Origin of the sequence: Methylorubrum podarium (assembly GCF_040270385.1) — a bacterium.
GTDB lineage: Bacteria > Pseudomonadota > Alphaproteobacteria > Rhizobiales > Beijerinckiaceae > Methylobacterium > Methylobacterium podarium.
The window spans coordinates 1-57,671 of sequence record NZ_JBELQE010000090.1 but is presented as its reverse complement, the minus strand read 5'-3'; the positions used below and the strand labels follow the sequence as shown (position 1 = coordinate 57,671).

Below are 57,671 nucleotides of genomic sequence, written 5' to 3'. Positions count from 1 at the left end.
AGGGCGCTCACCGTGACGCCGGCCGCCTTGACGCTGTCCATGCCGGACAGGGTCGCCGAGGTGGCGAGCCGCGCGAAATTGAGGCCGACCACGGCGCCGACGCTGGTCACGGTGGCGCCGACCGTGGTGACGGCGTTCTTGATCTCGGAGGTGATCGTCGCATTCGACTTCGCGGAGACCTTGACCAGACCGGTCGCGTTGATCGACTGGCCGGAGATCGAGGCCGTGGCCGCGAAGGCGTTGGCGCCCTGGATCGTGGTGCCGAGATCGGTGCCGACGATCGCGTCGGAGAGGTCGAACAGGACGTTCTGGCTCGGCGTGCCGATCTTGTTGAAGGCCGCGGTGACGCCGACGGCGGTTTCGGAGGATTCGACGATGCTGCTGACCGTCGCGGTGATCGTGCCGGCATCCGCGGCCTCGACCGTGACGTTGCCCACGGTCCGGCCGGCCCCGGCATCGCCGAGCTTCGAGCCGATGACGGTCGCCGTGCTCGACCCGGTGACGACGTTGGCCGCGATCACCGCGCCGACGGCGACGGCCCCCTTCGTCCCCGGCTTGGTGCCGGGCTTCAGCTTGGACTCGACCTTGCTCGTGACCGACGCCTCGATCGTGCCGGTCTGCGTCGCGGCGACGGTGACGTCGCCCGCCCGGCTCACGCTGGTGTTCCTGAGGGTCGCCTCGGCGGTCGAGCGCACGTCGTTCGAGACGAGGATGCCGCTGACGGCGACGGCGTAGGGCTTCGCCGCCGCGGTGTCCGAGGCGGAGGTCGATCCCTCCGCCGGCTTGGTGCTGGACGGGCTGGCATCCTTGCTGTCGGCGAGGTTCAGGACGCCCGGCGGCAGGAACTTGATGAACTCGCGGGCATTGTTGAGCCGCCACTTCGTCGCATCGGTGAAGTCGGCATCCTTGAGCTGAACCGGCTGGCTCGCGCCGATATAGACGTAGACCTTATCGTCGCCGTTTTCCTTGTTGTAGACGAGATCGCCGAACTTGAGGTTCTTCTCGCCCGACTTTTTGGTGTAGTCGTAATTCGCGAGGATCTTCTCGGCGAAGTCCTGGAGAACGCTCGGCTTCGTCAGGCTCGCGAGGGCGGAGAGCCTGTTCGCCGAGGTGATCGAGCCGGCGCTGTCCGCCTGGATGGTCAGCGCGCCGCCGGCCTCGACGGACTTGCCCGAGCCGGTGTTGTCGATCGTCGCGAGCGCGCGGGTGTTCACCATGTTGCCGGTGAGCACGAAGCCGAGGGCGTAGGCGCTGGCATCCTTGAGGACGTTGCCGGAGGCGCTCGACTTGTTGCTGACGACGGCGTTGATGCCGGCATCGGCGGTCGCGGCGACGGTGACCGCGCCGGTCGCGGCCGTCGTCACGGCGGTGCGCAGGATCTGCGCGCTGGCGCCGGAAGGCGTGTCGTCGTTGTGGAAGGCTTCGGCGATCAGCGGCTGCCCGGTGATCGTGTCCGCGGCGCGGAACAGGACGTTCTGGTCCTTCCAGCCGACGGTGTTGAAGGCGAGCGTGAGCGCCACCGCGGCGACGTCGCTGGTGGCGGTGGTCTTGTTGGTGGCGTCGATCGTCGCGGTGTTCGAGGCGGTGACGGACACGCCGCCGGCCCCCGTCGTGACCGTGCTGTCGACGATCTTGGCGTCGGCCGCGCCGAGCACGCTGTTGGTGGCGATGATGCCGCCGAGCGCGAGGCTCTTCGTCTGCGTCTGCGTTCCCGCGCCCGGCGTGCCCGTCGCGGGCGGCGTCGTCCCGGTGCCGGTGCTGGCCGGCGCCGTCTTCTTGTAGGAATCGGCGGACTTCACCGTCGCCGCGCTGTCGGCGGTCGCGGTGATCGTGGCCGTCTCCTGCGCCGCCACCGTGACGGCGCCCGTTCCCGTGGTCACCGCTGCCTTGGTGATCGACGCGGCGGCGGCGCCATGGACGCTGTTGACCACCACGAGCCCGCCGATGGCGAGGGCGGCCGCGTTCTGCGGCGTGGCGGTGGGCTGGGGATTGTTCTTCGAGGGATCGCCGACCGGCAGGGGCGTCGTCGGATCGGTGGAAGCGGGCGCTGGCTGGGTCGGCGTCGTCGTCGTGCCGGGAATGACGAAGCCGTCGGGGATGAAGTTCGAGTCGAGGGCGCGCTTCCACAGCGTCTTGTCGCTGTAATCCTGCGCGGCGAGGTCGATCTTCGCCGCCTCGCCCATGTAGATGTAAATTTCGTTCGCGGCGTAGACGCTCGGCTTGGAGGAGATCTTGACCCAGTCGGGCTTGCCGTTGGTCTGGGTGTCGAACCTGATCGCGCTCGGCTGCTGCTTCAGCAGGGTCGCCTCGCCGACATACTTGTAGACCGCGCCGCCGGGGATCGAATTGTTGCCGTTGTCCCAGACGGTGTCGCCGGTCTTGACCGAGATCTCCTTGCCGTCGGTCGTCTTGTAGGGCGCCTTGTTGGCGCCGGCGGCGTAGTCGTCGGCGATGCGCACCCGTGCGCCGAAGGTCACGTCCTGAAGGTTCGCGGTCTTCTTGACCTGACCGAACGCGGTCAGATCGAGGGTGGCGATCATGTCGGTGCTGAGACCGAACGGGGCGAGATAGGTGTTGAGCGTGTTCCGCAGTGCCTCGATCTGGGCCACGGCCTCGCGATTGGCGCGCAGGATGGTGACCTGGCGGCCGATCATGTCGCCGACGGTCTGCCTGGCCTCGATCGGGCTCGCCCGCAGGGCGGCATCGTCGATCAGGCCGAGGAGCGCGGCCTCCGCCGCGTACTTGTAGGCGGTGTCGCGCGCCGCGTCGGCGACCGAGTTGTCGAGGACGTTGCCCAGCGTCTCCTGGCGCAGCGCCCGTTCGGCATCCGTGAGATTCTTCTTGAGATCGGTGCGGTTGTTGGCCGGCACGAGGTCGATCGCGGCCTTCATCGCGTCGGCCAGCGTGGTGTAGACGCTCTTGAGATAGTCGCTCGCCGCCGGGCGGCTCTTGAGCGTGAGCTGGGCGTTGTCGAACAGCTGGGCGAACCGTTGCGGCTCCGCCTGCGCGTCGAGGATCGCCTGCTTGATCCGCGCGACCTCGGCCCACATCTCGGCTTCGAGCTTGTTGATCTCGGCCGGAAGCAGGTCGGCGCGATTCTTGATCAGGTTCGACTGGATCGTCGCCGACTGCACCTCGTTCGGGTTCGTCGAGAAGTCGGAGGGCAGGAACTTGTTGAGCTTGGCCTGATTGGTCAGCGTGCCGCCGTCGGTCTTCACGACGGTGGAGCTCGTCACGAGCTGCGCGTTGGAGGCAATGGTATTGGAATCCGTCGCCGAGACGGTGACCGCGTCGCCCGCGGCGACGGTCCTGCTCGTGTCGGCGGTGTTGTCGATGGTCGCGGTCGCGCGCCCGCTCACCTTGTTCGAGGCGAGCACCACGCCGAAGCCGGTGCCGCCCGAGCCCTTCATCGAATCGGTAGAGGAGGTGGCGGCGTTGCTGATGGTCGCGTTGATCTTGGTGCTCGACACCGCCGCGACGGTGATGTCGCCGCCGGCCGTGGCCCCGGACTGGACGATGGTCGCGGTCGCGCCCGAGCCGGTCTCGTTGCCGAAGGCGTCCGAGATCGTCGGCGAGCCGATCAGCGCGTCGACGGTGTTGAACAGCAGGTTCTGGGTCTCGTAGCCCACCGAGTTGAAGGCGAGGGTGACGGCGGCCGAAACACCGCCCTGGCCGCCGCCCGACGTCGCCGAGGAGGCGCGCAGGCGCGCGTCGATCCCCGCCGTATTCTCGGCCTTCACCGCGAGGTCGCCCCGCGTCGCCTCGACCGTCGAACGCAGCACGGAGGCCGCGGCGCCGCCGCGCACGACGTTGGTCGCGGCGAGGCCGTTGGCGGCGATCACGCTGCCGTCGCCCGGAGCGGTCCCGGCGGTCGTCCCCGCCGGCGGCTTCGAAGCGAACGAGGCGCCACCGGAGGCGGTCACCGTGGTGATGAGGGTGGCGGCGATGTTGGCCGCGTCCTTGGCCGAGACCGTGAGGTCGGCCCCGGCCTTCACCGTGGCATCGGTGACGCGGGCGGTGGCGCCGCCATTCACCTCGTTGAAGACGATCAGACCGCCGATCGACTTGGAGGACGAGGCCGGGGTCCGGGCCGTCGAGGGCGGGGTGACGGTGCCGTTCGTCGTCTTGGCCGGCGTGGTGACGTCGGACACCTTGTCGATCGCCGGCATCACGGCCTTGGCCGCCGCCGGGATCCAGTTGTCGCTGGTGTAATCCTCCGTCTGGAGATTGACCTCGGTGTTGTCGGGCCCGCGATAGATGTAGATCGTCCCGACCGTGCCCTTCGCGCCCTTGTTGTTCGTCTTGAACAGCACCGTCTCGCCGGTGCGCAGGGACGGATTGAAGTCGTTGGTGGTGTAGCGCGCCTTGAGCCGGGTGACGGTGGTCGTGGTCTTTCCGTCCGTCGAGGTGACCGACTTCGACTCCGTGGTCGTGTCCGTCGACGGGGTCGATGCCGCCGTCGCGGGCTTGGTCGTGACCGTCGCGCCTTCGGAGACGGCGAACCACTTCGTCGAATCGGCGAAGTTCGTCGTGCCGGCGCCGAGATCCAGCTTCGCCGACGCGCCGATATAGATGTAGACCTGCCCCTTCACCGCCGGGTCTTCGCCCTTCGGACCGGCAGCCCCGGTGTAATCGTTGCCCAGACGAACGCGGTCGCCGGTCTTCAGCGTCCGCTCGCCCGACTTCGTCGTGTAGTCGTAGATGTTCTGCGCGGTCGCGACGGCCTTCTTGGCCAGTTCGGCGACGCTGCCCGACACCGCCGAGGACGAGATGGTCGTGCTCGACGCGTCGATGCCGGAGCGGTTCGCCGCCGTGACGACGACGCTGCCGCCGGTCGAGGTCACGCTCGCCGGCTGGCCGGAGGGCTGCGCGGTCTCCTCCTCGGCGCCGATATAGGCCACGGCCCGGGCGCTGACCTTGTTGGAGGCGAGCACGGCGCCGGCCGAGATGCCCTGCGCCCCGGTCTCGGCCTTGTAGACGGTGGAGGCCGTGTCGGCCTGCGACACCTCGCTGCCGGCCATCGCCTTGATCTGCGCGCTGCTGTCGGCGGCGACCGTGACGTCGCGCCCGGCCTTGATCGGCCGGCTGCCGGTGATGAAGGCCGTCGCCCCGGCGGATTTCTCGGCCCCGGTCGCGGTGGCGATCAGCGGATCGCCGACGATCGTGTCGACGGCGTTGAAGAGCGGGTTCTGCTGGGCGAAGCCCACCGTGTTGAAGGCGAGGGTGAAGCCGAGCGCCGTGCCGGCCTCCCCGGCGGTCTTGCCCTTGGCGCTGGCGTCGATGTCGGAGGTGTTGGTGGCCGTGACCGTGACGGCGCCGCCGGTGCCGGTGCGCTGGCCCGCGCCGTCGAGGCCGCCGCCGTCGAGCAGCGTGTCCTTGATGAAGGCGGTGGCGCCGTTGAGCACGGTGTTGGAGACGAGCACGCCGTTGACGGCCGTCCCGCCGCTGATGACGCTGGTGTCGGTCGCCTTGATGGAGCCCGTCGACTTGGCGGCGACCGTCACGTCGCCGCGGGCGGCGAGAGACGCCGCGACGATCGACGCTTCGGCCCGGCCCGAGACGTCGTTGCGGGAGAAGATCCCCCCGAATCCGGTCGACGAGACCTTGCCGACCCGCGGCTGCGAGCCGCTGGTTCCGCCGGGCACCACGTTGGTGGCGTCGAGCTTCTTCCAGAGGGCGAAATCGCTGAAATCGAGCCGGGAATCGACCGGCGGGAACTTCCCGTCCGAGCCGGGCGACCCGGTGAGCAAGCCGAGATCGACGTTCCCCGTGAAGTCCTGGCCCATGTACTGGTACACGGCGCCCTTCTCGCCCTTGCCGCTCCAGGTGTCGCTGAGGCGGATCTTGTCGCCGAAGGCGAGCTTCCGCGGGCCGGACTTGGTCGTGTACGTGTACTCGTTCAGCAGCGCGTCGGCGGACTTGTCGACGCCGCTGACGGAGCCGGTGCTCACGGCCTTGGCCGAGGCGCCGACCGTGGTGGTGCTGGCGATCTTGACGGAGTCGGTCGCCGTGACCGTCACGTCGGTGCCGGAGACGGTCTTCAGCGGCGCGTCGATCGCGGCGCGCGCGGCGCCGCTCACCCGGTTCATGGCGACGATGCCGGAGACGGCCAGCGCATCGGCGCTGGCCGCGCGGGCGGAGGCCGTCACCTTGTTGCCGAGCGTCGCGTCGATCTCGCCGCCGGACACGGCCGTCGCGCTGACCGTGCCCGTGGCCGTCACCGTCGAATTCGCGATCTCGGCCACCGCCTGCTGCGTCGCCGGGCTGCCGAGATTGGTGCCGACGAGCGCGTCGAGCGTCGCGAAGCCGAGATTCCCGAGCTCGAAGCCGATCGCGTTGAAGGCGAGCTGGATGCCGGCCGCCCGGGCCGAGGTGGTCGGAGGCTCCGCCGTCCCCGTCGTCGTGCCGCCCGTCGCGGCGGAGCCGTCGCCGGTATTGGCAGGACCGCTCGACAGCGCGGTGACCTGCGCATCGACCTTGGAGGTGATCGAGCCGCCGGTCTTGGCGCTGACCGAGACCGCGCCGTCCGTCCCCGTCGTCTCGACGGTGGAATCGGCGATGCGGGCCGTCGCCGCCGAGAGGATGGCGTTGGTGGCGATCACCGCGTTGACCGCCAGGGCGTTCGAGGCGGAGGTCTGCGTGCCGTTGGTGCCGGTGCCGCTGCGATCGAAGATCGAGGTCCGGCCCGGGACCGGGCTCGGCGTGCCGGTACCCGGCTTGTCGTCCGCCGTGCGGCCCTGCTGCTCGCGGATGGTGGCGACCGCCTCGACGGTGGCGTCGGCCTTCGCCGTGATCACCGCGCTGCGCTCGGCGGAGACGGCGACGCTGCCGGCCTTGACCTTCGCGTTGCCGGCAATGATCGCCGTCGCGCCGCCGCGGATATCGTTGCGCGAGACGATGCCGCCCGCCGAGGTCGCGCCGGAGCCCGTGGTCTTGCTCGGCTGGGTCTCGCCGTCGCCGACGCGGCGCCAGTAGTCGCGCTCGCCGTAGGGCTGGTCCTTGAGGGTCGTCTTGAACCCGTCGGTCCCCATCCAGGCGTAGACGGCGCCCTTCTCCCCGATCTTCTGCCACGTCGTCGTATCGGTGAAATCGGCGCCGGCGAGGTCCATCGGTGCCGAGGCGGTGTTCGGCTTGTAGAAGTAGTAGGTGTTGGGCTCGCCCTTCCCGGCTGGGTGACCGGGGCTGACGAGCACCAAGACGCCCGGCGCGATGCTCTGCATCGTCGGCGACGGAGCCGGCAGCCGGCCGGCGATCGCGTCCTTGGCGGGGACGGGCAGCGCGCCCTTCACCCGCTCCAGGCGCGGGGCCGAGTTCAGCGCGCCGGGGAAGTCGAGGACGACGCGCTTGCCGAGCTTGAGCTCGACCTCCCCGCTCTTGCTCGCCTTGAAATCGAAGGCGGTGCGCTTGAGGTTCGGGTCGAGGCCGCCGTCGCTCGCGGCCTGGCTGGAGGCGACGAGCTTCACGTTGGCGTTGATCGTCGCCCGGTCCGACGCGAACACGTCGAGCGCGCCGGTGCCGGTCACGTCGGCCGCGGTGGTGCCGCCCGGCGTCGTCAGCGCCACGATCTCGGCCGAGGCCGCTCGGGCGATCCGGTTGGTCGAGATGATGCCGCCGATGCTGGCGGTCCCGGCGGTGGCGACGTTGTTCTGCGTGGCGGCCGAGGGCTTCTTGACGTTGTTGAGCACCCGCCGCTTCACGTCGGCCTTGATGTCGTCGGCGAGCGTCTGCTCCGGCGTCTTGTTGGCGATGGTGTTGCTGACGGTGGCGTTGACCGTGCCCGCGCTCGCCGCGGTGACCTGGACGCGCCCGCCCGCCTCGACCTTCGCGCCCTCGATCCGCGCGCGGATCGTCTGCGTCGCCGTGGCGGTCAGCAGGCCCGTGCCGAGGATGGTATCGACCGAGGCGCTGAGGATCTTCGGGATGATGCTCGACGAGCCCATCCCGTCGAGCTTGTAGCCGACGATGTTGAAGGCCGCGGCGGCGCCGATCGCCGGAACCGTGACGACGAGCTGCCCGTCGCGCGAGGCGGAATCGACGGTGGTCCGGGCGCGGGCATCGACGGTCGAGATGTCGGCGGCGCTGACGACGACGTCGCCGGTCATGGCCTTCACGCTGCCGCCGCTGACCGTCGCCCCGGTGCTGCCCAGCACGATGTTGACGGCGATGGTGCCCGCCGCGCCGAGGATGCTGGCGACGCCCGTGGCCTGGGCCTCGGCCGTCAGCTCGAGGGCGTTCTGGGCGATGAGCGTGACGTCGGCGGCCGCACTCGTCTCGCTGGCGGTCAGCGCAGCCGTCACGTCGCGCTCGGCGAGGTTGATGGCCGAGCCGCGGCCGAGGCCGAGGAACTCGCGCTCCTTCTTCTCCTGGGCCGCCTGGGCCGCCAACTGCTCCGGGGTCATGCCCGCGGTGGTGGTGTCCCGCAGCGTGTCCGTGTCCACCGGCTCGGCGATGGCCGAGACCGTGGCGGTGTCGATCGCGGTGACCGACACCGCGCCCGTGCGGGCCAGCAGGCGCGAGGCCGCGGCGGTCGCGGTCGTGCTGCCCTTCAGGGCGTTCTGCGCCTGGATCGCCCGCGACTCGACCGACGTGTCGTTGCCGGCGGCGGCCCGCAGCGAGGCGGCGGCGAGGGAGACGCCGCGCACGACCACGCGCACGGTGTCGTCCACCGTGGTGTCCGCGTAGCCGGTCTTGATCGGCGCGGGCAGCGAGCCGTCATCCGGCTCGCCGTCGAGGCCGTCGCCGCCATCGCCGGCGATCTGCTTGGTGGCATTGTTCGGATCGGGCGCCTCGGTCGCCGCGCGGATGCGGGTGGTGATCACGCCTGAATTGCCGGCCTGGAGCGCCACCGCTCCCGCCGCGTCGACGATCTTCGCGGCGGCGGCGTCCGGCGCCGTCGCGGGCAGGGTCGCGTCCGCGGCCAGCCCGAGATCGACCGCGGTGACCCGCTTGACGGTCTGCTCGGCGCTCAGGGCGAAGGGGTTGAGCATGCCCGGCAGATCGAGGGTGCGGCCGATTGCCGGCACCTTCACCCCGTCCGTGGCGACGAGCCGCGTCCGCACGTTGGTCTCGTCGGTCGCCGCCATCAGGACGGCGGCATCGCTGCCGGCCACTGTTCCGACGCCGCTCTGCCGGACCTGCCCGGTGGCCGCGACCGAGACGCGCGTCTCGTTCTCGATCGACGTCTTCGCCTTCTTGATGAAGCCCTTCGCGGCGAGTTCGGCGACCGAATCGGTCTGTCCGTTGCTCGTCGCGCTGAGGACGGCGCCGAGATCGGCCTCGCCCTTCAGGATCGCGGACATCGTCTCCGCGGTCAGCTTGGCCGCATCGGTGATGGTCTCGGCGCCCGGCAGGACGAGGCCGATCGCCTTGATGACGACGTTCGCCTGCGTGTCGGCGGCAAGCTTCACGGTTCCGCCGTTCACGGCGCCCTGGGCGCCGACGGTGACCGTCGAGGCGTTCTTCTGCTTGACCGAGACCTCTCGCAGCTGCGAGGCGCGCGTCGAGGTTAGGGTCGCGGAATTGACGACGCTCGTGGTGAGCGCGGCTTCGCCCGCGGTCTCGATCCGGCCCGCCAGGCTGATCGTCGCGGCGGTGGTCGCGTCGACCGACAGCTTGGCCGCACCGGCATTCGTGTCGCCGTTGGCGATCGTGGTCGAGCCCGTGACCTGGATCGCCACCGAAGCGCCGCCGATCACCGCGTTCTGGTTGACGACGACGCCCATCTTGGCGGTGCTGGTGACCTCCGAGGCGCTGCCGGTGGTGGTCAGGACGGGTGCCACCGTCGCCCCGGCCGTGAAGACGACCCCGTCCCTCGCCCGGATCTGAGCCGCATCGCCGACGGTGAGACTGTTGTCGCCCGCGCCGCCGCGGAACGTGACCGCGAGGCTCCCGGCGACGGCTTCGAGGTTCTTGTTCAGGTTGATCGTGTCGTCGCCGTCCCCGCCGTCGAAGGTCAGGTCGATGTTGCCGGTCGCCACCTGCAGCGCGGTGTCGAAGACGATGGTGTCGGCGCCCGCTCCGCCCGAGACGGTGAAGGACGGGCCCGGCGGCAGGGTCTCGAAGCGCAGCGTGTCGCTGCCGATGCCGAGCAGGACGCCTAGATTCGTCGACGGCACGGTGAAGGCGACCGCCGCGAAGGTCGCGGCCGCGCCGTTCGCTTGGCTCGACCGCTGCAGGAGGTAGCGGCCCGGATCCGAGTCCGACCGCTTCAGCGTGGCGTCGATGCTCGACGACACGGCCGAGAAATCGATCTGAAGGCCGTGTTTGCCGCCGCCGAAGGCGCCGTCGAGGATGCCGCCCGCCGAACCCGCGATCAGCGTGTCGTCGGCCCCCGCGGCGCCGACGAGGTTGCCGATGCCCGCGAAATTGCCTTCGAAATTGCCGGCCGTGATCTTGCCGGTGTTGCGGCTGTCGAGCGTGAAGGTCGCGCCGAGCGTGTCGCCGCTCTTGGCCCGGTTGAGAAGTTCGATCGTGTCGCCGCTGTCGGTCGAGCCGCCATCGTTCGCGGGGTCGGAGAACGACAGGATCGGCTTCGTGCTGCCGGTCAGCCGCTCGAACGAGGCGACGTCGACGACGATGCGATCCTTCTGGCTCGTTCCCTCGATCGTGAAGTTGCTGTTGCTCGCGGAGATGTCGCCGAAGGTGTGGAGCTGGGCTCCCTTCCCGCCGCTGGAGCTGTAGGCGAAGACCTGTACCTGCTGAACCTTGGCGGCGTCCGTCGTCGCGGCCTGGTTCATCTCGATCAGCTCGACGAGCACCTTGTGCTCCGCCGTCTGCTGGTCGAGCGGGACGTTGATCTGGTAGGCCGCGCTGGCGTCGAGGAGGACGCGGGGCTCGAGCGGATCGAAGATCAGCCGGTCACGATTGAAGAGGCGGTCGGCCTTCGCCTTGAGACGCAGCACGAGCTGGCGCTTGGACGGCCGCGGCGCGCGCGGCGTCTCCACCGCCGTCCGGGCGCGGTCGCGGCGGCGGAACAGGGGACCCCAGAAGCCTTCCGACTTGAACGGAAAAGCCATGGCCGCTCTCTCCAAAACGGAACGCACCCGCCCTCGGCAAGCGCGCGACAGACAGCATTTCCCGGCCCACGCAACGGTGGCCGGGATCGGCACAAGCAGGTCTTGAAATTTGCGGCGGCGCCCCGGAGGGGCGCCGACCGGTCAGGCGTTGCCCGAGGTTTCGAAGTCGGCCGGCGAGGCCGGCGCCGTCTCCGGAGCCTGGGCGGCATCGACCGGACCGCCGATCCGCTCGGCAATCGGCGTCAGGTTCCGCAGCGACGCGAGGTGCAGATAGACGAGCTCCATCTCGTCCGCCTGCATCAGCTCGGCGAGCTGCTCGGGCGAAAGCGCCTTCAGGCGATCGCGGTTGACCACGCTGAAGCCGGACAGGGTGGAGCGCTGGCCGCTGCGCAGCGTGAACTGCGCCTGCATCGGCTCCAGCAGGCCGAACTCCTGGAGGCGCTTCACGAACAGCTTCGTGCGCTGGAACTGCACCTGGTAGGCCTGGAGGAAGCCCAGGACGTTCTGCAGGTACTGCGTGCGCTCGCCGTCGGCATCGAACAGGCGCTCGCCGCGGCCCTCGTCGTTACAGCCCGAGAAATCCTCGTCGACGCAGAGCGTGAAGGTGGCGTCGGCATCGTTCGCGTTGTCGCTGGAGAACACGAACGGGTAGCGCCGCAGGAAGGCCGGGACGTAGGTGCCGGCCCAGGCGCCGGATTCGGAGACGTAGAGGTTCTCGCTGTCGCGGATGCCGAGCAGCGCGACCGGGATGATCTCATCCTCCGCGCCACCAAAAACGATAGTGAACTCGGCCGCGGCGTTCGGAAACTCGGCGACCATCAGCGGAACGGAGTTGACGCCCCGCGCGAAATCAAACGACGCGCCGGCCTTGACTGACCACGATCCGTGACGCTGCCGGGTCACCGGTACGGCACGCTCATAGATGAGAAGCTGCTTACTCATTCCGACCCCACATTGCGACGCTTGTGCGATTCCCGCATCTTCGCGTCCTGCTGCATATCAGTACCGCACCCCCTTGGAGAGGGATTGTTCAGCATTTCGATTGACCCAGCGTCTCAGATCCCGCCCGTTGCGCGGGGCGGTCCCCTCTTGCCGTGACCAATCCGGGCGGATCCATTTCGAATCTCGAAGCCGTGGAAGCAATCGCGATCGATGTCCTCGCAAAAATAGTCATGCCGTCGACGGGGCTGGCACCGGCCGGAGGTGGGTCCGCACTTTCAATCATCACGCAATCATCGAGCGCACCGAACGGGGTTTGCGGTGGGATCGATGAGATCAACCTTGCCGGTCTGATCCCGCCCGATGCAGCCGAGCATCGGCTGCCAGATCGATCCCTGATATCTGAGAAAATCTATACCGTTTCGTATCGAATTTTCCGATGATGTAATGCGAATTGCTTTGGAAGCGAGCAAGCGGCAATCGGATTACACAGAGAAGCATTGCAAAGACGCTGTCCGCGTGCGGATTTTGGACCGCCGACCGGGGGCGCTCGCCGCGGCGTGGCATTGCTGCGGACAGCATCAGCTCTTGAAACCGACGCCGCCTCCTTTAATTCTGCCGAAATCGCAATCCGCATGGGCGAAATGCGGACTCTGATCAACACATTTAGAGGTTAATAAGGATTATGACTGATTTATGCCTGAGATGCCAGAAGATTTGATGATTCCGCCCCGGGGCATTCTGCGTTGACGTCATCCGAAAGCAGCGCCGTCGTGAATTCCGCATCGTTTTCATGGCCGCGTTCGTCACATTTCGGATTCGAAAAAGTTCTCTCATGGTTGCCTCGGAAGCTGAGTCTCCAGTGACGTCCCTCCATCGACTGGATTACCTCACCACCGGACTGCCGCACGCGGAAGCGGCCGAGATCTGGCGAGGGGTCGTCGGTCCTCTCTTCGAACCGCGGGCCTTCCATCCCGACCAGCGCAGTCCGACCGGCTCGGCGAGCGGTGCCGTGATCGGCGACATCATGGTGGCGCGGGTCGTCTTCTGCGCGCAGAGCTATCGCCGCGACCGCGACCTCATCGCCCGGACACCGGACCACATCCTGTTCCACCTCTACAATGTCGGCGGCTTCAACGGCCTGATCAGTGGCCGGCAAACGACGATCTGGTCGTCGCAGGTCGCGATCATCGACCTCGCCCAGGAGGTCGACACGCTCGCCGCCTCGTCGGACACCGTCGCGCTGATCGTCCCGCGGGTGCTGCTGCGGGGGCTCGCCGACAATCCGCTGCCGCCGCGGCTCGATCCCGGGCGGAACCGGCTGCTCGCCGCGCATCTCATCGCCTTGCGCGAACGCAGCACGCTCCTCGAAGAGCCGGACGTCGAAGAGGTCGTGACGCAGACGCTCGACTTCCTGCGCGCGCTGCTCGATCCCTCCCGTGCCGAGGAGATCGTCGAGACGCCGGCCCTCGCCACGACGCATCTGGCGCTCGCCGAGCAGACGATCCGCACCCACCTCGCCTCGCCGGACCTGTCGCCGGAGATGATCGCCAGCGAGATCGGCGTCTCGCGCGCGACCCTCTACCGGATGTTCGCTCCCTACGGCGGCATCATGCGCTCGGTCCAGGAGCGGCGTCTCCTGGCGGTCCGGGCCGCCCTCAGCGATCCGCTGGAGACGCGCCGCCTCTCCCGGCTCGCGGCGGATTTCGGCTTCCGCGGCAAGGTCCATTTCAGCCGCAGCTTCCGCGCCCAGTTCGGCATCACGGCGAGCGAGTTCCGGGCCGAGCAGGTCGCGCTGGCGCAGAAGGACGCGCGGACCGATCTCGAAGTGCTCCACGATTGGTGGCCCCGGCTCGGAAGCCGCTGACACGGAGTCGCGTTCCGAAGACCCCTTTCGGCGGAGAACGTCGGAAGCGCCGCCGGCTCAGGCCGGGGCCCGGCTCCAGCCCTGCCGCCGGGCGCCGGGCAACGGGCGGACGAGGTCGGCCTCGAGCCCGAATTTCTCGATGTAGGCGGTGTTGAGACCGAGGCATTCGCGGGACGTGCAGACGTCCCGGTGGACGCATTGGTAGAAGCCGTTGCGCTCGAATTCGCGCCAGAAATCCGGATCGATATGCAGCTCGGGCTGGCCGTTGACGAGCGCATCGCCGAGGTCGCCCAGCAGGCATTCCGGAAAGTTCTTCACCTCGACGGCCCGTCCGAGCGCGCGGGCGCGCAGAACCGCCGCGCGCAGGTAGGGCAGGACGTCGGCGTGACGGGCGACGAGGCCCTTCTCGTCGCGCTCGGACATCGGGAAGTAGACCCAGAACTCCATCTGGGTCAGGCGCTCGAGATGGGCGAGCCGGTCGACGAGATCGGGCAGGAGGCGGTAGCTCCGCTCGGTGACCACGGTGTTGGTGAGGGTCTCGACCCCCTCCATGGAATCGAGGGTTTCGAGGCCGCGAAGGGCCCGCTCGAACGAGCCCGGCACCAGGGTGAGGGCATCGTGGCTGGCCGCGTCGCTGCCGGCGATGGAGACGAAGAACTCGTCAACGCCGGCCTCGACCAGCCGGCGGCAGAAGCTCGGCTGGCCGAGATGCATGCCGTGGGTCTGGATGCGGACATGGGAGAAACCGCTCGCCCTCGCCCGGCGCGCCAGTTCGGGCAGGTCGCGCCGCAGGGTGATCTCGGAGCCGGTCAGGATCAGCCCGGTCCAGCGCCGCTCCCGGGCGTTGCGGGCGAGGATCTCCTCGAAATGCGCGTCCGATTCCGGCGCGAGCCGGTCCATCGTGCCCTCGATCATGCAGTGGATGCATTTGAGGTTGCAGCGAAACTCCATCGTCAGGGAGACGTAAGCCGCGTGGTCGTAGCGTCCCATCTTGTCCCGCCCCTTCAGAGGAGACCGTAATACGCGCTCTTCGTCACCGTCAGCCTGCCGTCGATCACCGCGTAGTCGATTCCGACATCGAACAGCAGGTGCGACAGGCGCCGCCGCTCGGCTTGCACGAAGTCGCGGATCGCGGGCGGATAGGCGAGCCGGTCGAGGAAGGCGATCAGCCCGTCGATGCCGACGCGCGAGAAGTAGACTCCGTCGCACAGGCGCTTGTTGGCCACGACCACGACGCCGCAGCGCATCAATTCGGGCCACAGGATCGCGTCGAGATCGAGGCCGGGCAGGTCGAGATGGGCCGAGCAGGCGGCCTTGGCCCGGATCGCCTCGCCCTCGCGCGCGGCGTCGAAGAAGCTGTAGAGGTTGTCGAAGACGAGGCCCTGCGCGGAGAGCCCGTAGCTGAGGCCCGACGAGACCGCGCTGCCCGGATTGCCGACATAGATGTTGAGGCGGTCGAGGTCGCGCTCGCCCCGCGCCAGCGCGTCGTCGAGGTCGAGCGAGAACATGAAGTAGGGCCGCGCGCCGGCGTAGCGCAGCCCGCAGGGCGCGAAGGGCGCCAGGATCGCCAGCACGCGCTCGATCGAGACCGTCCGGTCGAGCCGGGCGTAGTCGTAGAAGTAGAACTCCCAGGTGGTGACGCCGTCCCGGAGCTTGGCGCCCCAGACGCTGCGTCCGGGGCCGAGGCCGGCGCGCAGCGCGTCGCAGATCGCGAAGAGCCGGGGATCCGCGCCCGCGCAGGCCAGGGAGTGCCAGAGAAGGCTCGCCTGCCGCAGGCGCCCCGCAATCGGCCCGACCGGCTCGTAGTCCCACAGGCAGTAATCGGCGTAGCGGTCGCCCGGGGCGGCCATTTCCAGGCGTGCGGGGTCGGGGCGGCTCATGCGTCGGCCATGCCGGAATAGACGGTGAGGAAGGGCTTGCCGTCGCGCCCGATCCCGCCGGCGACGTGGCCGAGGGCCTCCTCGCGCCTCTGTGCCAGCACCTCGGCGGCGTCGGGGGGCGGGATTCCGAGATCGACGAAGGCTTGGCCGATCACCATCTCCGCCTCCCCCATCGTCAAGCCGCAGGCGTAGAGGTTGAGATCGTAGGAGAGGCGCGATCCCGGCTCCTCGCGGGCTTCGAGATAGTGGATGGCGCCGTGCCCGCGCTCCTGCGCCAGCCGCAGGATGCTTCGGGCGACGCCGAGCACGGTCTTGTCCGAAGCCTCCCAGCCCTCCGCGAGGGACAGGAGCCGCGCCTCGATCTGCCGGGGCTCGCGCACCCGCGGCCAGTGATAGAGCGTCACCACCGGCGTCTCCGTCCCGCCCACGCGCCACTTGTAGGCGCGGTGGACCAGGATCGGCTCCGCGCCGGCCGCGTCCCGCCCGCGCCACGCCGCGTCGGCCTGGGCCGACCACTCGACGTAGAGCTTGTAGAGCGCGCCGGACGGCCCGTCCTCGTAGCCGAGATGGAGGAGGTCGGCCCCGCCGATCAGGCCGGCGGCTTCCGCCCGCTCCGGCGGGCGCAGGCCGAGCGCGGCAGCGAGCCTGTCGAGGGTCTGCGCCGGGTCGAGGCCGAGGCTGCTGCGGTGCAGGCTGACGAGGAAGCGCTCCGTCTGCAGGCCGTCGGAGGTGGCCTTCACCGAGCGCTCGTAGCCGAAGGGCTGGCCGAGGCCGGCGACGAGGTCGGCGAGCCGGCCCCCCGCCGGGGTCCGCCGCAGGATCGCCGGGCCCTCCTTGGCCGCCGCGGCCCTCACCCGCACCGCCGCGCCGGTCGCGGGCGCCGGGCCGTGGAGGGCCTCCAGCAGGCGGCCATGCGGGGCCATGGTCTCGGCGACCTGGGCCGAGCGCGCCCGGATGCTCGCGAGAAGCCGGCCGATCTCGCGCCCGTCGGCGATATCGACCGGTGCGAAGGGACGGCGCGGCAGGAAGTCGGCCCCCGTGAACAGGAGGTAGTGGTCGCCCTCGCCGAAGACCGCCTTCGCCTCCGTCTCGACATGGCCGGCCGTCTCGTAGAGGTCGAGGCGGTCGGCGAGGCGATCGGGAAGCGGGACGGCGCGGGCGGCGGCCCAGAACGGCTCGGGCCGGCGACCGAGGACGAAATGCGCGGCCACCGCCTGCGAGGCGTCGTCGTGGCGGCGGTTCATCCGCGCAGCGTAGGCCCGGCGCAGCACGTCGTTCGCCTTCTCGCGCGGCAGGTAGGCGACGAAGGCTTCGAGCGCGGCGATGACGAGATCGAGGCCGAAGCCTCCCAGAGGCTCGACCGCACCGGCCGACGCGCCCAGGGCGACGACGTTGCGCTGCCACGGCGCCCGGCGCCGGCCGGTGTGCAGCCCCGCCCGCGTCACCTCGCCGGCGTTCCCCGACGCGGTCTGCAGGAGCGCCTGCGCCGTCTCGGCCGAGGTGGTGCGGCTGTCGTAGACCAGCGCGTGGACGGTCCGGTCGGCCAGCGGCAGCGACGCGACCCAGCCCTCCGCCAGGCCGCGGTAGAGGGTGAAGGAGGCCGGCTCCGCCTCCCGCGCCGCCGACAGGGCGGCGACGCGGTCGCCGCGGCCGCCCTCCCCGACCCATGCCTCGCCGAGCCCGGCGCCGATGATCTCGGCCGCCGCCCCGGTGCAATCGAGGAAGACGTCGCCCTCGACCGTCTCGCCCCCGTCGAGGACGAGGGTGGCGACGTCGCCGTATAGGTCGCGCTCGATCGCCCGAACGCGCCCCGGCACGACGCGAACGCCCTCGGACACCGCGATCTCGCGGAAGAACCGGACCAGGCCCGCCCGGTCGAGGTGGTAGCCGTAGTCGCCGGATTCGACGAGCGAGGAGGTGCCCGCCTCCGGGTGGGGGCCGCGCCCGGCCGCCGCCATCAGCGTCTGCGGCGCGTAGTCGGCGTAATCGCCGGCCGCGATGCCGACGCTGCCCTCGCGCAGTTTCAGCCAGTAGTGGAACAGGTCGCGACCGGCGATCCGCGGTCCGCAGGCGCCGAAGGGATGCCAATGGCCCTGCCGGCTCGCGAACCAGTCCTCGAAGCGGCCGGCCAGCCGGTAGGTCGCCGCGCAGCGGCGCAGGAAGATCGCCTCGTCGATGCCGAAGCCCTGCAGGAAGCGCGTGAAGGCCGGGCGCGTCTCGATCGCGCCGGACGGTCCGGACGCCGGGGCCGGGGCGACCAGGGTCACCGTCCAGCCGACCCGGCGCAGGGCGCGCTTCAGGGAGGCGGCGGCCATCCAGCCGGCGGGACCGCCGCCGGCGACGACGAGGCGCGGCGGTGCGGAGCGTTCGGACCTGAGCATCGGACAGAGGGCTCCGCGAGCGCCATGGCCTCACGCCGTCGTCGGCACGGCCGCGTGGGTGGACGGGATTCCGGATCGGACGGCGGCGAGGTGGTCGGCGAGGGTGCCGGCCCCGAGGACCTGGTCGGCCGCCGGCCGGACCCGCTCGCGCTGGAGCGCGTAGACCGGGTGCAGCAGCGTGTCGTAGCGGCCGAGATAGGCGTCGAGCGCCCCGAGGAAGCCCGGCGCGGCGGAGGGGTCGCGCCGGGCCTCCGTAGTGAAGCTGCGCAGCTTGCGCGCCAGCGCGACGTCGAGGGGCAGGTCGAGCCAGACCAAGTGGTCGATCTCCGCTCCCGTGCCGGGATGGGCTCGGCCGAGCAGGGTGTCGAGGACGATGACGGGCCGCGCACCGCGCCGCGACAGGCGCAGCGTCCCGCCGCGCTCCCGGTCCGGCACCGGCTCGCCGCGCCGCAGCCGTGCCAGATCCTCGGCGAATCCCGGCAGCGGCACCGCGTCGAAGGGGGCGCCCTCGGCGAGCCACGCCGCCACCCGCTCCGGCGGCCAGGCGGTGATGGCCTCGTAGGCGTCGTAGGCGAGCACCGGCGCACCGAAGTGGTCCGACAGGGCACGGCAAAGGGTCGATTTCCCGCTGCCCGGCGGTCCGGACACGGCGAGGACGAGGGGCGTGCTCACGGCGCACCGCCGGGCTTGCGCGCCTCGATCAGGTGGAACGGCGCCTCCAGGGCGATGCGGCGCACGCTGACCGCGACGAATCCGTGGGTTTCCAGCGTCTCGGTGTACAGGTCGGCCTCCCGGAAGAAGGGCTGGAACACGAGGTCGGCGGATTGGACGTAGCCGGGCGCGCGCGCCCGCAGGTCCATGGGCGCCCGCTCGTAGATCACGAGGCGGCCGCCGGGGGCGAGGGCCTGCGCGGCGCGTTCGAGCAGGGCGCGGGCCGCCTCCGCCGGCCAGTCGTGCAGGACCGATTTGAGGGTGATGAGGTCGTGCCCCTCGGGAAGGGGGTCGCGCCGCATGTCGCCGGCGCGGAACGCGACGCGGGCGCCTTCCGGCCGGTCCGCGAGGTTCTCGCGGCCGAGGGCGCAGACGACGGGCAGGTCGAACACCGTCGCGTCGAGCGCCGGGGCGCGGCGGCAGGCCTGGGCGGCGAACTCGCCGCTGTTGCCGCCGAGATCGAGCAGGCGCCGATGGGAAGCGGGTTCGATCCGGTCGAGGCAGGGGCCGGCCTCGTAGCGGGTCAGGCAGGTGGTGTAGGCGACCCAGCGCCGGGTCGCGTCGAGGTTTTCCGGCGTGATCTCGAAGCAGCGGTCGTAGCGGAACAGCTCGAAGGTGCGGGAGGCGGCCATGAAGGCCGGCAGGTCCGCGACGAAGGCGGGGAAATGCCGGCGCAGATCCTCGGAGGCGGCGGCGGCGAAGGCGAGCTTCGCCTCGATGAGGTCGCGGCAGGGCAGCACGGCGCGGAACGCCTCGCTCAGCCCGATCCGTCCCGGCTCCGGCTCGGCGGCGATGCCGGCGCCGACGAGAAGGCCGGTCAGGCAGGCGAGCTGCGGCGGGGCGAGGCGAAACTCGTCGGCGAGAACGGCCGCCGCGATGTCGGAGCGGCGGGCGAGACGGTCGATCAGTCCCGATGCGAAGGCGAAGCTGAGGGCGTGCGCGGCGGCTTCGCTCTCGAGGAAGCGGTCCACGTGCGGAAAATCCGGCCCCGCCGCCTCCGGTGCCGATCCTGCCTGCCGCCCCCCGGCCGGCATCAGCGCGACGCCGCGCGCAGGCGGCAGTCGGACGCCCCGTCAAAGCTTGGGCGTGGAGGAAGCCTTGAATTGAGACGCTGGGTCAACGCATTTTTCTTCGTGGCCATTGCTGCCGCCACATTCCATTCGTGATCGAATCGCACAAACCGTGCAATAGCTCCTATCGCCCTGTGTGCCATAAATGCAAGGCGACTTGGTTTCGCTGGGATCGCAAGGCAAGCCGCCGTTCAAGGGCGGCTTTATTCGTGCCATATCTTGACGAGGACTTGGGCGCCGCGTTCCGCTCCGGCATCGGGCCGGCGGTGACTTCACAGGGTCCAAGGTGACGTCGCGCGGTGGCGCGCGAGGATGAGGGAGCAGTCGTGAGCGAGAGCAGCAAGCCCGGTTCCGCCGATCAGGTCCGCGCGATCGAGTGGCGTGAGGACAGCATGACGACGCAGTTCGCCAACGTCGTGAACGTGCAGGGCACCCGCGAGCAGGTGGATCTGTTCTTCGGCACCAACCGGACCTGGAACCTCGCCGCGACCGAGAACGTGGTGGTCGATCTCTCGAACCGCGTGATCCTGACGCCGCTCGCGGCCAAGCGCCTGCACTCCGTCCTCGGTGGCGTCCTGGCCGAGTACGAGAACCGGCACGGGCGGCTCGACCTCGACGCCTGACCATCCGGCCCCGGCGCCGCGCCCGACGCGGCGGCGGGGTTTTCCCACAGCAAGACCCTGAGCGCCGTCAGTCGAGGAATCCGGGGGCCATGAGCGAGCGATTGGCGGTGGAGGGCTCGCCCGTTTCGGGTCTGTCCGCGGCGGGCCCGGCCGCGCGCCTCTCCCTGCTGGAGCCGGCCCTGTGGCAGGTGCTCCGGACCGCCCAGACGCTCCAGGCGGCGGCGGACGCCTGGCTCACGCTCCAGGCGCCGATGCTCGGTGCGGAGCGGGCCTGCGTCCTGCTGCCGGGGACCTCGGTGGGGCTCGCCCCGCTCTCCGTGTTCCCGGCCCAGTCCGAGTGCGAGGCCGGCCTGCGCGAGACCGCCGAGGCCGCCCTGCGGGAGAACCGCCCGGTCGTGCAGGCGATGGCGGAGACCGGGCCGCTTCCGGGCGCCGCGCCGCACGGAGCGGGCGCCTGGATCGCCCTGCCGCTGGCGCTCGACGAAGCGTGCTTCGCCGTCGCCGCCTTCGCCCTCGACAGCCTCGACAAGGACGAGCTTCGCGCCGCGATCCGTCAGGTGCAGTGGGGCAGCGCGTGGCTCGTCGCCAAGCAGGCCGAGCTGATCGGGCGCGGCGAGCGCCGGACCCTGGCCCGCTCGCGCTCCGTCCTCGACCTGCTCGCCGGCGTCCTGGAGCAGTCGCGCTTCTCCGCCGCCTGCACCGCCGCGGTCACGGACCTCGCCATCGCCTTCTCCTGCCAGCGGGCGGCGATCGGCTTCGTGCGGCGCGGCAGCACCCGGATCGCGGCGATCTCGCACTCGGCCCAGTTCGGCCGCGAGATGAACCTCGTGCGCCGCCTCGGCGCCTGCATGAACGAGGCGATCGACCAGCGCAGCCTGATCCTGTTTCCCGCGTCCGAGAACGAGGCCACCGTCACGACGGCGCATGCCGACCTCGCGCGCCTGCAATATGGCGGCCGGGTCCTGACCGTGCCGATGCTGGTCGACGACCGCTTCGTCGGCGCCATCACCCTGGAGCGGCCCGCCGACCAGCCCTTCAGCCTGGAGACGGTCGAGCAGGTGAGCGCCTGCGCCGCCGCCATCGGACCGGTGCTGGAGGACAAGCGGCAGAACGACCGCTGGCTGGCGCTGAAGGCCGCCGACGCGGCGATGAACGGCGCGCGGCTGGTCTTCGGCCCGAACCGGACCGGGCTCAAGCTGGGTCTCGCCGCCGCCCTGGCCCTCGTCCTCGCCCTGTCGGTGATCCAGACCGACTACCGCGTGACCGCCGATGCCCGCGTCGAGGGCCTCGTGCGCCGCTCGGTCGTCGCCTCCTACGACGGCTACCTCAAATCCGCCGGGCACCGGGCCGGCGACACCGTGCGCAAGGGCGACCTCCTCGCGGCCCTGGAGGACCGGGACCTCGCCCTGGAGCGCCTGCGCTGGGTCACGGAGCGCCAGCAGCGCACCTACGAGTACGACAAGGCGCTGGCGACCCGCCAGCCGGCCACGATCAACGTGGTCAAGAGCCAGATCGATCAGGCCGAGGCGCAGATCCGGCTGCTCGACGAGCAGATCGCGCGCTCGAAGTTCACCGCACCCTTCGACGGGCTCATCGTCTCCGGCGACCTCTCGCAATCCATCGGCGGCGCCGTCAGCCGCGGGCAGGTGCTGTTCGAGATCGCGCCGCTCGACAGCTACCGCGTCGTGCTCAGCGTGGACGAGCGCGTGATCGCCGACCTGCACGAGGGCCAGACCGGGCACATGCTCGCCACTTCGCTGCCCGATCAGCCCCAGGCGCTGACGATCCAGACCATCACCCCCGTGGCCGAGGCCAGGAACGGCCGCAACCTGTTCCGGGTCGAGGGCCGGATCGCCGACGGCGCCACGCGGCTGCGGCCGGGCATGGAGGGCATCGCCAAGGTCGACGTGGACCGGCGGCTGCTCGCCTGGATCTGGGCCCGGCCGGTCGTCGATTGGCTGCGTCTCGCCCTCTGGCACTGGTGGCCGTGAGGGGGGTGAGGCATGTCCCAGTCCCTGTTCAGCCAGTCGTGGTACCGGGTCGCGTCCCTGCGCCCGCGGCTGCGCCGCCACGCCGAGATCCACCGGCAGAGCTTTCGCGGCGAGGTCTGGTACGTCCTGCAGGACCACCAGACCGGGCGCTTCCACCGGCTGTCGCCCACCGCCAACCTGATCCTCTGCATGATGGACGGGCGCCGCACCCTGCAGGAGGTGTGGGAGGCCGCCGCCCGCCGCAACGAGGATGACCCGCCGACCCAGGACGACACGATCCGCCTGATCTCGCAGCTCCACGGCTCGGACCTGCTCCAGGGTGACCTGCCGCCGGATCTCGCGGAACTCGCCGAGCGCTCGGAATCGACCGCGCGCCGCACCCTGATCGCCCGGGTCAAGAATCCGCTCGCCCTGCGCTTCCCGCTCTTCGACCCCGATCCGCTGCTCGACCGGCTCGCGCCGTTCTTCCGGCCGCTCTTCTCGGTCTGGGGTCTGCTGGTCTGGCTCGCGGTCGTGATTTCCGGCCTCGTCGTCGCCGCCCTGCACGCGGGCGAGCTGACGGGCGACGTCGCGGGGCAGATGCTCTCGGCGCAGAACGTCGCGCTGATGATGGCCCTCTACCCCGTCATCAAGGCCCTGCACGAGGCCGGTCACGCCTGCGCCGCCAAGGCCTGGGGCGGCGAGGTGCACGAGGTCGGCGTCATGCTGCTCGTGCTGTTCCCGGCGCCCTACGTCGATGCCTCGACCTCGGCCGCCTTCCCGAGCAAGTGGCAGCGGATGATGGTGGCGGCGGCCGGCATCTTCGTCGAGCTGTTCCTGGCGGGCGTGGCCGCCATCGTCTGGGCCTCGGCCGAACCGGGCCTCGTGCGCGCGGCGGCCTTCAACGTGATGGTGATCGGCAGCGTCTCGACGCTGCTGTTCAACGGCAACCCGCTGCTGCGCTTCGACGGCTACTACATCTTCGCCGACCTGATCGAGATCCCCAATCTCGGCTCGCGCGCCAACCGCTACGTCTTCTACCTGGTCGAGCGCTACCTCCTGAAGATCGAGGGCACGAAGAGCCCCGTGACCGCCGCGGGCGAGCGGCCCTGGCTCTTCGTCTACGCGGTGACGGCCTTCGTCTACCGCACCATCGTCTCGATCGGCATCGCGAGCTTCATCGCCACCCAGTACTTCGTGTTCGGCGTGCTGCTGGCGCTGCTCGCGCTGTTCGGCACCGTGGTCGCGCCGCTGGTGAAGGGCATCAAGTTCGTCCTGACCGACCCGAAGCTGAACCGGCGCCGCGGCCGGGCCATCGTCCTGACGAGCGCCGCCGCGGGAGCGGCCTTCGCCCTGCTGTTCGTCGTTCCCCTGCCCTACACGACGATCGCGCAGGGCGTCGTCTGGGCGCCCGACGACACGCAGATCCGCACCCGCACCGACGGCATCCTCACCGCGCTGCTGGTCGAGCCCGGCCGCGACGCGCAGGCCGGCGAGGCCCTGGCGACGCTTGAGGATCCGAGCCTCGACAGCCGCGTCGCGGTGCTGGAGGCGCAGCTCGTCGAACTGCGCCTGCGCTACGACGCCGCCCGCCTCGGCGACCGGGTGCAGGCGCAGATCCTCCAGGAGCAGATCGCCAGCACCCAGGAGATCCTGCGGGTCTACCGCGAGCGGCAGGCCGGCCTCACCGTGCGGGCGGCCCAGGCCGGCCGGCTGATCGTGCCCGGCGCGGTCGACCTGCCGGGGCGGTACCTGCGCCGGGGCGAGCGCATCGGCTACGTGCTCACCGCCGACGACCCCGTGGTGCGGGTGGTGGTGCCGCAGACCGATGTCGATCTGATCCGCAGCCGGACGCAGGCCGTCGCCGCCCGGCTCGCCGAGAAGCCCGAAGAGGTCCGCGCCGGCTCGATCCTGCGGGAGGTGCCGGGGGCGCAGCAGGAGATCCCGAGCCTCGCCCTCGCGACGCAGGGCGGCGGCACCATCGCCGTCGATGCCAGCAACCCGCAGAAGCCGGTGGCGCTCCAGAGCATCTTCGTCTTCGACGTCCAGCTCGCCGGCGGCCTTCCCTTCAACGTCCTCGGCGAGCGGGTCTACGTCCGGTTCGATCACGGGGCGGAGCCGATCGCGTGGCGGGTGCTGCGCAGCCTGCGCCAGGTCTTCCTGAGCCAGTTCCATGTCTGACCCCCTCGCCCTCCCCTCGGGCCCGTTTCCGGCCGGGCCGGCCTTTCGCCTGCCGGCGGCGCGGGCCTATTCGGAGCGCAAGCCGCTCAAGGCGAGCCGCCTCGATCAGGCCGCGGCGAAGGTCATCGGACGGGTCCGGGTAAGCCTCGCCGGCTGGGCCGCCCGCCGCTACGCGCGCATCGCCCGCAATGCCCTGGCGCGGGCGGACGCGATCGCGGCTTTGTCCGACGAGGCCCTGCACGGCCGGATCCGGGCGATCACGGCCGCGCTCCGCGCCCGAAAGACCTTTCGCGATGCCGACATCACGGAGGCGTTCGCGCTGATCCGCGAGATGTCGGGCCGGGTGAAGGGGCAGCGCCATTACGGCGTGCAGATGATGGGCGCCGCCGCCCTCCTCGACGGGCGCGTCGCCCAGATGGCCACCGGCGAGGGCAAGACCCTGACGGCGACGCTCGCCGCCGGCGCGGCGGCGCTCGCCGGCCTTCCGGTCCACGTCGTCACGGTCAACGACTACCTCGCCGAGCGCGACGCCGAGGAGATGCGCCCGCTCTACGCCGCCCTGGGGCTCACCGTCGGCGTCATCAAGGAGAAGCAGGAGCAGCCGGAGCGGGCGCAGGCCTACGGCTGCAACATCACCTACTGCACCAACAAGGATCTCGCCTTCGACTACCTGCGCGACCGCATCGCGCTGGGCCAGCGCGCCAGCGACGTGCGGCTCAAGCTCGAGACCATGCACGTCGCGGCGAGCCGGCTCGCCCAGCTGCGCCTGCGCGGCCTGCACTTCGCGATCGTCGATGAGGCCGACAGCGTGCTGATCGACGAGGCGCGCACGCCGCTGATCATCTCGGCGCCCGCCGGCTCGCAATTCGGCACCGAGGTGCTCGCCCGCGCCATGGAGATCGCGGGCGAACTGTCGAGCCCGCAGGATTACCTGGTCGAGGCGGCGGAGCACCGGATCGTCTTCACGGATCCCGGCCGCGAACGGATCGCCGAACTCGCCACGAGGGAGGCACGCGGCGACGCATCGGGCCAAGAATCCGCCTGGCGCGGGCGCGTCACCCGCGAGGGGCTGGTGCGTCAGGCGCTCTCGGCCCTGCACCTGTTCCACCGGGACGAGCACTACATCCTGCGCGACGGCAAGGTGGTGATCGTCGATGCCAATACCGGTCGGGTCATGCCCGATCGGAGCTGGAGCGACGGCCTGCACCAGATGGTCGAGCACAAGGAGGGCTGCGAACTCTCCGGCGCCCGCTCGACCCTGGCGCGCATGACCTACCAGCGCTTCTTCCGCCGCTATCCCCGTCTCGCCGGCATGACCGGCACGACCCGCGGCGTCGCCGCCGAGTTCTGGACCGTCTACCGGCTGCCGGTGGTGCGCATCCCGACGCACCGGCCGGTGCGGCGCCGCCATCTGCCGGACGAGGTGCTGCCCGACGAGGCGGCGAAGTGGCGGCGCGTGACCGAGCGCATCGCCGAGCTGCACGCCCGCGGCTGCCCGGTCCTCGTCGGCACGCGCTCGGTGGCGGCCTCGGCGCGGGCGAGCGCCCATCTCACCGAGGCCGGGCTGCCGCACACCGTGCTGAGCGCCGCCCAGGACGGCGAGGAGGCCGCCATCGTGGCGCAGGCCGGGCAGCGCGGCCGCATCACCGTGGCGACGAACATGGCCGGGCGCGGCACCGACATCAAACTCGGCCCCGGCATCGCCGAACTCGGCGGCCTGCACGTCATCATGGTCGAGCGCCAGGACGCGCGGCGCATCGACGACCAGCTCGCCGGCCGCAGCGGGCGCCAGGGCGAGCCCGGCTGCTTCCAGGCGATCCTCTCCCTCGACGACCCGCTCATGGAGAGCGGGCTTATCGGCCGCGGGCTCGCCCGCCGCCTCATGGCGCTGCTCGGCCCCGGGCGCGGCGGGGCCTTCGGCGCCGGCCTGCTGCGCCGGGCGCAGCTGCGCACCGAGCGGCTGCACGGACGCATGCGCGCCGACCTGCTGCATTCCGACCAGATGCAGGACCGCATCCTGGCCTTCGCCGGACATTCTGAGTGAGGATCTTTTCGCGATGACCGTTCGGGATGGAACCCGCCGAGGCCGCGCGGTGCTCGCCGCCCTCTGCCTCGCGCTCGCCGCCGGCGCGGCGCGGGCCGAGGCGACCCGCGTCGATTGCGTCGTGGAGCCGGCGCAGAAGCTGAAGATCGGCTCGGCCACGCTCGGCATCCTCAAGAGCGTTCCGGTCAACCGCGGCGCCACGGTCAATGCCGGCGACATCATCGCCCGGCTCGATTCGAGCGTGGAGGAGGCCAACGTCGCCCTGTCGCGGGCGCAGTCGGAATCGATGGCCAGCATCGAGGCGCAGCAGACCCGCGTCGAACTCTTCAAGCGGCGCCTCGACCGCCAGAACCAGCTCTCGAAGGGCATCGTCACCCAGGAGAAGCTCGATCAGGTCGAGGCCGATTACGAGATCGGCCGGCGCGACCTCCAGACCGAAATCCTGAAGCGCAAGCTCGCCGGGATCGAGCTGCAGCGCGCCGAGGCGCAACTCGAATTGCGGATGATCCGCAGCCCGATCCGCGGCATCGTCACCGAGCGGCTGATGTCGGCCGGCGAGTTCGTGCGCCAGGACAGCGCGATCTTCACCCTGGTCCAGCTCGATCCGCTCTACGTCGAGGCCTACCTGCCGGTCTCCCGCTGGAAGGAGATCGCGCTCGGGATGCCGGCCACCGTCGAGCTCGACCAGCCGATCGGCGGGACCTACATCGCCAAGGTGAGCGTGGTCGATCAGGTGTTCGACGCGGCGAGCGGCACCTTCGGCGTGCGGCTCGAACTGCCGAACCCGGACTTCAAGCTGCCCGGCGGCCAGCGCTGCAAGGTGACCTTCCCGCTCGCGCCCGCCGGCCCGCTCGCGACCGCCCTGCCCTCGGAGAGCAAGTAGGCGGCCCGCCGCGTCCGGTCTCGACCCTGCCGCGCCGTTCCGGGTCCGCCCCCGGCGCCCCGGAATGCCGGCTCTGCCACGGAGGCGATGGACCTTTTCCGATCAGCGACGTATTGCGCTGCACGATGGAGAGAGCGGCAACACGGATGCTGACGGTCGGTCTCGCGGCACTCGGCGCCACCGTGCCGCCGGCCGAGGCCGGGACGGCCCGAGCGCAGGTCGCCGGGGCGGCCGTCGATGCGAGCCGGGAGGCGCAGGATGGGTCCGAGGCGCGCGCCTTGATCGAAACGCTGAGCGCCCGCCTGCTCGCCGCGCCGAGCGCCACCGCCGTCCTCGAAGCGTGGTGCGCCGAGCGCGGCCTCAGCCCCGATCCGCGGATCGTCGCCGTGCGCGTCCCCGGCCCGGACAAGCCCGCCGGGGCGGCGCGGCGCGAACGGCTCGCCGTCGGTCCGGACGAGCCCCTGCGCTACCGTCGGGTGCGGCTCACCTGCGGCACCCACGTCCTGTCGGAAGCCGACAACTGGTACGTGCCCTCGCGCCTGACGCCCGAGATGAACGCGACTTTGGACGGCACGCAGGCCCCCTTCGGCCACGTCGTGCGCCCGCTGGGTCCGAGCCGGCGCAACCGGTCGCTGACGATGCTGTGGCGGCCCGAGGCCGGCGGCCTGCCGGGGCCCGGCGAGCCATTGTTCTCCGTCGAGGCGGTGCTGACCGCCGGCGGCGTGCCGTTCTGCGAGGTCGCCGAGACCTATACCGGCGCGGTGCTCATCCAGGGCGAGCGCTGATCGGGACGGGCGCTTCCGTCATCGCGAGCGACGGCGAACCCACCCGGGGGCGCGACCTCTCCGGAAAGAGCGGCGCCCCGGATGGCTTCGGCCTCGCCATGGCGAGACGGCAAGCTGCGTCCGTCAGAAATCCTGATCGGGCCGGCGGCCTTCGCGGGCGAGCCGCAGCAGGTTCTGGCCGTACTTGGTCTTGGCGAACAGCTCGCCCCGCGCCTGCAGCTGCTCGCGGCCGATGAAGCCCTGCAGGTAGGCGATCTCCTCTAGGCAGGCGACCTGAAGCCCCTGCCGGTGCTGCAGCACGCGCACGAACTCGGCGGCCTCCAGCAGGCTGTCGTGCGTGCCCGTGTCGAGCCACGCGTAGCCGCGGCTCATCCGCTCGACATGGAGCTGGCCGCGCTCGAGATAGGCCTGGTTGATGGAGGTGATCTCCAGTTCGCCCCGGTCGGAGGGCGTCACCGCCGCGGCGATGTCGAGCACTTGGTTGTCGTAGAAGTACAGGCCGGTGACCGCCCAGGGACTCTCCGGCGTCTTGGGCTTCTCCACCAGCCGGATCGGGCGCCCGGCCTCGTCGAGGGTGACGACGCCGTAGGCCTCCGGGTGATCGACGTGGTAGGCGAACACCGTCGCCCCGGTCTTGCGGGCGCGGGCCTTGGCGAGCAGGTCGCTCATGCCGTTGCCGAAGAACAGGTTGTCGCCCAGAACCAGCGCCACGTCGTCCGAACCGACGAAGTCGCGGCCGATGATGAAGGCCTGGGCCAGCCCCTCGGGCCGCGGCTGCACCGCGTAGGTGAAGGTCAGGCCGAACTGCTCCCCGGTGCCGAGCAGGCGCTGGTAGTTGCCGAGATGCTCGGGCGAGGAGATGATCAGGATCTCGCGGATGCCGGCGAGCATCAGCACCGAGATCGGGTAGTAGATCATCGGCTTGTCGTAGACCGGCAGCAGCTGCTTGTTGATCGCCAGCGTGGCCGGGTGGAGCCTTGTGCCGGAGCCGCCGGCGAGCACGATGCCCTTCATACGAACAGGTTCCGATCAGTTGGAGCGAGCCGGCCCGACCAGCCGGTCGAGGATGTCGTCGAGCGCCGCCTCCCAGGGGCGGGGCGCGATACCAAAGGCGTCGGTCAGGCTCTGGGTGGAGAGGCGGGAATTGGCCGGGCGCCGGGCCGGGGTCGGGTAGGCGGAGGTCGGGATGCCCTCGACCGGAACGACGCGCCCGCCGCGCCTGGCCGACCCCGCGACGATCGCGCGGGCGAAGTCGCACCACGTCGTCGCGCCGTCGTTGACGCAGTGGAAGGTCCCGACGGGCGCCGCCTCGTCCCCGGCGAGCCGCAGGGCGATGGCGGCGAGCGCCCCCGCGAGATCGGCGGCGGAGGTCGGGCAGCCGTGCTGGTCGTCCACGACGGTGAGCTTGTCCCGCTCGCCCGCGAGCCGCAGCATCGTCTTGACGAAGTTGCCCCGGTGCGGGCTCACGACCCAGGCGGTGCGCACGATCGCGTGGCGCGGATTGCCCGAGCGCACCGCCATCTCGCCGGCCGCCTTGCTGGCACCGTAGACGCTTCTCGGGTTCACCGGCGCGTCGGGGGCGTAGAAGCCCTCGCCCGAGCCGTCAAACACGTAGTCGGTCGAGACGTGGACGAGCGGGATGGCGCGCCGCTTCGTCTCGGCGGCGAGGAGGGCCGGGGCCAGCGCGTTGAGGCGCCACGCGGCGGCCACTTCGCTCTCCGCCTTGTCGACGGCGGTGTAGGCGGCGGTGTTGATCACCGCCGCGTAGGCGCGCGCATCGAGGACGGCGGCGATCGCCCCCTCGTCGGTGATGTCGAGGGTCTGGCGGTCGGGGGCGTGGACCCGCACGCCCTCGGGCCAGGAAAAGGACTGGAGCTCCGTGCCGACCTGTCCGGCGCCGCCGAGGATCAGGATGTCCATGCTCACGCGCTCTCGGCTCACGCGCTCTTGCCCGCGAGGCCGAGGCGCTCGCCCGAGTAGCGGCCCTCGCGGATCGGGCGCCACCACGCCTCGTTGTCGAGGTACCAGCGCACGGTCTGTTCCAGCGCCTCCTCGAACACCCTGGTCGGCCGCCAGCCGACCTCGCGCTCGGCCTTGGACGGGTCGATGGCGTAGCGCCGGTCGTGGCCGGGCCGGTCGGCGACGAAGGTGATCAGGCGCTCGTGCGGGCCGTTCTCCGGCTTCAGCCGGTCGAAGGCGGCGCAGAGCCCCCTCACCACGGCGAGGTTGTTCCGCACCGCGCGACCGCCCAGCAGGTAGGTCTCGCCGACCCGGCCGCGCTCCAGCACCGCGACGAGGCCGCGGGCGTGGTCCTCGACATGGATCCAGTCGCGCTCGTTCATCCCGTCGCCGTAGACCGGCAGCGGCTTGCCCTCGAGCGCGGCCAGGATCATCAGCGGGATCAGTTTTTCCGGGAAGTGGCGCGGCCCGTAATTGTTCGAGCAGTTCGTCACCAGCACCGGCAGGCCGTAGGTCTCGTGCCAGGCGCGGGCGAGGTGGTCGGAGGCCGCCTTCGAGGCCGAGTAGGGCGAGCGCGGATCGTAGCGGCTCTCCTCCGTGAAGAACGCGTCCGGGGGCAGCGAGCCGTAGACCTCGTCGGTGGAGACGTGGAGGAAGCGGAAGTTCTGTTTCGCCGCGCCGTCGAGGCTTTCCCAGTGGGTGCGGGCGCCGTCGAGCATCACCTGGGTGCCGATCACGTTGGTGCGCACGAAGGCGCCCGGATCGGTGATCGAACGGTCGACATGGCTCTCGGCGGCCAGATGCATCACCGCATCGGGCTTGAAGTCGGCGTAGAGCGCGTGGACCCGGGCCGGATCGCAGATGTCGGCCTGCTCCAGACGGTGCCGGGCATCGTCCTTCAGCGGGTCGAGGGAGATCGGGTTGGCCGCGTAGGTCAGGGCGTCGAGGGTGAGCACCTCGTGACCGAGATCCTGCACCAGATGCAGCACGAGCGCGGAGCCGATGAAGCCGCAGCCGCCCGTCACCAGAATGCGCATCGATCCCAACTCCGTCGATTCGTGTCCGCGGTGCGGATGAGGGTCACGTCCAGCTACAGCCTGTCCCACCCCAGGTCGATATCGGTCCGTCCGGCGGGACGGATCCGATCTCTCGGATCAGAACACACGTCCGAGATCGGCGAGGAACGGCGCGGCCTTGTCCTTGCCCGAGAGGATCGCGTCGGCTTCCGCGACCGGCCACTCGATGCCGATCGCCGGATCGTTCCAGCGCAGGTTCCGGTCGTCGGCCGGGCTGTAATAAGCGTCCACCTTGTAGGCGACCATGGTGTTCGGCTCCAGGGTGCAGAAGCCGTGGGCGAAGCCGGCGGGCACGAAGAGTTGTTCACCGCCGGCTGCGTCGAGCCGCACGGCGACGTGGCGGCCGTAGCTGGCCGAGTCCGAGCGGAGATCGACGGCGACGTCGAGGATCGCGCCGGCGAGCACCCGGATCAGCTTGGCCTGGGCCGTGGGTGCCACCTGGAAGTGCAGGCCCCGAATCGTGCCGGCGGGTGCGGAGAACGACTGGTTGTCCTGCACGAAGGCGTTGGCGATGCCGCTCGCGGCCAGCAGGTCGGCGCGGTAGACCTCCGAGAACCAGCCGCGGTCGTCGCCGTGGCGCTTCGGAACCACCCGCTTGACCGCCGCGATCTCGGTCTCAAACACCTGCATCCGCCGCTCCTGACTCGTCCGTGCCGGCTCGCTGAGGGCGTAGGCCCGGCGAAGGCGGCGAAGTCAAGGCTGCATCCTCGTCCGCCTCCGTCCCCCTCCTTGCGAAACCGTGGCCGCATGGCTACCGCTGACGCCAGCCGGCGGTCACGGCCGGCGTGGAGGAAGCCCGAATGACGATGCCTCGTGCCGACCGGCGACGCCATCCGACGATGCGCATGGCCGCCTTCGGGCTGTTCCTCGCGGTATCCGCCGGTGGCGCCCAGGCGCAGAAGGCCGCGGATCTGTCCGGCCTGTGGCAGACCGAGACGGCGGGGTCGACGGTGCGCATCGCCCGTTGCGGCGGCGGCTATTGCGGGACGATCGCGACGACCGCCGGCACGGGCGTCGACGCGCAGAACCCCGATCCGGCTCTCCGCACGCGCAAGCTCGTCGGCGTGCAGATCATGCAGGCCGGCACGCCGAGCGGCGCGGGGTTCGAGGGCAGTCTCTACAACCCGAATGACGGCAAGACCTATGCCGGCAGCCTGACCCCGAAGGGTCCCGACACCGTCGAGGTCGCGGGCTGCGTGCTCAGCGTCCTGTGCAAGCGGCAGACGTGGCGGCGGATCCGGTAACCGGACCCTGCCTCACCCCATCAGTGATCCGTGCTCAGTGATCCGCACTTCCGGGCGCGGATTCCGCGGCGGCGTCGGCGAGGGCAGCCTTGTCGGCCGGCGGCTCGGCGCTCGCGACCGTCTTCGGCTCCAGCAGCGGCTGAAGGCGGGCGGCGAGCTGCTTGTCGAGGTGGCGGGCATAGGCGCCCTTGAAGTAGCGGGCTCCGGTGCCGGGTCCGTAGATGCGGTCATGGGCGACCGCCATGCGGTCGACCTCCGGACGGCAGAGGAAGCCGGTCACGCCGGCGGCCTCGTACCAGCGCCCATCCCGCGCGAGCCGCATGGCCTTGGGATTGGAGGTCACCGTCTCGACGAAGCATGCCGTCGCCGCCTCTTCGAGCGGTGCCAGCACCGCGTGGTCGGAGCCGGGCACGTGCTGCCGCGCCGGGCGTGCCTCGGCCGCGGGACTGAGCAGGACGAAGGCGAGACCGAAGAACGGCAAAGCTTTCATCACGGCTGACATGAGGCGCCTCGAACGGGTGTCGAACGCTCACAGTGTTCGCCGAAGATCGCGCCGGATCTAGGGCGAAAACGGGCCGCTCATGACGCGGTGCGGAACAAATCCGGCCTTGTCGCAAGGCCGCCACAGCGCGGAAGGCTTAGCCGTTCCGGCGGTGCCGGGTGCGCGGTGCGCTCAACCGCGCCGCATCGCGCTCCAGCTTCCGCTGCAGCTGATCGGGCCGTCACCGAGGGTCGACCAGCGGCCGGCGCCGGTTCCGTTGGCGGAGAGCCGACCGGACACCTGCGCCGCGTTGCCGGCCCGGGAGATGGTGCCGCGCACGATCCCATTGGCCGCGACCCGGCCGCTGATGTCGACCTCGCCGCCGCCGTAGAGGGCCTCGCCCCGCTGAATCTGGACACCGTAGCGGAAGGCGCGGTCGCAGGGACCGTCGAGGGTGACCACCTCGATGCTCCAGCGGCCGTCGTAGCGGTGAGGTACCTGGACCTTCCGCTTGGCCGCCTCCGCTGTGCCGACGCCCACCACGGCGATAGCGAGGGTGGCGACGGCGAAAATCGGCAGACGCATGGGATTGAAATCCGGCTGTGGGCGTCGGGCCGCGTCGGCCCGTTTCAGCCGGAAGATTGTCTCGCGCTCCGCAGTGTCAAGGTTGGCCGCGCCGCCGGGGCCGTTCTCAGCCCTCGGCCCGCTCTGCCGCCTCCCGCAGCAGCGCCAGCAGGTCGCAGCCGGCGAACAGGAAGCCGTGGACACCCGCTCGGCGCAGGGCGTCCGCCTCGGCGGGCTTGCCGGCCAAGTAGATCATGCCGGCGCCCGCGGCCCTCAGCGCCTCGGCCGCGGGCACGGCGTCCGTCTGGTAGACCGTGTCGGACGAGCACAGGCAGGCGAGCCGCGCCCCCGACGCCTTGAACGCGTCAGCCAGAGCGCCGGCGTCGGAGAAGCCGTCATTGCCGACGGCTTCGATGCCGCCCGCCGCGAAGGCGTTGGCGGCGAAGGTCGAGCGGGCGTTGTGGACCGCCACGGGGCCGAGATTGGCGAGGAACACCGTCGGGCGCCGGCCCGTCCGCTCCAGGGTCGCGTCGGAGGCGTCGCGCAGGGCTTCGTAGGGCTCGGCGAGGCGGCGCGAGGGCAGCGCCCCCTCGGGCCGGGCCGCAGGGCCCGGCGCCGCTTCGAGCACCACCACCGGCTTCTCGGAGAGGAAGGGGAACTCGCTGGCGCCGGTCAGCGGCTCCCGGCGGGTCGCCACCGCCCGCGCCCGCGCCTCGGCGACCGCCGCGATCCGGCCCGCGAGGGCGCCGGATTCGAGGCTTTTCGCGATGCCGCCCTCGCGCTCGATCTCCTGGAAGAGGCGCCAGGCCTTCTCGGTGAGTTCGGCCGTGAGCGCCTCGAACCCGCCCGCGCCGGCCGCCGGATCGGAGACCTTGGCGAGGTTCGACTCCTCGATCAGCACGATCTGGCTGTTGCGCACCACGCGCCGGGCGAAGGCATCGGGCAGGCCGAGCGCCTGGGTGTAGGGTAGAGCGGTCACGGAGTCCGCCCCGCCGAGGCCCGCGGAGGCCGAGGCCATGGCGGTGCGCAGGATGTTCACGAACGGGTCGCGGCGGGTCATCATCCGCCACGCGGTCTCGGCCAGCACCCGCAGCGGCTTCGGTTCGAGGCCGCAGGCCTGCTCGACCCGCGCCCAGAGCCGGCGGATCGCCCGGAACTTGGCGATGGTCAGGAACTCGTCGGCATCCGCCACGAGCAGCATGGACACCGCGTCGCGCGCCCGCTCCAGGTCGTGGCCGCCGGCCTCCAGCGCCCGCAGGTAGGCGACGGCCGTCGCGAGGACGGCGGCCAGCTCCTGCACCTCGCTCGCCCCCGCCTCGTGGTAGGGCCGGGCATCGGCGAGCACCACGCGGCCGCGATAGCCGGCGAAGGCGGTGACGGTCTCGGCGAGGCGCGCCTCCCAACCCTGCTCCAGCCGGCCGGTGGCGGCGTGGGTGCCGAGCGGGTCGAGGCCGAGATCGAGATCGAGGGCGGACGGGTCGTCGCCGCGGCGCTCGACCAGCTGCTTGAGCAGGGCCGCCGTCTCGAAGCCCGCCGGGCCGGCATCGAGCCGCAGGGCGATGAGCGGCAGCATCACGCCCGTCAGCGCCGCGTCGAGCACGTCCACCGAGGAAAGATCGAGGCCGAAGCCGCGGGCGGCGGGGGCGTCGCGATGGACGAGTACCAGCGCGTCGGCACCGCCTTCGAGGTCGGTCAGCGCCTGCGCCGCGGCCTTCTGCGCGTCGGGATGATCGAGGCGCTGCGCCAGCCGCCAGGGGCCGGGCGCCCGCATCGGTTGCGCCACCGCAGCGGCCGGCTCGTAGAGCGGCTCGATGCGCAGGCCGTCGGCGGTCTTCGAGACGAGGCGCTTCTCGAAATCGGCCCCCTTCAGCGCGGCCTCGACGGCGCCGCGCCAGCGCTCACGGGTGGCGGGCTCGAACAATTCGGCGAGGGGGCGATCTTCCATCGTGAGCGAGACCCTGGCAGTGCAGCGTTTTCCGGCTGCTTCCTGGAAAGAGCAGCGATTTGGCCGCAAGCCCTCGCACAGGGCGCGGGCGGACGACAACCGACTTTAGTCCGGGTTGCCGCCGCCGCCTCGTTCAAAATCCTGAAGGTTCAGCCAAAAATTATCAGTCCAGCGAAGCCGAGCGAGCCGACGATGATGCGCCACCACGCGAACAGCCAGAAGCCGTGGCGGGAGACGTAGTCGAGCACCGTGCGCACCACGATCAGGGCCGAGATGAAGGCGGCGACGAAGCCGATCACGATCAGCAGGGCGTCGTTGGAGGAGAGGTTCTTGTAGTTGTCGAGCAGGTCCTTAGCGAAGGCACCGGCCATGGTCGGCATGGCGAGGTAGAACGAGAACTCGGTGGCCGAGCGCTTGCTCGCGCCCATCAGCATCGCGCCGACGATGGTGGCGCCGGAGCGCGACACGCCGGGGATCATCGCGACGCACTGGAACAGGCCGATCTTGAGCGCCATCGGCAGGCTGAACTCGAACACGTCGGTCTTGCGCGGGTGCTCGGTCGGCCCGTCATGAGAGCCGTCGCCGGGAGCCGCCTTCGGCTCGCCGACCGTGTCGTCGATGACGAGGAGCACGAGGCCGCCGGCCACCAGGGTCGCGCAGACGATCCACGGGTTGAACAGGTAGAGCTTGATGTATTTCGAGAAGAGGCCGCCGATGATCGCCGCGGGCAGGAAGGCGATGAGCACGGCGAGCACGAATCGCCGCGCCCTCGGATCGTGCGGCAATGCGGTGGCGATGCCCCACAGCTTGCCGAAATAGGCGAACAGAATCGCGAGAATCGCGCCGAGCTGGATCAGCACCTCGAAGGTGTTGTTGGGGGAGTGGAATCCGATGAAGTGGCCGATGAGGAGCTGATGCCCGGTCGAGGAGACCGGAATGAACTCGGTGGCGCCCTCCACCACGGCGAGCACGAGCGCCTTCGCGATCAGGACGAGATCCATGAGCCTGCTGTTCCCCACGCCGATGTCCCGGCACTTCCAGGGCGCGGCAGACGACGGCGATGCGGCAGCTTTGCGGCGGCAGGGTTGACGGGCGGTTACCGCGACGCGGCGCGTTTGTTAATGAGGTGGCAACGTTGAAGAAATAATCCTGGCGCGTCGCCCCACTTTCGCCGGTGCGGCACGGTCTGCCCAGGGCTCTGCCTTCTTTACCGCTGAACCACGGCCTCGATGGCGACGCTCTATTACTCTCCGTTCTGCCCGAACTCGCGCTTCATCCGCCTCGTCCTGGCCGAGATGGGCATGGAGCCGACCCTGGTCGAGGAACGGGCCTGGGAGCGCCGCCGCGACTTCCTCGTCGTCAACCCGGCCGGGACCACGCCGGTGCTGGTGGAGCAGACCGGTCTCGCCGTCCCCGGCGCGGGCGTGATCGCGGAATATCTCGACGAGACGCGGGGGCTCGGCCTCGCCGGGCGGCGGCTCCTGCCCGATACCACCACGGCGCGGGTGGAGGTGCGGCGCCTGCTCGACTGGTTCCTCGTCAAGTTCAACAGCGAGGTGACCGAGTATCTCGTCACCGAAAAGATCGACAAGCGCTTCATGTCGTCGGCGGCCGGGGGTGGCCCTCCGGACATGAACGCCATTCGTGCGGCGCGCACCAACGTGCGCTATCACCTCCAATATGTCGGTTACCTGATCGGGCAGCGCCGCTGGCTCGCCGGCAACGACCTGACCTATGCCGACCTCGCGGCGGCGGCCCATCTTTCCTGCGTGGACTATCTCGGCGACGTGCCATGGGACGAGGACGAGATGGCGAAGGACTGGTACGCGCGGGTGAAGTCCCGCCCGTCCTTCCGCGCGCTCCTGGCCGACCGGGCACCGGGAATGCCGCCGGCCGCCCATTACGCGGATCTGGATTTCTGAAGGCCGGGAAGGCGCCGCTCTCCGGCTCCGCCCTCAGGCAGGCCGTGGAGGCGCGCGCCCGCATCCTCGGCTTCGATGCCGTCCGCGTCACCCGCCCCGATGCCGTGCCGGCTTTGCGCGAGCGGCTGCCGGCATGGCTGGCGGAGGGCCACCACGGCACGATGGACTGGATGGAGGAGCGCGCCGACCAGCGCGCCGCACCCTCCGCCCTGTGGGCCGAGACCCGCAGCATCATCATGCTCGGCATGAATGCCGGCCCCCAGCGCGATCCCCTCGACCTCGTCCGGCTGACCGATCGCGGCGCCATCGCGGCCTACGCGCAGCGTCGCGACTATCACGACGTCATCAAGGGCAAGCTGAAGGAACTCGGCGGCTTCCTCTCGGCGAAGTCGGCCGAGCCGGTGAAGGTGTTTTGCGACACCGCCCCGGTGATGGAGAAGCCGCTGGCCCAGGCCGCCGGGCTCGGCTGGCAGGGCAAGCACACGGTGCTGATCTCGCGCGAGCACGGCAACTGGCTGATGCTCGGCGCAATCTTTTCGCGCGCGGAGCTGGAGCCCGACGCGCCCGAGACCGACCATTGCGGCTCCTGCCGCCGCTGCCTCGACATCTGCCCGACCGACGCCTTCCCGGCGCCCTACCGGCTCGATGCCCGCCGCTGCATCGCCTACCTGACGATCGAGCACCAAGGTCCGATCCCCACGGAGTATCGCGAAAGGATCGGCAACCGCGTCTTCGGCTGCGACGACTGCCTCGCGGTCTGTCCCTGGAACAAGTTCGCCGGGGCCGCGCGGGAGAACCGTCTGGCCGCCCGCGACGATCTCGCCGCGCCGCCGCTCGCCGAACTCGCCCGCCTCGACGACGCGGCCTTTCGGGTGCGCTTCGCCGGCACGCCGATCAAGCGGACGGGACGCGACCGCTTCCTGCGCAACGTACTGATCGCCATCGGCAATTCGGGTGACGCGGCGCTCGCCGAGGCGGCGGCGGCCTGCCTGCAGGAGCCGGATCCGGCGGTGCGCGGCGCCGCCGTCTGGGCCTGCGGGCGGCTGCTGTCGCCGGAACGGCTGCGCGAACTGTTCGCCGCCCATGGACGCGACGAGATGGAGGCGCATGTGAGGGAGGAATGGCGCGACGCCGCCGGCCTTCCTATGGAAGCGGACGGCGCACGGGAGACCTGACACCGCATGAACCTGTTCGTCTTCGGCCTCGGCTTCTCCGCCCGGCATTTCGCCGAGCGCGAGCGGGCTCGCTTCCGCGCGGTGCGGGCGACGGTGACCGAGCCCGACCGGGCCCGAAGCCTCGCCGCCGAGACCGGGTTCACGGTCCGCGCCTTCGGGCCGGGGACCGACGATCCCGGCATCGCCGCGGAGCTGGCCGACACCGACGTCCTGCTGATCTCCGCTCCTCCCGGCGAGGGCGGCGACACCGTGCTCGCCCGCTACCGCGACGTGATCGCGAGAAGCCGGATCCGCTGGATCGGCTATCTCTCGACCATCGGCGTCTACGGCGACCAGGGCGGCGCCTGGATCGACGAGACGACGCCCGCCACGCCGAAGAGCGCGCGCTCCCGCGACCGCCTCGCCGTCGAGACGGCTTGGCTCGCGCTCGGCGCCGAGACCGGCAAGGCGGTGCAGGTGTTTCGCCTGTCGGGGATCTACGGCCCCGGCCGCAACCCGATCGTGAAGCTGCGCGAGGGCCGCACCCAGCGCATCGTGAAGGCGGGGCAGGTGTTCAACCGCATCCACGTCGACGACATCGCCGCGACGCTCGCCGCCTCGATCGAGCACCCGCGGGCGGGTGCGGTCTACAACGTCACCGACGACGAGCCGGCCCCGCCTCAGACGGTGACGGAGCACGCCGCCGCCCTCACCGGATTGCCGCTGCCGCCGGAGATCGATTTCGAGACCGCCGACCTCAGCCCGATGGCCCGCAGCTTCTACGGCGAGAACAAGCGGGTGCGGAACCGTCTGATCCGCGAGGAGCTCGGCGTGCGCCTCGCCTACCCGACCTACCGGGAGGGTCTCGCCGCGCTGGTCGCCGACGCGCGCGGCTGAGGCGTCGTCCCGAAACGTCGCTGCCGGTTTTCGCGCCGATGCCCTCAACGGGGGCGGATTCCGCGACGCGACGTCCACCCGACCGCGCGGGCCTCACGCACGGTCTCAGATGAACTGAACGCCGATCCCGTCCGCGCCCCGCCGCACGCAGCGGCAGGGGCGCGGCGGCTCCCCCTCGATGTGGAGGGTGAACGTGTCCGGCACGTCCGCCGCCTCGACCGACAGCTTGGCGCCGCCCGTCGAGATGTTGAGGACGGTGCAGGGCAGGGTTTGCGCCCGGCCCGCATGGGCGCCGTGGTCCGTCGCGAACTCGATACGCGCGGGCAGGGAGGTGCGCCGGCGCTCACCGCCCCGCCGCTCCTCCAGCCCGATGTTCCAGGCGTCGAGGCGGCTCGCGAACTCCGCCACGCTCATGGCGGTCGCCTGCATGTCGGTGTTGACCTGCCCCGTGGTGGCGCGCTGCCGCGTGCTGTCCGCCGTCGTCTGCGCGATGAAGCCCTGCACCGTGTCGACCACGGCGGCGGTCGAGACCAAAGCCGTGCCCACCTCTCGCGAGACCGACTGCATCGCGCCGATCTCGCCGGTGATGCGGGTGGTGGCCGCGCGGGCCTGCTCGGCGAGGCTCTTCACCTCCGTGGCGACCACCGCGAAGCCGCGGCCGGCCGCCCCCGCGCGGGCCGCCTCGATCGTGGCGTTGAGGGCGAGCAGGTTGATCTGCTCGGCGATGCCGGTGATGACGTCGACCACGCCGGTCATCGCCGCGGCCGCGTCGTCGAGCTTCGCCGACAGCGCGCCGGCGGCGCTCATGCGGCCCTGGATATCGCCGACCGCCTCGTGCGAGCGGTTCATCTGCTCGGCGATCGAGGCCGAGATCCGGTGCATCTCCTCGGATGCGCCGGCCACCGCCCGCACCCGGCCCAGCGTCTGCTCGGCCATGGAGAGGGCGCCGGCGCGCATCGCCATGCTCTCGCTGATGTCGAAGGCGTATTTCACCACCTTGAACGGGCGCCCGACCGCGTCGAGGACCGGGTTGTAGGAGGCCTGGATCCAGACGTCGCGGCCGTCCTTGCCGACGCGTTGGTAGACGGCGGAGGTGAACTGCCCTGCCCGCAGCGTCGCCCAGAAGGTGGCATAGGCCGGGCTCGCCGCGTAATCGGGGGTGACGAACATCCGGTGGTGCCGGCCCTGCACCTCGGGAAGGGTGTAGCCCAGCGCGCTCAGGAAGTTGTCGTTGGCATCGAGGACGGTGCCGTCCATGTCGAACTCGATCACCGCCTGCGAGCGGCGGGCGGCCTCGACCTTCCCCGCCATGTCGGCGGCGTTGCGCTTGGCCTCGGTGATGTCGGAGGCGTATTTGACGACCTTGATGGGGCGTCCGGACAGGTCGAGGATCGGGTTGTAGGTCGCCTGGATCCAGACCTCGCGACCGTCCTTGGCGACCCGCCGGAACTCGCCGGCCCGGTACTCGCCGCGGGCGAGCGCCTCCCAGAAGGCGCGGTACTCGGCCGAGGCGGCCTCCTCCGGCCGCACGAACAGGCTGTGGTGGCGGCCCTCCACCTCGTGCGCCGCGTAGCCGAGGGCTTCGAGGAAGTTGGCGTTGGCGCTGCGCACCGTCCCGTCGAGGTCGAACTGGATCACGGCCTGCGAGCGGCCGATCGCGGCGATCTGGCCGGCCGTCTCGGCCGCGGCGAGCCGCTCGGCGGTGACGTCGAGGGCGAACTTGACGATCTTCCGCACGCGGCCGGCGGCGTCGAGGACCGGATTGTAGCTCGCGCGGATCCACACCGTGCGCCCGTCCTTGGCCCGACGGCCATAGGCCGCCGTCTGGAACTCGCCGCGGCGCAGGCTCTGCCAGAACGCCTCGTAGGCGGCGCTTCCCGCCTCCTGGGGATCCACGAACAGACGATGGTGACGCCCGCGCACCTCGGCGAGCGTATAGCCCATCAGCTTGAGGAAGTTCTCGTTGGCGTCGAGCACCGTCCCATCGACCGCGAAGGTGATGACGGCTTGTGACCGATTCAAAGCATCGAAGACGGACGCGGCATCGGAGCGACGAAAGGCAGAAAGCATCGGCGAATAGGCTCCGGTGGCCGCCACACGATGCTCGATCCGCCTTAAGAAACCCCTTTTGTCTTGTGCGCGATCAAATGATGCCTCGCCCCTGGCGCGGCCATCGCGGACGAGGCGGACGCCGCTCCGCTCAGATCTCCTCGCGCACCCCTTTGCCGTGGCGCTCGAAGTAGAACGGGATCGGCCGGTAGGGCGGGAAGCCGGCTTCCGCCGCCGCCTCCAGATCGTCGAGGATCACGCGGGTGATGCGCGGCAGGTCGAGCTTGCGCGCCGCGGCGAGATCGACCCAGGCGAGTTCGGTCAGCTCCGCATCCGGCCCGACGATGCCCGGCCGCTCGGCGGCCACCGCCCGACGATCGACGGCGAAGAAGCGGGTATCGAAGCGGCGCACGCGCTTGGGCGGGGTGATCGCCCGCGCCACCAGGTGCAGCGCTTCGAGATCGGGCATCACGCCCTCCTCGCCGAAGGCCCGCCACGCGCCCTCCGGCGCGGTTTCCGGGGGCCCGTAATCGCGGGTGCCGATGAGGAGCCCGGTCTCCTCGTAGGTCTCGCGGATCGCGGCGAGGGCGAGCGAGCGGCCGAGATGATGCGGCGCGCGGGGCAGCTTGGCGCGCAGGGCGTCGTCGGCCCGCTGCGACAGCGCACCGGCCACCGGCATCTGCCGGTCGGACGGCTCGATGCGGCCGCCGGGAAAGACGAACTTGCCGGCCATGAAGGCGAGCCCGCCATGGCGGCGGCCCATCAGCAGCTTCAGCCGCTTCCGCGAGGTGTCGAGGACGATCAGCGTCGCGGCATCGCGGGGACGCAACGAGGCCGGGCGGGACGGGGCGGCAGGCGGGTCAGGCCGATCCGAGTTCGGGAGCGTCGCCTGCTCTGGTTCCTGCCTCACCGCCGCGTCTCTCCCCCGTGCCGGTCCCGCCGCGGGCGGGGGGCGCCTTGCCGAAGCCGTGCATGCCGAACGTGTATTGCAGGCCGATCACCGCGCCCTTGACGGGCTGCAGCAGCCCGAGCGCCAGGACGAGCGTGAGCAGGGGCCAAACGGTCAGCGAGATCCAGAGCGGCACGTCGTAGCCCATCTCGATCTCGAGCACGAGATAGCCGACGATGTGGCCCACGAGGAAGATCACGAGATAGGGCGGCAGGTCGTCGGCCCGGTGCCCCTCCATTTCCAGGCCGCAGGCCTCGCAGGCCGGCCGCACCTTGAGGAAGCGGCCGAACACGTGCCCCTCCCCGCAATGCGGGCAGCGGTTGAGGAAGCCGCGGGCTATGGCCGGGACCAGCCGCGTCCGGTCCTGGGGAGCCGGGGCCGGAGGGGAAGCGTAGGTTTCCATGACCCGACTCTAGCCCCTTCCGCTCAGCGGCGCGAGCCGCGATGGCGCCGCGCGGGGTCTCCCTCGGGCGACGCCGCCTTGCCGGATTGCGCCTTTCCCAGATGCGCCTTGCCGGGAAGTGCCTTGCCCTTCGCCTTCGCGCCGGCTTTGGCCTTGCCCGGCTTCGCCCTGAATCCGTCCCGCTTGCCGCCGCCTCCCTTGGCACCCGAGCGGCTGCGCCCTTCCGAGAGGATCTCGAAGCGCAAGGCGCCGGCCACGGCCGCCGCTTCCACGAGGCGGACCTCGACCGTATCGCCGAGGCGGTAGGTCTCGCCGCTGCGGTCGCCGACCAGCGCGTGCAGGGCCTCGTCGTGGCGGTAATATTCGTGGCCGATGGTGGAGACGGGCACGAAGCCGTCGGCGCCGGTCTCGTCGAGCTTCACGAACAGCCCGGAGCGCGTCACCCCGGAGATCCGTCCCGAGAAGGTCGCGCCGACCCGGTCGGCGAGGTAGCCCGCGATCAGGCGGTCGATGGTTTCGCGCTCGGCCGCCATCGCCCGGCGCTCGGCCGCCGAGATCTGCTCTGAAATCGCGTCGAGCATGCCCGGCGTGGTGTCGCCCGGCAGGCCGTCCTTGCCCAATCCGCAGGCACGCACCAGGGCGCGGTGGACGATGAGGTCCGCGTACCGGCGGATGGGCGAGGTGAAGTGCGCGTATCGGCGGAGATTCAGGCCGAAATGGCCCAGATTCTGTGCAGCGTAGACCGCCTGTGCCTGCGAGCGCAGCACCACCTCGTTGATGAACGGCGCGTGCTCGGTCTCGGACACCTGGGCGAGGATGCGGTTGAACAGGTCGGGCCGCAGGGCTCCGGCCTTGGTCATCTTGATGCCGACCGAGGCGAGCACCTCGGAAAGCGCGCGCATCTTCTCAAGCGCCGGCTCGTCGTGGACCCGGTAGATCAGCGGCGAGTTCGCCTTCTCCAGGGTCTCGGCCGCCGCGACGTTGGCCTGGATCATGAACTCCTCGATCAGCCGGTGCGCCTCCAGCCGCTCCGGCACGATCACCCGGTCCACGCCGCCTTCCGCGTTGAGCAGCACCTTGCGCTCCGGCAGGTCGAGGGCGAGCGGGCCGCGGGCATCGCGCGCCCGCTTCATCGCCGCGTAGGCCGCGTAGAGCGGGCGCAGGGCCGTCTCCAGCACCGGGCCCGACTTCTCGTCCGGCCGCCCGTCGATGGCGGCCTGCGCCTGGGCGTAGGCGAGCTTGGCGTGCGAGCGCATCAGGATGCGGTGGAAGCTGTGGCTCCGCTTCACCCCGTCGGCGCCGATCACCATGCGGACGGCGAGCGCGGGGCGGTCCTCGCCCTCGCGCAGCGAACAGAGATCGTTCGAGATCCGCTCGGGCAGCATCGGCACCACCCGGTCGGGGAAGTAGACCGAATTGCCCCGCAGCAGCGCTTCGCGATCGAGGGCCGAACCGGGACGGATATAGGCCGCCACGTCGGCGATCGCGACGGTGACGAGGAAGCCGCCCGCGTTGGCGGGATCGGGATCGGCCTCCGCCATCACCGCGTCGTCGTGGTCCTTGGCGTCGGGCGGATCGATGGTGACGAGCGGCGCCTCCCGCCAATCCTCGCGGCCGCGCTTGGTCGCGCGCTTGGCCGCATCCGCCTCCGCCAGCACTGCGGGCGGGAAGACGTGGGGGATGTTGTGGATGTGCAGGGCGATCAGGCTCACCGTCTTCTCGGAGCCGAGCGTGCCGAGGCGCTCGGTCACGCGCCCGCGGGGCAGGCCGAAGCGGGTCTCGCGCTCCACCGCGACGCTGACGAGATCGCCGTCGCGGGCGTCACCCTCCTCGCCCGGCGGGATCGCGATCTCCTTGCCTTGCGACTTCTTCTCCACGGGCAGCAGGCGCCCGCCGTCGCGGCCGGCGCGGTAGATGCCGATCACCTCCGCGCGGTTCTTGCCGATCACCTTGATGACGCGGCCGGTGTAGCGGCCGGGCGCCTCGGGGTCCGGCGCGACGCGGATCAGCGCCCGGTCACCGAGGCCGGGAGCCGAGCGGTTGCCCTTGCGGCCGGCGCGCGGCACCTCGACGGCGATCTTCGGCGCCTCGCCCTCCCCGTCCCACTGCGCCGGGCGGGCGATCAGGTCGCCGTCGCGGTCGCGGGAGACGATGTCGGCCAGCACGACGGGCGGCAGGCTGCCGCCCTTGCGGAAGCCGCCGCGGTCGCGGTCGAGGGCGCCCTCGGCCTCGATCTCCTTCAGGATCGCCTTGAGGCCGATCTTGTCGGCGCCCGACAGGCCGAAGGCCTTTGCGATTTCGCGCTTGCCGACCTTTCCGGGGGCGTCGGCGACGAAGGCGAGGATCTGCTCGCGGGAGGGAAGCGCGGGGATCCCCGCGTTCGGATTGATGCGTCTGGCCAAGGAGGAAGGCTCGCCGCGCCGGCCCGGGAGGGTCCGACGCGCTGGAATTTCGGTGATCGGTGAGACCGTTGACGATCCCGGCGCAGGTCCAAGATGGGCGCTCGGACGCCCCGCGACAACGCCGCGGGGGCCGCCGTGAACAGGTTCGGCCCCGCCGGTCAGCCGGTGGAGGCCGATTTGCGGATCGTCTCCACGGCGCGATCCACGTCGAAATCGGCGCTCGTCAGCTCTTCGAGGGCGAAGGGCGCGCTCCGCGGCAGGGTCAGGTTGACCCGCCCCTCCTCCGGCTGAAGCTCGGGCGCCTCGGCGGCTTGGACCGCCAGGGTCCAGGCGCCGTCGATCCGCACCGCGTCCGCCCGCGGCGGGTCGGCGGCAAGTTCGGCGAGTTTTTCCGCGGCCGCCTGCCGGAAGGCGAGGCTCCTGCCGTCATCGGAGATCAGCGCCGCCTTGATCAGGTCGGCCAGCGCATCCCTGACCCTGTCCACGCTCGCGTTCATTCGCCCTCCCGGATCTGCCTTTCGACGAGAGCAAGCGCGATGCCGCGCGCCGGGTTCAGTACGGCGTGCCGCCCGCGCGCTTCGCCTTAAGCGCCTCGGCATACCAGGTCAGCTCGTCGAGGAACTTCTTGGCGGCCCGGCCGAGCCAGTCCTCGGCCGGCTCGCCCGCCTCGCTCAGCGCCTTCTGGATGCGCGGGATCGGCAGCAGCGAGGGGATGCTCGGGGCGCCGAGTTCGGCCAGCATCGCCCGCAGCTGCATCGCCGCGCGCACGCCGCCGTACTGCCCGGCCGAGTAGCAGCAGATGGCCGAGGGCCGCCAGAAGTACTCTTCGAGGAAGTGGTCGAGGGTGTTCGAGAGCGCGGGCGGGATCGAGTGGTTGTACTCGGCCGAGACGACCACGAAGGCGTCGGCGCCGCGGAACAGGGCCGCCAGCCGCTCCAGCGGCTCGGGCGCTTCGCCCTTGGGATATTCCTTGTACATCCGGTCGAGGAGCGGGAGCTGCAGTTCGGCCGGATCGACCAGCGGCGCGGCGTGGCCGCGGGCTTCGAGCTGCGCCACGAGGAAGCGGGCGGCGCGGATTCCCTGGCGCTCGCTGCGCACGGTGCCGAGGATCACGGGGATGGTCAGGGACATGGGCGGGGCTCCCGGTCAGGACGGCGCATCCTCGTCCCACCCTGGCGGCCGGCGTCAAGCATGCACAGCCGGCTTTCGCTTACACGGACAAAAAAGGCACCGGAGCCCAGAAGGGCTCCGGTGCCGAAAACGCCACGCCGTGCCGGAGATGGCTTACAGCGAGTAGTACTGGACGAACTCGATCGGGTGCGGGGTCATCTCGTAGCGCAGCACCTCGGTCATCTTCAGCTCGATGAACGAGTCGATCTGATCGTCCGAGAACACGCCGCCGGCCTTGAGGAAGGCGCGGTCCTTGTCGAGGTTCTGCAGCGCCTCACGGAGCGAGCCGCAGACGGTCGGGATCTTCTTCAGCTCGCGCGGCGGCAGGTCGTAGAGATCCTTGTCCATCGCCGGACCGGGATCGATCTTGTTGATGATGCCGTCGAGGCCGGCCATCAGCAGCGCCGAGAAGGCGAGGTAGGGGTTGGCCATCGGATCGGGGAAGCGGACCTCGACGCGCTTGGCCTTCGGGTTCGTCGTCCACGGGATCCGGCAGGAGGCCGAGCGGTTGCGGGCCGAGTAGGCCAGCAGCACCGGCGCCTCGTAGCCCGGCACCAGACGCTTGTAGGAGTTGGTCGACGGGTTGGTGAAGGCGTTGAGCGCCTTGGCGTGCTTGATGATGCCGCCGATGTACCACAGGCATTCCTGGGAGAGGTCGGCGTACTTGTCGCCGGCGAACAGCGGCTTGCCGCCCTTCCAGATCGACTGGTGCACGTGCATGCCGGAGCCGTTGTCGCCGTAGACGGGCTTGGGCATGAAGGTGGCGGACTTGCCGTAGCTCTGCGCCACGTTGTGGATGCAGTACTTGTAGATCTGCATGTGGTCGGCGAGCGTGGTGAGCTTGTCGAACTTCATGCCGAGCTCGTGCTGGGCCGAGGCCACCTCGTGGTGGTGCTTCTCGACCTTCACGCCCATCGACTGCATCGCGGCCAGCATCTCGCCGCGCATGTCCTGGGCCGAGTCCTGCGGCGGCACGGGGAAGTAGCCGCCCTTGGTCTGCACCCGGTGGCCGAGATTGCCGCCCTCGTAATCGGTGAAGCCGTTGGTCGGAAGCTCGGTCGAATCGAGCTGAAAACCCGTGTGGTAGGGGTCGGCGCCGAACTTCACGTCGTCGAACACGAAGAACTCGGCCTCGGGGCCGACGAAGATGTCGTCACCGATGCCGGTGGAGCGCAGATACGCCTCGGCGAGCTTGGCGGTCGAGCGCGGATCGCGGGAATAGGGCTCGCCGGTCGAGGGCTCCAGCACGTCGCAGACGATCGACATGGTGGAGGCGGAGAAGAACGGGTCCATGCAGGCGGTCGCCGGATCCGGCATCAGCAGCATGTCGGACTCGTTGATCGCCTTCCAGCCGGCGATCGACGAGCCGTCGAACATCGTGCCGTCCTGGAAGATCTCGTCATCGACCAGGGAGACGTCGAAGGTCACGTGCTGCCACTTCCCGCGCGGGTCGGTGAAGCGGAAGTCGACGTACTTCACGTCGTTGTCCCTGATGGCCTTCAGCACATCGGCGGCCGTAGTCATGCTGTACGTCTCCTCGGCAAAGTCTGAGGGCGGGCGGTGAGCCATCCGCCGGGTCGGGGCGCCGGTCTAGCCGGTCCGTTCCTGCGGCGCGAGGGGCTGATCGGAAGAGCGGGAGATCTCGGAAGGGGCGGCGCGGCGTCCGCGGCGTCGTTCCTGATCCGGGTACCGGCCCCCTCTCGCACCCCCGGCCGGTCCTGCCGGCCGGCGCGGACGATATCGTCCGCGCTCCGCGGTTGCCACCCGTCGGAAGGCAAAAAATCCACGTGATCGCGGGACGTTCGCGGTGTTTCGTTTCCGATCGTGCCGCCGCGGCGGTCAATTTTGCCGCAGGATCGCCCATGACGATACTGCGACGATTGGCACGCGACGTGCTTAGGGCTGGCCGGAGCGTTCGCACGCATGCGGGCGCCCGGGGGTCGGGCTGGCGTCCTGCTCTTCACCGTGGATCGGCGTCTCGGATGCGGCGGGGTAGCTCCCTGCCGGACGCGCTCCGACGGGGAGGCAGGCTCTCAAAGGCGCCGGTTCCGGAAAAGGTTTCGTCAGGACACGGATCCTCAAGGTACGAGAGACTCGGAATGACCAAGTTTAAGCTCGAGTACATCTGGCTCGACGGCTACACGCCCACTCCGAACCTGCGCGGCAAGACGCAGATCAAGGAGTACGACAGCTTCCCGACCTTCGAGCAGCTCCCGCTCTGGGGCTTCGACGGCAGCTCGACGCAGCAGGCCGAGGGCTCGTCCTCCGACTGCGTGCTGAAGCCCGTGCGCCACTTCCCCGACCCGGCCCGCACCAACGGCGTGCTGGTGCTGTGCGAAGTGATGATGCCGGACGGCAAGACCCCGCACCCGTCGAACAAGCGCGCCACCGTGCTGGACGACGCCGGCGCCTGGTTCGGCTTCGAGCAGGAGTACTTCCTCTACAAGAACGGCCGCCCGCTCGGCTTCCCCGAGTCCGGCTACCCCGCCCCGCAGGGCCCGTACTATTGCGGCGTCGGCGCCTCGAATGTCGGCCCCGTGGCCCGCAAGATCGTCGAGGAGCATCTCGACCTCTGCCTCGCCGCCGGCATCAACCACGAGGGCATCAACGCCGAGGTGGCCAAGGGCCAGTGGGAGTTCCAGATCTTCGGCAAGGGCTCCAAGCGGGCCGCCGACGAGATGTGGATGGCGCGCTACCTGCTGCAGCGCCTGTGCGAGAGCTACGAGATCGACATCGAGTACCACTGCAAGCCGCTCGGCGACACCGACTGGAACGGCTCGGGCATGCACTGCAACTTCTCGACGACGTTCATGCGCGAGACCGGCGGCAAGGAGTATTTCGAGGCGGTCATGGCGGCCTTCGAGCGCAACCTCGACGACCACATCGCCGTCTACGGCCCCGACAACCACATGCGCCTGACCGGCAAGCACGAGACGGCGCCGTGGAACAAGTTCTCCTACGGCGTGGCCGACCGCGGCGCCTCGGTGCGCGTGCCCCACTCCTTCGTCAACAACGGCTACAAGGGCTACCTTGAGGATCGCCGCCCGAACTCCATGGGCGACCCCTACCAGATCGCCTCGCAGGTTCTGAAGACGATCTCCGAGGTTCCGCTTCCCGCCGAAGCGGCGCAGAAGGCCGTCGCGTAAGGACTTTCGAGGCCGAATATCAGGCTTGAGACAGGCCGCTCCCGCCGCGAGGCGGGGGCGGTTTTTTGTTGGGTCGCTTCACGCCGTCATCGCGAGGCAAAGCGTGAGCCTCACACCCCGAAGATCGACCACCCCGTCCGTTTCACCAGCATCTCCAGGGCGATGCGGCCGAGATGGGAGTTGCCCGCGGCGTCCAGCCCCGGCGACCAGACGCAGATCGAAGCACGCCCCGGCGCGACGGCCAGGATACCGCCGCCGACGCCGCTCTTGCCCGGCAGGCCGACGCGGTAGGCGAAGTCGCCCGAGCCGTCGTAGTGGCCGCAGGTGAGCATGATGGCGTTGATGCGCCGCGCCCGCTCGGACGAGATCACCGAGTGCCCGGCGAGCGGATGCTGGCCGGAATAGGCCAGGAACAGCCCGGCGGTGGCGAGCTGGCGGCAGCTCATGGCGATGGCGCAGTGGTGGAAGTAGACGCCGAGCGTGTAATCGACCGGATTCTCGATCACGCCGAACGAGCGCATGTAGTTGGCGAGCGCCGCGTTGCGGAAGCCCGTGCGCTTCTCGGAGGCCGCGACGCGCTCGTCGATGGCGATGCTGTCGTCCTGCGCCAGGAACTGCATGAAGCGCAGGATCTCGCCGAGCGCCTCCCGCGGCTGGTGGCCCGACAGGATCACGTCGGTGACGGCGATGGCGCCCGCGTTGATGAAGGGATTGCGCGGGATGCCGTTCTCCCGCTCCAGCTGGACGATCGAGTTGAACGGGCTGCCCGAGGGCTCGCGGCCGACCCGGCGCCAGAGCCGATCGCCGACCATGCCGAGCGCGAGCGTCAGGGTGAAGACCTTGGAGATGCTCTGGATCGAGAAGGGGATGTCGGCGTCGCCCCCGGCCGCGACCCGGCCGTCGCCGTCGATGACGACGAGGCCGAAGGCCTGCGGATCGACGCGGGCGAGTTCAGGGATGTAGCTCGCCACCGTGCCGCGGTCGGGCCGGGCCCGCATCTCCTCGGCGATGTCTTTGACGATGCGGTCGAGATCGGGCACGGCGTCGCTCGGCTACGGCGCTTTCTCTCGAAGCGCGGACGCGCCCGGCCCTTCACGAAGCGGGCCAGGAGAACGGGGCCTTCGGAGTCAGATCGCGTCGGAACCGGTCTCGCCGGTGCGGATGCGGATGGCTTCCTCGATCGTCGAGACGAAGATCTTGCCGTCGCCGATACGGCCGGTCTGGGCCGACTTGCGGATCGCTTCGACGGCGCCTTCGACGAGGGCGTCGGAGAGCACGATCTCCAGCTTCACCTTCGGCAGGAAGTCCACGACGTACTCGGCGCCGCGGTAGAGTTCGGTGTGGCCCTTCTGGCGGCCAAACCCCTTCGCCTCGATCACGGTGATGCCCTGCAGGCCGACCTCCTGGAGGGCTTCCTTCACCTCGTCGAGCTTGAACGGCTTGATGATCGCCTCGATCTTCTTCATCCGGAAAAGCCCGATCCGCCTAGTCCTTCGATCCGCCAATTATGTACCATCGCCGCTCCGCGACCGCCACGGCGATTTGGATGGCCCGGCCGGTTAGATGCGCACGGAATGTGCAAACCAAGCGGAATATGTAGGCATTCGCGCCGAAACGGATGAATTTTCGGGCAGACCGTGAGCCAGTTGCATGCATGAACCGGTAAAAAACCCGAGGATCGCGGATCGGCTGCTCACCGTTGAGGCGATGCGGCGGGTCGATGCCGCCGCGATCGCGGGCGGGATCTCGGGACTGACCCTGATGGAGGCGGCGGGCGCCGCCGTCGCGGCGCGCGCCCGCGCCCTGGTGCCGGAGGGCGGGCGGATCCTCGTCCTGTGCGGCCCCGGCAACAACGGCGGCGACGGCTTCGTCGCCGCCCGCCTGCTGGGAGAAGCCGGCTACCGGATCGATCTGCGCCTGCTCGGCGACCGCGCCGCGCTCAAGGGCGACGCGGCACTCGCGGCCGGCGCCTGGACCGGTCTGGTCGGCGCGGCGGAGGCCGAGATCCCGGCGGCCGACCTCGTGATCGACGCTCTCTTCGGTGCCGGCCTCAGCCGCGATCTCGATGGCGTGGCCCGCGCCCTGGTGGAGGCCGTGAACCGCTCGGTTGTTCCCGTGCTGGCCGTGGACGTGCCGAGCGGCATCGACGGCGACAGCGGCGCCGCGCGCGGGCTCGCCGTCATGGCGACCGAGACGGTGACCTTCGTCGCGCTCAAGCCCGGCCACCTGCTCCAGCCCGGCCGCAGCCATTGCGGCGCCCTGCACGTCGCCGAGATCGGCACGGGCGAGGTCGCCCTCGCCGCCGGCATCGCCGGGGAGGCCCGCGCGCTGTATCGCAACGCCCCCGACCTATGGACGCTGCCGCGTCTCACCGCCGGCAGCCACAAATACACCCGCGGCCACGCCCTGGTGCTGTCGGGCCCGGCCCACCGCACCGGCGCGGCCCGGCTCGCCGCCCGCGGGGCACTGCGGGTCGGCGCGGGCCTCGTCACCGTGGCCTCGCCCGCCTCGGCGCTGGCGGAGAACGCCGCCCACCTCACCGCGATCATGCTGCGGGCCTGCGAGGATGCCGACGACCTCGACGACATGCTGGCCGACGAGCGGCTGAACGCGCTGCTCCTCGGCCCCGGCCTCGGCACCGGCCCGGCCACCTGCGACCTCGTCGCGGTGGCGGCGAATGCCGGCCGCGCCCTGGTGCTCGACGCCGACGCGCTCACGAGCTTCCGCAGCGAGGTGCGCACGCTGGCCCGCCACATCCGCGACGGCGAGGCGCGGGCGGTGCTCACGCCGCACGAGGGCGAGTTCGCGCGGCTGTTCTCCGGCACGGAGGCGGTGGCCGAGGGGCTGACCAAGACCGAGCGGACGGCGCGGGCGGCGGAGATCGCCGGGGCGGTGGTGGTGCTCAAGGGGGCCGACACGGTGATCGCGGCGCCCGACGGGCGCGCGGCGATCAACGATCACGGCACGCCGCATCTCGGCACCGCCGGCTCCGGCGACGTGCTCGGCGGCCTCGTCGCCGGGCTGCTGGCGCAGGGGATGGAGCCGTTCGAGGCGGCCTGTGCCGCCGTCTGGCTCCACGGCGATGCGGGGCTGCGGTTCGGGCCGGGGCTGATCGCCGAGGATCTGCCCGAGATGATGCCGGCCGTGCTGCGCGACCTCGCCGACGATCAGCCCGCGACGACCGCGTTCCGGCGGCCGTAGAGGGCGTAGATCACCAGTCCGAGGACGTTCCAGACGACGAACCAGAGCTGGGTCGTCGCGGGCAGGCTGAAGAACAGATACCCGCACCCGACAATCGCGGCCGGGCCGACGAGCCAGGGGGCCGGCGCGCGGAAGGTGCGGGGGGCCTCGGGCGTGCGCACGCGCATGACCAGCATGCACGCCGCGACCGCGATGAACGCCGCGAGCGTCCCGGCATTGGCGAGCGCCGCGAGTTCCCCCAGCGGGACGAGCCCGGCCAGCACGATCACGACGGCCGCGGTGAAGAGGGTGATCCGCACCGGCGTGCCGGCGGACGAGACGCTGGCGAGGCTCTGCGGCAGCATCCCGTCACGGGCCATGGTGAAGAAGATGCGGCTCTGCCCGTAGAAGAAGGCGAGGATGACGGTCGGCAGCGCGATCACGGCCGAGGCGGCGAGATACTGCGCCGCGAGCGGCCGGCCGAGTTCGCGCAGGATCAGCGCCAGCGGGTCCGGGCTGTCGGCGAACCGGGTGTAGGACACGGCGCCCACCGCGGCGACCGCGACGGCGACGTAGATCAGGACGCAGGCCGCCATCGATCCGACGATGCCGATCGTCAGGTCGCGCCCCGGATTGCGCGTCTCCTCCGCGGCGGTGGCGATGGCGTCGAAGCCGTAGAAGGCGAAGAAGATGATCGCGGCCGCGGCCATGATGCCGCGCTCGACCCCGTCGGCCCCCACGCTCTTGGAGAAGCCGTAGGGATCGAACGGTTCGAGATGGGCGGCATCGAAGGCCGGCAGTGCGAGGGCGACGAAGACGACGAGCGCGGCGATCTTCACCAGAACCAGGGCGGCGTTGACCGTGGCGCTCTCCCGCGTGCCGCGCAGGAGCAGCACGGCGACGAGGACGATGATGCCGATCGCGGGGAGGTTGACGATGCCGCCGGCATCCGGCGCCTGCATCAGCGCTCTGGGAACTCCGAAAAGGCCCTCCAGCAGGGGCGCGGCGTAGCCGGACCAGCCGACGGCCACCGCGCTCACGACGAGGGAGTATTCGAGGATCAGGCTCCAGCCGATGATCCAGGCCAGCAACTCGCCGAGCACGACGTAGCTGTAGGTGTAGGCGCTGCCCGAGACCGGGATCATCGTCGCCATCTCGGCATAGGCGAGCGCGGCGCAGGCGCAGATCGCCCCGGCGATGGCGAACGACAGGATCACCGCCGGCCCGGCCTTGGCCGCCCCGACGCCGATGAGCGTGAGGATGCCGGTCCCGACGATCGCGCCGACACCGAGCGCCACGAGATGGGGCCAGCTCAGCGTGCGGGCGAGCCGCCGCTCTTCGCCGGGCTCCAAGTGCAAGGGCTTGCGGCGAAGAAGGCTGGACGTCATTCGGGCTCCTGTCGCGCGGTTGTAAGGGAGGGCCCGCACGCGCGAAAGTCACATCCTCGCGCCCATCCTCGCGCGGACGCCGCCGGATGCGCCGGCCGCTCAGCGCTAGAGCATCGTCCTGGATATCGGATCCAGGACGATGCTCTAGGTCTTTAATCTTGCATCGTCTTTTTTCCGAAAGCCGGCAGCCACCTTTCGGGACGATGCTTTATTGCGAGAGGTTCGCCCGATCCGCCGCCAGGGCCTCGGCGCGCTTGCGCTCGTCCGGGTTGAGTCCGGCGGTCGCCTGATCGAGGCCGGCATCGGAGCGGCCCTGCGACGCCGCGGCGAGGTTCCAGGCCGCGGCCTCGACGAGGTTCTTCGGCACGCCGCGACCGGCGACGTAGAGCTTGGCGATCCGGTTCTGGGCGATGGCGTTGCCGCGCTGGGCCGCGTGCAGGAAGTAGCGGGCGGCCCGGGCCTCGTCCTTGGCGACGCCGTCGCCGTTGAACAGCCGGATCGCGAACTCGACCTCGGCCCCGAGATCGCCGTTGTCGGCGGCGCGGCGGAACCATTGCGCGGCCTGGGTCGTGTCCTTGGCGACGCCCTTGCCCTGGAGGTAGAGCACGCCGAGGGCGTATTGCGCGGCGGGAACCTCGGCCTCGGCCGCCGCCCGGAAATTCGCTACGGCCGCGGCCAGATCCGCCGGCTTGTCGCTGGCGAGCTGGATCAGGGCGAGATTGTAGCAGGCACTGGGCTGCCCCTTGCGCGCCGCCTGTTCGAGCCAGGAGCGGGCGGCCTTCTCGTCCTTGGGCTGCCCGCGCCCGTCCATCGCCATCAGGCCGAGGGAGGCCATGGCGTTGGCGTCGTTCTGCGCGGCGGCGAGCCGGTACCACTCGTGGGCGCGCTTCGGGTCCTGCTTCACCCCGAGACCCTGGTTGTAGAGTTCGCCGAGCAGCGTCATCGCCGCGGCGTCCTTCGGGTTCGCCTCGATGCGCTTGGTCGCCTCGCGGAAGGCGGTGACGTAGCGCCCGCGCTGATAGGCGCCGTAGGCCGCGTCTGCATTGGGGTTCGGGCTCGCCGGCTTCGCGCCCTCGGCATTGGGCGAGTAGGGCGAGGGCAGCTCGCGCGTCAGATTCAACTGATTGGGCTTGGCCGGCGTCTGCGCCGCGGGCTCCTTCGTCGCCGGCTGTTTCGGAGCAGCCTGCCCGCTGCCGACGCCGAGCGCGAGGACGGCACAGGCGCCGATCATCGCGAGGGAAAAGGCGCCGGATCGAAGCGTGGCTATCCCCATTCGCCCACGCACCCTTCCCTCCCCCCGACAGATCTCGGGCTTGCCCAAGTTCTGCAAGGACCTGCCCAAGTCGGGCAAGCCCGATTTGGGTAGAGGAAGGGTTTCGGGGGCCACCGCCACGGTCCGCTTACCGAACAGAATCATCGCGCCCCGTCGAGCTGCGCCTGCGCGGCCCGCACGCCCTCCGGGTCGTCGCGCCACAGGCCGCTTTCCAGCCCGACGAACTCGGCGCCCGTCGCCGCGAGCGCCGCCACGTCCGCCCCGGAGGTCGCGACCGCGATGCAGGGCGTCTCGAAGATCTCCGCCCACCACGTCGCGCGCTCGCGCACCTCCTCCGCGTCGGGGGCGGCGCCGTCGGGGAAGAGGCCGCCGAACATCAGGTAATCGACGCCGGTCTCGCCCGCGACCATCGCCGCGTCCCGCGAGCCGAGCACGCCGCCGGTCCCGAGGATGCGGCCGTCGCGCAGGCGCCCGCGCAGCTCGCGCAGGGTCTCCTCGTCGGCCCGGTCGAGATGCACCCCGTCCGCCCCGCCGCGAGCCGCGACGGAAACGAGATCGCCGGCAAAGCCCGGCACGGCGACGATCACCGCCGCCCCGCGCTCCTGCGCCGGCGGCGCCAGCCGCTTGACGAGGGCGACGAGGCTGCGCTCGTCGGACGCCGCCAGCCTCAGGATCACCGCCGCCACGTCGCCCGCCGCGCAGGCCGCGTCGAGCGAAGCGGCGGTCGCCTCGGCCTCGGATGCGCCGATTCCGTAGGGGGTGAGGAGGGCGAGGCGGGGCCGCGGCGCCGCCGAGTCTTTCTCGGCCATGGCGGGATCAGGCGTCGATCTTCGGGTCGAGGGAGCCGCTGGCGTAGCGCTTGGCCATCTCGGCCACCGAGATCGGGCGGATCTTCGAGCCCTGGCCCGCGGTGTTGAACTCCTCGAAGCGCTGCTTGCAGAGCTTCGTCATCGCCTCCATGGCGGGCTTCAGGTACTTGCGCGGATCGAACTCGGACGGGTTCTCCGTCAGCACCTTCCGGATCTGGCCGGTCATCGCCATGCGGTTGTCGGTGTCGATGTTGATCTTGCGCACGCCGTGCTTGATGCCGCGCTGGATCTCCTCGACCGGCACGCCCCAGGTCGGCTTCATCTGGCCGCCGTACTGGTTGATGATGTCCTGCAGGTCCTGCGGCACCGAGGAGGAGCCGTGCATGACGAGGTGGGTCGTCGGCAGGCGGCGGTGGATCTCCTCGATCACGCCCATGGCGAGCACGTCGCCGTCCGGCTTACGGGTGAACTTGTAGGCGCCGTGGCTGGTGCCCATGGCCACCGCCAGCGCGTCAACCTTGGTGGCGGCCACGAACTTCACCGCCTCGTCCGGATCGGTCAGGAGCTGGTCGTGGGACAGCGTGCCCTCGGCGCCGTGGCCGTCCTCGGCCTCGCCCTGGCCGCTCTCCAGCGAGCCCAGCACGCCGAGCTCGCCCTCGACCGAGACGCCGGCCCAGTGGGCCATCTTGGTGACGTTGCGGGTGATCTCGACATTGTAGTTGTAGTCGGCCGGGGTCTTGCCGTCGGCCTTCAGCGAGCCGTCCATCATCACCGAGGTGAAGCCGTACTGGATCGCGGTGGCGCAGGTGGCTTCGTTGTTGCCGTGGTCGAGGTGCATGCAGACGGGGATGTGCGGGTAGATCTCGACGAGGCCGTCGATGAGCTTGGCCAGCACCACGTCGTTGGCGTAGGCGCGCGCGCCGCGGCTCGCCTGCAGGATCACCGGCGAGTCGGTGGCATCGGCCGCCGCCATGATGGCGAGCCCTTGCTCCATGTTGTTCAGGTTGAACGCGGGCACGCCGTAGCCGTACTCGGCGGCGTGGTCGAGGAGCTGCCGGAGGGTGATGCGTGCCATGGTTCGATCCTCGTGCGATGCGGCCTCAGCCGGGCCTGTCCCTTGCTGAAGCCAATATAGGCGCCGCCGCGCCGAGAGCCTGCGCAGGGCGGTGAAAAACTTGGGCGTCCCTGCCTCTGCCGCTTCCACGGCAAGCCCTCTCCCCTCTGCGGGAGAGGGTGGCCCCCGAAGGGGGTCGGGTGAGGGGAGCGCCGCTTCCGGAGAGACCTGAGCCGGCCCCTCACCCGCCCGCTCCG

Annotated in this window: 42 protein-coding genes (1 of these 42 running past the window's edge); 14 read left to right on the top strand and 28 right to left on the bottom strand. The window is 70.6% G+C overall.

The genetic code is table 11. The features are described from left to right. Together ABS772_RS17670 and ABS772_RS17665 are read right to left on the bottom strand one after the other, a co-directional pair. Positions 1-11,015: part of an LEPR-XLL domain-containing protein coding region (locus ABS772_RS17670; RefSeq protein ID WP_350396104.1), annotated on the bottom strand (this coding region is incomplete at its 3' end). Its footprint begins 13,392 nt before the window's first position; the window shows 11,015 of its 24,407 annotated nt. Between the two features lie 141 nt (positions 11,016-11,156). Next, entirely contained in the window at positions 11,157-11,957 is an 801-nt protein-coding gene (locus tag ABS772_RS17665; protein WP_238255315.1) for a SapC family protein, read from the bottom strand. A gap of 152 nt (positions 11,958-12,109) precedes the next feature. Here ABS772_RS17665 and ABS772_RS17660 point away from each other — a divergent pair, with 152 nt between their 5' ends. Then, positions 12,110-12,397 (top strand): hypothetical protein, encoded by a 288-nt coding sequence (locus ABS772_RS17660; RefSeq protein ID WP_350396103.1) that lies wholly within the window; start codon positions 12,110-12,112, stop codon positions 12,395-12,397. Positions 12,398-12,816: 419 nt separating this feature from the next. Further along, positions 12,817-13,821 carry a helix-turn-helix domain-containing protein gene (locus tag ABS772_RS17655; protein ID WP_350396102.1) on the top strand — a complete coding sequence of 335 codons (1,005 nt, stop codon included), beginning with the start codon at positions 12,817-12,819 and terminating at the stop codon, positions 13,819-13,821. A gap of 57 nt (positions 13,822-13,878) precedes the next feature. On the opposite strand, the gene ABS772_RS17650 is transcribed toward ABS772_RS17655, so the two are convergent. The 5 genes from ABS772_RS17650 to ABS772_RS17630 are packed head-to-tail and all read right to left on the bottom strand — an operon-like array spanning position 13,879 to position 19,764. Continuing rightward, a complete protein-coding gene (locus ABS772_RS17650) occupies positions 13,879-14,811 on the bottom strand; it encodes a radical SAM protein (protein ID WP_350396101.1) in 933 nt (310 codons plus the stop codon). Positions 14,812-14,825: 14 nt separating this feature from the next. Continuing rightward, positions 14,826-15,701, bottom strand: a complete 876-nt coding sequence (locus tag ABS772_RS17645; protein ID WP_350396100.1) for a hypothetical protein — start codon at positions 15,699-15,701, stop codon at positions 14,826-14,828. Continuing rightward, on the bottom strand, positions 15,698-18,082 hold the full coding sequence (locus tag ABS772_RS17640; protein ID WP_350396099.1) for a tryptophan 7-halogenase: 2,385 nt from the start codon (positions 18,080-18,082) through the stop codon (positions 15,698-15,700). The genes ABS772_RS17645 and ABS772_RS17640 overlap by 4 nt, the downstream gene beginning before the upstream one ends. A gap of 30 nt (positions 18,083-18,112) precedes the next feature. Further along, positions 18,113-18,754 carry an AAA family ATPase gene (locus tag ABS772_RS17635; protein WP_350396098.1) on the bottom strand — a complete coding sequence of 214 codons (642 nt, stop codon included), beginning with the start codon at positions 18,752-18,754 and terminating at the stop codon, positions 18,113-18,115. Beyond that, complete coding sequence (locus ABS772_RS17630; protein WP_350396097.1) at positions 18,751-19,764, bottom strand: methyltransferase; 1,014 nt, start codon at positions 19,762-19,764, stop codon at positions 18,751-18,753. The genes ABS772_RS17635 and ABS772_RS17630 overlap by 4 nt, the downstream gene beginning before the upstream one ends. A gap of 425 nt (positions 19,765-20,189) precedes the next feature. Between ABS772_RS17630 and ABS772_RS17625 the strand changes: the two genes are divergently transcribed. The 6 genes from ABS772_RS17625 (at position 20,190) to ABS772_RS17600 (ending at position 28,349) form a co-directional block, all read left to right on the top strand. Continuing rightward, entirely contained in the window at positions 20,190-20,486 is a 297-nt protein-coding gene (locus ABS772_RS17625) for a DUF3467 domain-containing protein (RefSeq protein ID WP_238255737.1), read from the top strand. 89 nt (positions 20,487-20,575) lie between these two features. Then, positions 20,576-22,477 carry an HlyD family efflux transporter periplasmic adaptor subunit gene (locus tag ABS772_RS17620; protein ID WP_350396095.1) on the top strand — a complete coding sequence of 634 codons (1,902 nt, stop codon included), beginning with the start codon at positions 20,576-20,578 and terminating at the stop codon, positions 22,475-22,477. Positions 22,478-22,489: 12 nt separating this feature from the next. Further along, on the top strand, positions 22,490-24,637 hold the full coding sequence (locus ABS772_RS17615; protein ID WP_350396093.1) for a PqqD family peptide modification chaperone: 2,148 nt from the start codon (positions 22,490-22,492) through the stop codon (positions 24,635-24,637). Next, a complete protein-coding gene (locus tag ABS772_RS17610) occupies positions 24,630-26,681 on the top strand; it encodes a preprotein translocase subunit SecA (protein WP_350396092.1) in 2,052 nt (683 codons plus the stop codon). The genes ABS772_RS17615 and ABS772_RS17610 overlap by 8 nt, the downstream gene beginning before the upstream one ends. Before the next feature lie 13 nt (positions 26,682-26,694). Beyond that, complete coding sequence (locus ABS772_RS17605) at positions 26,695-27,564, top strand: efflux RND transporter periplasmic adaptor subunit (protein WP_350396091.1); 870 nt, start codon at positions 26,695-26,697, stop codon at positions 27,562-27,564. Positions 27,565-27,710: 146 nt separating this feature from the next. Then, positions 27,711-28,349 carry a hypothetical protein gene (locus ABS772_RS17600; protein WP_238255765.1) on the top strand — a complete coding sequence of 213 codons (639 nt, stop codon included), beginning with the start codon at positions 27,711-27,713 and terminating at the stop codon, positions 28,347-28,349. Positions 28,350-28,472: 123 nt separating this feature from the next. On the opposite strand, the gene rfbA is transcribed toward ABS772_RS17600, so the two are convergent. The 4 genes from rfbA to rfbC form a co-directional block, all read right to left on the bottom strand. After that, positions 28,473-29,363: a glucose-1-phosphate thymidylyltransferase RfbA gene (gene rfbA / locus ABS772_RS17595; protein WP_350396090.1), complete on the bottom strand. Its 891-nt coding sequence runs from the start codon at positions 29,361-29,363 to the stop codon at positions 28,473-28,475. Between the two features lie 15 nt (positions 29,364-29,378). Beyond that, a complete protein-coding gene (gene rfbD, locus ABS772_RS17590) occupies positions 29,379-30,269 on the bottom strand; it encodes a dTDP-4-dehydrorhamnose reductase (protein ID WP_350396088.1) in 891 nt (296 codons plus the stop codon). A gap of 17 nt (positions 30,270-30,286) precedes the next feature. After that, on the bottom strand, positions 30,287-31,345 hold the full coding sequence (gene rfbB, locus ABS772_RS17585; RefSeq protein ID WP_350396087.1) for a dTDP-glucose 4,6-dehydratase: 1,059 nt from the start codon (positions 31,343-31,345) through the stop codon (positions 30,287-30,289). Between the two features lie 117 nt (positions 31,346-31,462). Further along, a complete protein-coding gene (gene rfbC / locus ABS772_RS17580) occupies positions 31,463-32,014 on the bottom strand; it encodes a dTDP-4-dehydrorhamnose 3,5-epimerase (RefSeq protein ID WP_238255769.1) in 552 nt (183 codons plus the stop codon). Positions 32,015-32,184: 170 nt separating this feature from the next. On the opposite strand from rfbC, the gene ABS772_RS17575 reads away from it, so the two are divergent. Then, positions 32,185-32,628, top strand: a complete 444-nt coding sequence (locus tag ABS772_RS17575; RefSeq protein ID WP_350396085.1) for a DUF2147 domain-containing protein — start codon at positions 32,185-32,187, stop codon at positions 32,626-32,628. A 34-nt stretch (positions 32,629-32,662) separates the two neighbouring features. Here ABS772_RS17575 and ABS772_RS17570 read toward each other — a convergent pair whose 3' ends face one another. The 4 genes from ABS772_RS17570 to ABS772_RS17555 form a co-directional block, all read right to left on the bottom strand. Then, positions 32,663-33,130, bottom strand: a complete 468-nt coding sequence (locus tag ABS772_RS17570) for a hypothetical protein (RefSeq protein ID WP_350396084.1) — start codon at positions 33,128-33,130, stop codon at positions 32,663-32,665. Positions 33,131-33,301: 171 nt separating this feature from the next. Beyond that, entirely contained in the window at positions 33,302-33,694 is a 393-nt protein-coding gene (locus ABS772_RS17565; protein WP_238255772.1) for a hypothetical protein, read from the bottom strand. A 106-nt stretch (positions 33,695-33,800) separates the two neighbouring features. Then, on the bottom strand, positions 33,801-35,618 hold the full coding sequence (locus ABS772_RS17560; RefSeq protein WP_350396083.1) for a methylmalonyl-CoA mutase subunit beta: 1,818 nt from the start codon (positions 35,616-35,618) through the stop codon (positions 33,801-33,803). Between the two features lie 149 nt (positions 35,619-35,767). Further along, positions 35,768-36,619 carry an undecaprenyl-diphosphate phosphatase gene (locus tag ABS772_RS17555; protein ID WP_350396082.1) on the bottom strand — a complete coding sequence of 284 codons (852 nt, stop codon included), beginning with the start codon at positions 36,617-36,619 and terminating at the stop codon, positions 35,768-35,770. A gap of 228 nt (positions 36,620-36,847) precedes the next feature. Between ABS772_RS17555 and ABS772_RS17550 the strand changes: the two genes are divergently transcribed. Genes ABS772_RS17550 through ABS772_RS17540 form a run of 3 tightly spaced genes read left to right on the top strand, consistent with a single transcriptional unit; the run spans position 36,848 to position 39,591 of the window. Then, positions 36,848-37,540 (top strand): glutathione S-transferase family protein, encoded by a 693-nt coding sequence (locus ABS772_RS17550; RefSeq protein ID WP_350396081.1) that lies wholly within the window; start codon positions 36,848-36,850, stop codon positions 37,538-37,540. A 44-nt stretch (positions 37,541-37,584) separates the two neighbouring features. Continuing rightward, on the top strand, positions 37,585-38,715 hold the full coding sequence (gene queG, locus ABS772_RS17545; RefSeq protein WP_350396080.1) for a tRNA epoxyqueuosine(34) reductase QueG: 1,131 nt from the start codon (positions 37,585-37,587) through the stop codon (positions 38,713-38,715). Positions 38,716-38,721: 6 nt separating this feature from the next. Next, entirely contained in the window at positions 38,722-39,591 is an 870-nt protein-coding gene (locus ABS772_RS17540) for an SDR family oxidoreductase (RefSeq protein ID WP_350396079.1), read from the top strand. Between the two features lie 105 nt (positions 39,592-39,696). On the opposite strand, the gene ABS772_RS17535 is transcribed toward ABS772_RS17540, so the two are convergent. The 7 genes from ABS772_RS17535 to glnA all read right to left on the bottom strand — a co-directional run bounded on the left by ABS772_RS17535 (position 39,697) and on the right by glnA (position 48,088). Beyond that, the gene (locus tag ABS772_RS17535; protein WP_407943000.1) at positions 39,697-41,661 is read right to left on the bottom strand and encodes a PAS domain-containing protein; all 1,965 of its coding nucleotides are present in this window, start codon (positions 41,659-41,661) and stop codon (positions 39,697-39,699) included. A gap of 130 nt (positions 41,662-41,791) precedes the next feature. Then, positions 41,792-42,550 (bottom strand): NUDIX hydrolase, encoded by a 759-nt coding sequence (locus ABS772_RS17530; protein ID WP_350396077.1) that lies wholly within the window; start codon positions 42,548-42,550, stop codon positions 41,792-41,794. Further along, the gene (locus ABS772_RS17525; protein ID WP_350396076.1) at positions 42,501-42,992 is read right to left on the bottom strand and encodes a DUF983 domain-containing protein; all 492 of its coding nucleotides are present in this window, start codon (positions 42,990-42,992) and stop codon (positions 42,501-42,503) included. Before ABS772_RS17525 ends, ABS772_RS17530 begins: the two co-directional genes overlap by 50 nt. A 23-nt stretch (positions 42,993-43,015) precedes the next feature. Further along, positions 43,016-45,394 carry a ribonuclease R gene (gene rnr / locus ABS772_RS17520; RefSeq protein ID WP_350396075.1) on the bottom strand — a complete coding sequence of 793 codons (2,379 nt, stop codon included), beginning with the start codon at positions 45,392-45,394 and terminating at the stop codon, positions 43,016-43,018. Between the two features lie 158 nt (positions 45,395-45,552). Next, positions 45,553-45,891: a hypothetical protein gene (locus ABS772_RS17515; RefSeq protein WP_350396074.1), complete on the bottom strand. Its 339-nt coding sequence runs from the start codon at positions 45,889-45,891 to the stop codon at positions 45,553-45,555. 55 nt (positions 45,892-45,946) lie between these two features. Next, positions 45,947-46,525 (bottom strand): NADPH-dependent FMN reductase, encoded by a 579-nt coding sequence (locus ABS772_RS17510; protein WP_350396073.1) that lies wholly within the window; start codon positions 46,523-46,525, stop codon positions 45,947-45,949. Positions 46,526-46,678: 153 nt separating this feature from the next. After that, entirely contained in the window at positions 46,679-48,088 is a 1,410-nt protein-coding gene (gene glnA / locus ABS772_RS17505) for a type I glutamate--ammonia ligase (protein ID WP_350396072.1), read from the bottom strand. A gap of 575 nt (positions 48,089-48,663) precedes the next feature. Between glnA and ABS772_RS17500 the strand changes: the two genes are divergently transcribed. Next, positions 48,664-49,710: a glutamine synthetase beta-grasp domain-containing protein gene (locus tag ABS772_RS17500; protein ID WP_238257485.1), complete on the top strand. Its 1,047-nt coding sequence runs from the start codon at positions 48,664-48,666 to the stop codon at positions 49,708-49,710. 110 nt (positions 49,711-49,820) lie between these two features. On the opposite strand, the gene ABS772_RS17495 is transcribed toward ABS772_RS17500, so the two are convergent. Further along, positions 49,821-50,750 (bottom strand): glutaminase, encoded by a 930-nt coding sequence (locus ABS772_RS17495; protein WP_350396070.1) that lies wholly within the window; start codon positions 50,748-50,750, stop codon positions 49,821-49,823. An 87-nt stretch (positions 50,751-50,837) separates the two neighbouring features. Continuing rightward, entirely contained in the window at positions 50,838-51,176 is a 339-nt protein-coding gene (locus tag ABS772_RS17490; RefSeq protein WP_009866062.1) for a P-II family nitrogen regulator, read from the bottom strand. A gap of 184 nt (positions 51,177-51,360) precedes the next feature. Between ABS772_RS17490 and ABS772_RS17485 the strand changes: the two genes are divergently transcribed. Further along, positions 51,361-52,911, top strand: a complete 1,551-nt coding sequence (locus ABS772_RS17485; protein WP_350396069.1) for an NAD(P)H-hydrate dehydratase — start codon at positions 51,361-51,363, stop codon at positions 52,909-52,911. On the opposite strand, the gene ABS772_RS17480 is transcribed toward ABS772_RS17485, so the two are convergent. The 4 genes from ABS772_RS17480 to fba all read right to left on the bottom strand — a co-directional run bounded on the left by ABS772_RS17480 (position 52,878) and on the right by fba (position 57,435). Continuing rightward, entirely contained in the window at positions 52,878-54,278 is a 1,401-nt protein-coding gene (locus tag ABS772_RS17480) for an amino acid permease (RefSeq protein WP_350396068.1), read from the bottom strand. The genes ABS772_RS17485 and ABS772_RS17480 overlap by 34 nt on opposite strands. 208 nt (positions 54,279-54,486) lie before the next feature. Further along, the gene (locus ABS772_RS17475; RefSeq protein WP_350396067.1) at positions 54,487-55,551 is read right to left on the bottom strand and encodes a tetratricopeptide repeat protein; all 1,065 of its coding nucleotides are present in this window, start codon (positions 55,549-55,551) and stop codon (positions 54,487-54,489) included. 140 nt (positions 55,552-55,691) lie between these two features. Then, the gene (locus ABS772_RS17470; RefSeq protein WP_350396066.1) at positions 55,692-56,360 is read right to left on the bottom strand and encodes a thiamine phosphate synthase; all 669 of its coding nucleotides are present in this window, start codon (positions 56,358-56,360) and stop codon (positions 55,692-55,694) included. Between the two features lie 7 nt (positions 56,361-56,367). Then, entirely contained in the window at positions 56,368-57,435 is a 1,068-nt protein-coding gene (gene fba, locus ABS772_RS17465) for a class II fructose-bisphosphate aldolase (protein WP_350396065.1), read from the bottom strand. Positions 57,436-57,671 lie beyond the last annotated feature (236 nt).

Coding starts and splice junctions, on each gene's coding strand:
- ABS772_RS17550 (WP_350396081.1), top strand. CDS start 36,848: ATGGCGACGCTCTATTACTCTCCGTTCTGCCCGAACTCGCGCTTCATC.
- ABS772_RS17570 (WP_350396084.1), bottom strand. CDS start 33,130: ATGTCAGCCGTGATGAAAGCTTTGCCGTTCTTCGGTCTCGCCTTCGTC.
- ABS772_RS17475 (WP_350396067.1), bottom strand. CDS start 55,551: ATGGGGATAGCCACGCTTCGATCCGGCGCCTTTTCCCTCGCGATGATC.
- ABS772_RS17665 (WP_238255315.1), bottom strand. CDS start 11,957: ATGAGTAAGCAGCTTCTCATCTATGAGCGTGCCGTACCGGTGACCCGG.
- ABS772_RS17490 (WP_009866062.1), bottom strand. CDS start 51,176: ATGAAGAAGATCGAGGCGATCATCAAGCCGTTCAAGCTCGACGAGGTG.
- ABS772_RS17540 (WP_350396079.1), top strand. CDS start 38,722: ATGAACCTGTTCGTCTTCGGCCTCGGCTTCTCCGCCCGGCATTTCGCC.
- fba (WP_350396065.1), bottom strand. CDS start 57,435: ATGGCACGCATCACCCTCCGGCAGCTCCTCGACCACGCCGCCGAGTAC.
- ABS772_RS17525 (WP_350396076.1), bottom strand. CDS start 42,992: ATGGAAACCTACGCTTCCCCTCCGGCCCCGGCTCCCCAGGACCGGACG.
- rfbA (WP_350396090.1), bottom strand. CDS start 29,363: ATGAAGGGCATCGTGCTCGCCGGCGGCTCCGGCACAAGGCTCCACCCG.
- ABS772_RS17500 (WP_238257485.1), top strand. CDS start 48,664: ATGACCAAGTTTAAGCTCGAGTACATCTGGCTCGACGGCTACACGCCC.
- ABS772_RS17515 (WP_350396074.1), bottom strand. CDS start 45,891: ATGAACGCGAGCGTGGACAGGGTCAGGGATGCGCTGGCCGACCTGATC.
- ABS772_RS17575 (WP_350396085.1), top strand. CDS start 32,185: ATGACGATGCCTCGTGCCGACCGGCGACGCCATCCGACGATGCGCATG.
- glnA (WP_350396072.1), bottom strand. CDS start 48,088: ATGACTACGGCCGCCGATGTGCTGAAGGCCATCAGGGACAACGACGTG.
- ABS772_RS17485 (WP_350396069.1), top strand. CDS start 51,361: ATGCATGAACCGGTAAAAAACCCGAGGATCGCGGATCGGCTGCTCACC.
- ABS772_RS17535 (WP_407943000.1), bottom strand. CDS start 41,661: ATGCTTTCTGCCTTTCGTCGCTCCGATGCCGCGTCCGTCTTCGATGCT.
- ABS772_RS17565 (WP_238255772.1), bottom strand. CDS start 33,694: ATGCGTCTGCCGATTTTCGCCGTCGCCACCCTCGCTATCGCCGTGGTG.
- ABS772_RS17605 (WP_350396091.1), top strand. CDS start 26,695: ATGACCGTTCGGGATGGAACCCGCCGAGGCCGCGCGGTGCTCGCCGCC.
- rfbB (WP_350396087.1), bottom strand. CDS start 31,345: ATGCGCATTCTGGTGACGGGCGGCTGCGGCTTCATCGGCTCCGCGCTC.
- rfbC (WP_238255769.1), bottom strand. CDS start 32,014: ATGCAGGTGTTTGAGACCGAGATCGCGGCGGTCAAGCGGGTGGTTCCG.
- ABS772_RS17600 (WP_238255765.1), top strand. CDS start 27,711: ATGCTGACGGTCGGTCTCGCGGCACTCGGCGCCACCGTGCCGCCGGCC.
- ABS772_RS17480 (WP_350396068.1), bottom strand. CDS start 54,278: ATGACGTCCAGCCTTCTTCGCCGCAAGCCCTTGCACTTGGAGCCCGGC.
- ABS772_RS17645 (WP_350396100.1), bottom strand. CDS start 15,701: ATGAGCCGCCCCGACCCCGCACGCCTGGAAATGGCCGCCCCGGGCGAC.
- rfbD (WP_350396088.1), bottom strand. CDS start 30,269: ATGGACATCCTGATCCTCGGCGGCGCCGGACAGGTCGGCACGGAGCTC.
- ABS772_RS17650 (WP_350396101.1), bottom strand. CDS start 14,811: ATGGGACGCTACGACCACGCGGCTTACGTCTCCCTGACGATGGAGTTT.
- ABS772_RS17610 (WP_350396092.1), top strand. CDS start 24,630: ATGTCTGACCCCCTCGCCCTCCCCTCGGGCCCGTTTCCGGCCGGGCCG.
- ABS772_RS17555 (WP_350396082.1), bottom strand. CDS start 36,619: ATGGATCTCGTCCTGATCGCGAAGGCGCTCGTGCTCGCCGTGGTGGAG.
- ABS772_RS17615 (WP_350396093.1), top strand. CDS start 22,490: ATGTCCCAGTCCCTGTTCAGCCAGTCGTGGTACCGGGTCGCGTCCCTG.
- ABS772_RS17640 (WP_350396099.1), bottom strand. CDS start 18,082: ATGCTCAGGTCCGAACGCTCCGCACCGCCGCGCCTCGTCGTCGCCGGC.
- ABS772_RS17470 (WP_350396066.1), bottom strand. CDS start 56,360: ATGGCCGAGAAAGACTCGGCGGCGCCGCGGCCCCGCCTCGCCCTCCTC.
- ABS772_RS17510 (WP_350396073.1), bottom strand. CDS start 46,525: ATGTCCCTGACCATCCCCGTGATCCTCGGCACCGTGCGCAGCGAGCGC.
- ABS772_RS17560 (WP_350396083.1), bottom strand. CDS start 35,618: ATGGAAGATCGCCCCCTCGCCGAATTGTTCGAGCCCGCCACCCGTGAG.
- ABS772_RS17620 (WP_350396095.1), top strand. CDS start 20,576: ATGAGCGAGCGATTGGCGGTGGAGGGCTCGCCCGTTTCGGGTCTGTCC.